The organism is Sphingomonas melonis, from assembly GCF_013409985.1.
Classification (GTDB): Bacteria; Pseudomonadota; Alphaproteobacteria; order Sphingomonadales; family Sphingomonadaceae; genus Sphingomonas; species Sphingomonas melonis_A.
In genome coordinates this window covers 110,048-165,170 of record NZ_JACCBY010000003.1, presented here as the reverse complement: position 1 = coordinate 165,170, position 55,123 = coordinate 110,048, and the positions used below count along the sequence as shown (strand labels likewise).

At 68.5% G+C, this 55,123-nt stretch carries 57 protein-coding genes and 2 tRNA genes (1 of these 59 only partly in view); 40 read left to right on the top strand and 19 right to left on the bottom strand.

Annotated elements, in window-relative coordinates:
* On the top strand, positions 1–1,472 hold the 3' portion of the coding sequence (locus HD841_RS11505; RefSeq protein ID WP_179509035.1) for a histidine kinase famiy protein. It extends 157 nt beyond the left edge of the window; only the last 1,472 of its 1,629 coding nucleotides appear in the window; its start codon lies off the left edge, out of view; its stop codon occupies positions 1,470–1,472.
* Between the two features lie 19 nt (positions 1,473–1,491).
* Here HD841_RS11505 and HD841_RS11500 read toward each other — a convergent pair.
* Positions 1,492–1,581: transfer RNA gene (locus HD841_RS11500), tRNA-Ser, on the bottom strand.
* Positions 1,582–1,699: 118 nt separating this feature from the next.
* Between HD841_RS11500 and hspQ the strand changes: the two genes are divergently transcribed.
* The 4 genes from hspQ to HD841_RS11480 all read left to right on the top strand — a co-directional run bounded on the left by hspQ (position 1,700) and on the right by HD841_RS11480 (position 3,536).
* On the top strand, positions 1,700–2,086 hold the full coding sequence (gene hspQ, locus HD841_RS11495) for a heat shock protein HspQ (protein ID WP_179509034.1): 387 nt from the start codon (positions 1,700–1,702) through the stop codon (positions 2,084–2,086).
* Positions 2,087–2,223: 137 nt separating this feature from the next.
* Positions 2,224–2,520, top strand: coding sequence for a 50S ribosomal protein L21 (gene rplU, locus HD841_RS11490; RefSeq protein ID WP_017979337.1), 297 nt, complete (start codon positions 2,224–2,226; stop codon positions 2,518–2,520).
* Between the two features lie 27 nt (positions 2,521–2,547).
* Positions 2,548–2,817 (top strand): 50S ribosomal protein L27, encoded by a 270-nt coding sequence (gene rpmA, locus HD841_RS11485; protein ID WP_037534549.1) that lies wholly within the window; start codon positions 2,548–2,550, stop codon positions 2,815–2,817.
* A 173-nt stretch (positions 2,818–2,990) separates the two neighbouring features.
* On the top strand, positions 2,991–3,536 hold the full coding sequence (locus HD841_RS11480) for a GNAT family N-acetyltransferase (RefSeq protein ID WP_257015460.1): 546 nt from the start codon (positions 2,991–2,993) through the stop codon (positions 3,534–3,536).
* A gap of 13 nt (positions 3,537–3,549) precedes the next feature.
* Here HD841_RS11480 and HD841_RS11475 read toward each other — a convergent pair whose 3' ends face one another.
* Both HD841_RS11475 and HD841_RS11470 read right to left on the bottom strand, forming a co-directional pair.
* Complete coding sequence (locus HD841_RS11475) at positions 3,550–4,212, bottom strand: YoaK family protein (RefSeq protein ID WP_179509033.1); 663 nt, start codon at positions 4,210–4,212, stop codon at positions 3,550–3,552.
* Positions 4,213–4,262: 50 nt separating this feature from the next.
* Entirely contained in the window at positions 4,263–5,114 is an 852-nt protein-coding gene (locus HD841_RS11470) for a metal-dependent hydrolase (protein WP_179509032.1), read from the bottom strand.
* A gap of 60 nt (positions 5,115–5,174) precedes the next feature.
* Here HD841_RS11470 and HD841_RS11465 point away from each other — a divergent pair, with 60 nt between their 5' ends.
* Positions 5,175–5,765, top strand: coding sequence for a TetR family transcriptional regulator (locus HD841_RS11465; RefSeq protein WP_257015541.1), 591 nt, complete (start codon positions 5,175–5,177; stop codon positions 5,763–5,765).
* A 260-nt stretch (positions 5,766–6,025) separates the two neighbouring features.
* On the opposite strand, the gene HD841_RS11460 is transcribed toward HD841_RS11465, so the two are convergent.
* Positions 6,026–7,018 (bottom strand): helix-turn-helix domain-containing protein, encoded by a 993-nt coding sequence (locus HD841_RS11460; RefSeq protein ID WP_373563001.1) that lies wholly within the window; start codon positions 7,016–7,018, stop codon positions 6,026–6,028.
* A gap of 116 nt (positions 7,019–7,134) precedes the next feature.
* Here HD841_RS11460 and obgE point away from each other — a divergent pair, with 116 nt between their 5' ends.
* From obgE to lptG, 8 genes are all read left to right on the top strand, one after another.
* Positions 7,135–8,181 (top strand): GTPase ObgE, encoded by a 1,047-nt coding sequence (gene obgE, locus HD841_RS11455; protein WP_179509031.1) that lies wholly within the window; start codon positions 7,135–7,137, stop codon positions 8,179–8,181.
* Between the two features lie 185 nt (positions 8,182–8,366).
* Positions 8,367–9,470 (top strand): glutamate 5-kinase, encoded by a 1,104-nt coding sequence (proB, locus tag HD841_RS11450; protein WP_179509030.1) that lies wholly within the window; start codon positions 8,367–8,369, stop codon positions 9,468–9,470.
* Positions 9,471–9,615: 145 nt separating this feature from the next.
* Positions 9,616–10,518 (top strand): NAD-dependent epimerase/dehydratase family protein, encoded by a 903-nt coding sequence (locus HD841_RS11445; RefSeq protein ID WP_179509029.1) that lies wholly within the window; start codon positions 9,616–9,618, stop codon positions 10,516–10,518.
* A 42-nt stretch (positions 10,519–10,560) separates the two neighbouring features.
* A complete protein-coding gene (locus HD841_RS11440) occupies positions 10,561–10,809 on the top strand; it encodes an acyl carrier protein (RefSeq protein WP_179509028.1) in 249 nt (82 codons plus the stop codon).
* A complete protein-coding gene (gene spt, locus HD841_RS11435; protein WP_179509027.1) occupies positions 10,806–12,080 on the top strand; it encodes a serine palmitoyltransferase in 1,275 nt (424 codons plus the stop codon). The genes HD841_RS11440 and spt overlap by 4 nt, the downstream gene beginning before the upstream one ends.
* Positions 12,081–12,224: 144 nt before the next feature.
* Positions 12,225–14,105: an ATP-binding protein gene (locus HD841_RS11430; protein WP_179509382.1), complete on the top strand. Its 1,881-nt coding sequence runs from the start codon at positions 12,225–12,227 to the stop codon at positions 14,103–14,105.
* 79 nt (positions 14,106–14,184) lie between these two features.
* On the top strand, positions 14,185–15,381 hold the full coding sequence (gene lptF / locus HD841_RS11425) for an LPS export ABC transporter permease LptF (protein WP_179509026.1): 1,197 nt from the start codon (positions 14,185–14,187) through the stop codon (positions 15,379–15,381).
* Positions 15,378–16,469 carry an LPS export ABC transporter permease LptG gene (gene lptG, locus HD841_RS11420; RefSeq protein WP_179509025.1) on the top strand — a complete coding sequence of 364 codons (1,092 nt, stop codon included), beginning with the start codon at positions 15,378–15,380 and terminating at the stop codon, positions 16,467–16,469. The genes lptF and lptG overlap by 4 nt, the downstream gene beginning before the upstream one ends.
* A 10-nt stretch (positions 16,470–16,479) precedes the next feature.
* Here lptG and HD841_RS11415 read toward each other — a convergent pair whose 3' ends face one another.
* Both HD841_RS11415 and HD841_RS11410 read right to left on the bottom strand, forming a co-directional pair.
* Complete coding sequence (locus tag HD841_RS11415; protein ID WP_179509024.1) at positions 16,480–17,016, bottom strand: hypothetical protein; 537 nt, start codon at positions 17,014–17,016, stop codon at positions 16,480–16,482.
* Between the two features lie 56 nt (positions 17,017–17,072).
* A complete protein-coding gene (locus tag HD841_RS11410; protein WP_179509023.1) occupies positions 17,073–18,164 on the bottom strand; it encodes a fatty acid desaturase family protein in 1,092 nt (363 codons plus the stop codon).
* Positions 18,165–18,320: 156 nt separating this feature from the next.
* On the opposite strand from HD841_RS11410, the gene HD841_RS11405 reads away from it, so the two are divergent.
* Positions 18,321–19,472 (top strand): N-acetyltransferase, encoded by a 1,152-nt coding sequence (locus HD841_RS11405; RefSeq protein ID WP_179509022.1) that lies wholly within the window; start codon positions 18,321–18,323, stop codon positions 19,470–19,472.
* Between the two features lie 447 nt (positions 19,473–19,919).
* On the opposite strand, the gene HD841_RS11400 is transcribed toward HD841_RS11405, so the two are convergent.
* The 7 genes from HD841_RS11400 to HD841_RS11370 form a co-directional block, all read right to left on the bottom strand.
* The gene (locus HD841_RS11400) at positions 19,920–20,273 is read right to left on the bottom strand and encodes a HesB/IscA family protein (RefSeq protein ID WP_179509021.1); all 354 of its coding nucleotides are present in this window, start codon (positions 20,271–20,273) and stop codon (positions 19,920–19,922) included.
* Entirely contained in the window at positions 20,273–20,731 is a 459-nt protein-coding gene (locus HD841_RS11395; protein ID WP_179509020.1) for an SUF system Fe-S cluster assembly protein, read from the bottom strand. The genes HD841_RS11400 and HD841_RS11395 overlap by 1 nt, the downstream gene beginning before the upstream one ends.
* A 10-nt stretch (positions 20,732–20,741) precedes the next feature.
* Positions 20,742–21,944 carry an aminotransferase class V-fold PLP-dependent enzyme gene (locus tag HD841_RS11390; RefSeq protein ID WP_373563000.1) on the bottom strand — a complete coding sequence of 401 codons (1,203 nt, stop codon included), beginning with the start codon at positions 21,942–21,944 and terminating at the stop codon, positions 20,742–20,744.
* A complete protein-coding gene (locus HD841_RS11385; protein WP_179509018.1) occupies positions 21,941–23,014 on the bottom strand; it encodes a SufB/SufD family protein in 1,074 nt (357 codons plus the stop codon). The genes HD841_RS11390 and HD841_RS11385 overlap by 4 nt, the downstream gene beginning before the upstream one ends.
* A 307-nt stretch (positions 23,015–23,321) precedes the next feature.
* Positions 23,322–24,065: a Fe-S cluster assembly ATPase SufC gene (gene sufC, locus HD841_RS11380; protein WP_137897418.1), complete on the bottom strand. Its 744-nt coding sequence runs from the start codon at positions 24,063–24,065 to the stop codon at positions 23,322–23,324.
* A gap of 88 nt (positions 24,066–24,153) precedes the next feature.
* Positions 24,154–25,638: a Fe-S cluster assembly protein SufB gene (gene sufB, locus HD841_RS11375; protein WP_179509017.1), complete on the bottom strand. Its 1,485-nt coding sequence runs from the start codon at positions 25,636–25,638 to the stop codon at positions 24,154–24,156.
* 2 nt (positions 25,639–25,640) lie between these two features.
* Positions 25,641–26,090 (bottom strand): SUF system Fe-S cluster assembly regulator, encoded by a 450-nt coding sequence (locus HD841_RS11370; RefSeq protein WP_052075566.1) that lies wholly within the window; start codon positions 26,088–26,090, stop codon positions 25,641–25,643.
* Positions 26,091–26,380: 290 nt separating this feature from the next.
* Here HD841_RS11370 and HD841_RS11365 point away from each other — a divergent pair, with 290 nt between their 5' ends.
* The 4 genes from HD841_RS11365 to HD841_RS11350 all read left to right on the top strand — a co-directional run bounded on the left by HD841_RS11365 (position 26,381) and on the right by HD841_RS11350 (position 31,443).
* Positions 26,381–27,406 (top strand): quinone-dependent dihydroorotate dehydrogenase, encoded by a 1,026-nt coding sequence (locus HD841_RS11365; protein ID WP_257015458.1) that lies wholly within the window; start codon positions 26,381–26,383, stop codon positions 27,404–27,406.
* Between the two features lie 40 nt (positions 27,407–27,446).
* On the top strand, positions 27,447–29,180 hold the full coding sequence (gene ggt, locus HD841_RS11360; protein ID WP_179509016.1) for a gamma-glutamyltransferase: 1,734 nt from the start codon (positions 27,447–27,449) through the stop codon (positions 29,178–29,180).
* A gap of 41 nt (positions 29,181–29,221) precedes the next feature.
* Positions 29,222–31,009, top strand: coding sequence for an AMP-dependent synthetase/ligase (locus tag HD841_RS11355; protein WP_179509015.1), 1,788 nt, complete (start codon positions 29,222–29,224; stop codon positions 31,007–31,009).
* A gap of 290 nt (positions 31,010–31,299) precedes the next feature.
* Positions 31,300–31,443, top strand: coding sequence for a hypothetical protein (locus HD841_RS11350; RefSeq protein WP_179509014.1), 144 nt, complete (start codon positions 31,300–31,302; stop codon positions 31,441–31,443).
* Positions 31,444–31,551: 108 nt separating this feature from the next.
* On the opposite strand, the gene HD841_RS11345 is transcribed toward HD841_RS11350, so the two are convergent.
* Together HD841_RS11345 and HD841_RS11340 are read right to left on the bottom strand one after the other, a co-directional pair.
* A complete protein-coding gene (locus tag HD841_RS11345) occupies positions 31,552–31,953 on the bottom strand; it encodes an endonuclease domain-containing protein (protein ID WP_373562999.1) in 402 nt (133 codons plus the stop codon).
* A 65-nt stretch (positions 31,954–32,018) separates the two neighbouring features.
* Positions 32,019–34,913, bottom strand: coding sequence for a M16 family metallopeptidase (locus tag HD841_RS11340; protein ID WP_179509013.1), 2,895 nt, complete (start codon positions 34,911–34,913; stop codon positions 32,019–32,021).
* Positions 34,914–35,066: 153 nt separating this feature from the next.
* Here HD841_RS11340 and HD841_RS11335 point away from each other — a divergent pair, with 153 nt between their 5' ends.
* The 7 genes from HD841_RS11335 (at position 35,067) to HD841_RS11305 (ending at position 39,935) form a co-directional block, all read left to right on the top strand.
* On the top strand, positions 35,067–35,879 hold the full coding sequence (locus HD841_RS11335; protein ID WP_179509012.1) for an aspartyl/asparaginyl beta-hydroxylase domain-containing protein: 813 nt from the start codon (positions 35,067–35,069) through the stop codon (positions 35,877–35,879).
* A gap of 104 nt (positions 35,880–35,983) precedes the next feature.
* Entirely contained in the window at positions 35,984–36,556 is a 573-nt protein-coding gene (locus HD841_RS11330; RefSeq protein ID WP_179509011.1) for a NifU family protein, read from the top strand.
* Positions 36,556–37,149 (top strand): malonic semialdehyde reductase, encoded by a 594-nt coding sequence (locus HD841_RS11325; protein WP_179509010.1) that lies wholly within the window; start codon positions 36,556–36,558, stop codon positions 37,147–37,149. The genes HD841_RS11330 and HD841_RS11325 overlap by 1 nt, the downstream gene beginning before the upstream one ends.
* A gap of 352 nt (positions 37,150–37,501) precedes the next feature.
* Positions 37,502–38,143 (top strand): tRNA (adenosine(37)-N6)-threonylcarbamoyltransferase complex dimerization subunit type 1 TsaB, encoded by a 642-nt coding sequence (gene tsaB / locus HD841_RS11320; protein ID WP_179509009.1) that lies wholly within the window; start codon positions 37,502–37,504, stop codon positions 38,141–38,143.
* A complete protein-coding gene (rimI, locus tag HD841_RS11315) occupies positions 38,143–38,610 on the top strand; it encodes a ribosomal protein S18-alanine N-acetyltransferase (RefSeq protein WP_179509008.1) in 468 nt (155 codons plus the stop codon). The genes tsaB and rimI overlap by 1 nt, the downstream gene beginning before the upstream one ends.
* A gap of 109 nt (positions 38,611–38,719) precedes the next feature.
* Positions 38,720–39,142: a Fur family transcriptional regulator gene (locus HD841_RS11310; RefSeq protein ID WP_179509007.1), complete on the top strand. Its 423-nt coding sequence runs from the start codon at positions 38,720–38,722 to the stop codon at positions 39,140–39,142.
* A 73-nt stretch (positions 39,143–39,215) separates the two neighbouring features.
* On the top strand, positions 39,216–39,935 hold the full coding sequence (locus tag HD841_RS11305; protein WP_179509006.1) for a lysophospholipid acyltransferase family protein: 720 nt from the start codon (positions 39,216–39,218) through the stop codon (positions 39,933–39,935).
* 7 nt (positions 39,936–39,942) lie between these two features.
* On the opposite strand, the gene HD841_RS11300 is transcribed toward HD841_RS11305, so the two are convergent.
* A complete protein-coding gene (locus HD841_RS11300; RefSeq protein ID WP_179509005.1) occupies positions 39,943–40,743 on the bottom strand; it encodes a MipA/OmpV family protein in 801 nt (266 codons plus the stop codon).
* A 168-nt stretch (positions 40,744–40,911) separates the two neighbouring features.
* Here HD841_RS11300 and HD841_RS11295 point away from each other — a divergent pair, with 168 nt between their 5' ends.
* The 10 genes from HD841_RS11295 to HD841_RS11250 all read left to right on the top strand — a co-directional run bounded on the left by HD841_RS11295 (position 40,912) and on the right by HD841_RS11250 (position 50,711).
* On the top strand, positions 40,912–41,469 hold the full coding sequence (locus tag HD841_RS11295; RefSeq protein ID WP_179509004.1) for a DUF4142 domain-containing protein: 558 nt from the start codon (positions 40,912–40,914) through the stop codon (positions 41,467–41,469).
* Between the two features lie 168 nt (positions 41,470–41,637).
* The gene (gene miaB / locus HD841_RS11290; RefSeq protein WP_179509003.1) at positions 41,638–42,978 is read left to right on the top strand and encodes a tRNA (N6-isopentenyl adenosine(37)-C2)-methylthiotransferase MiaB; all 1,341 of its coding nucleotides are present in this window, start codon (positions 41,638–41,640) and stop codon (positions 42,976–42,978) included.
* 126 nt (positions 42,979–43,104) lie between these two features.
* Entirely contained in the window at positions 43,105–44,103 is a 999-nt protein-coding gene (locus HD841_RS11285) for a PhoH family protein (RefSeq protein ID WP_179509002.1), read from the top strand.
* A 43-nt stretch (positions 44,104–44,146) separates the two neighbouring features.
* On the top strand, positions 44,147–44,401 hold the full coding sequence (locus HD841_RS11280; protein WP_179509001.1) for a type II toxin-antitoxin system VapB family antitoxin: 255 nt from the start codon (positions 44,147–44,149) through the stop codon (positions 44,399–44,401).
* Positions 44,398–44,793 (top strand): type II toxin-antitoxin system VapC family toxin, encoded by a 396-nt coding sequence (locus HD841_RS11275; protein WP_179509000.1) that lies wholly within the window; start codon positions 44,398–44,400, stop codon positions 44,791–44,793. Before HD841_RS11280 ends, HD841_RS11275 begins: the two co-directional genes overlap by 4 nt.
* Positions 44,790–45,302, top strand: a complete 513-nt coding sequence (gene ybeY, locus HD841_RS11270) for an rRNA maturation RNase YbeY (protein WP_179508999.1) — start codon at positions 44,790–44,792, stop codon at positions 45,300–45,302. The genes HD841_RS11275 and ybeY overlap by 4 nt, the downstream gene beginning before the upstream one ends.
* Before the next feature lie 10 nt (positions 45,303–45,312).
* Positions 45,313–46,221, top strand: coding sequence for a hemolysin family protein (locus tag HD841_RS11265; RefSeq protein WP_179508998.1), 909 nt, complete (start codon positions 45,313–45,315; stop codon positions 46,219–46,221).
* Between the two features lie 204 nt (positions 46,222–46,425).
* Entirely contained in the window at positions 46,426–46,737 is a 312-nt protein-coding gene (locus tag HD841_RS11260) for a hypothetical protein (RefSeq protein WP_179508997.1), read from the top strand.
* Between the two features lie 172 nt (positions 46,738–46,909).
* Positions 46,910–49,129, top strand: coding sequence for a catalase/peroxidase HPI (katG, locus tag HD841_RS11255; protein ID WP_179508996.1), 2,220 nt, complete (start codon positions 46,910–46,912; stop codon positions 49,127–49,129).
* Between the two features lie 253 nt (positions 49,130–49,382).
* Positions 49,383–50,711 (top strand): PQQ-dependent sugar dehydrogenase, encoded by a 1,329-nt coding sequence (locus HD841_RS11250; protein ID WP_179508995.1) that lies wholly within the window; start codon positions 49,383–49,385, stop codon positions 50,709–50,711.
* 127 nt (positions 50,712–50,838) lie between these two features.
* Here the strand turns inward: HD841_RS11250 and HD841_RS11245 are convergent, their stop codons facing one another.
* Entirely contained in the window at positions 50,839–51,057 is a 219-nt protein-coding gene (locus HD841_RS11245) for a hypothetical protein (RefSeq protein ID WP_179508994.1), read from the bottom strand.
* A 301-nt stretch (positions 51,058–51,358) separates the two neighbouring features.
* Between HD841_RS11245 and HD841_RS11240 the strand changes: the two genes are divergently transcribed.
* Positions 51,359–51,574, top strand: a complete 216-nt coding sequence (locus HD841_RS11240) for a cold-shock protein (protein ID WP_037534615.1) — start codon at positions 51,359–51,361, stop codon at positions 51,572–51,574.
* A gap of 294 nt (positions 51,575–51,868) precedes the next feature.
* On the opposite strand, the gene HD841_RS11235 is transcribed toward HD841_RS11240, so the two are convergent.
* Positions 51,869–51,944: transfer RNA gene (locus HD841_RS11235), tRNA-Ala, on the bottom strand.
* Positions 51,945–52,028: 84 nt separating this feature from the next.
* Positions 52,029–52,349: a TIGR02300 family protein gene (locus HD841_RS11230; RefSeq protein ID WP_179508993.1), complete on the bottom strand. Its 321-nt coding sequence runs from the start codon at positions 52,347–52,349 to the stop codon at positions 52,029–52,031.
* A 121-nt stretch (positions 52,350–52,470) separates the two neighbouring features.
* Between HD841_RS11230 and aroA the strand changes: the two genes are divergently transcribed.
* From aroA to HD841_RS11215, 3 genes are all read left to right on the top strand, one after another.
* The gene (gene aroA, locus HD841_RS11225) at positions 52,471–53,802 is read left to right on the top strand and encodes a 3-phosphoshikimate 1-carboxyvinyltransferase (RefSeq protein ID WP_179508992.1); all 1,332 of its coding nucleotides are present in this window, start codon (positions 52,471–52,473) and stop codon (positions 53,800–53,802) included.
* Entirely contained in the window at positions 53,799–54,461 is a 663-nt protein-coding gene (cmk, locus tag HD841_RS11220; protein ID WP_179508991.1) for a (d)CMP kinase, read from the top strand. Before aroA ends, cmk begins: the two co-directional genes overlap by 4 nt.
* Before the next feature lie 61 nt (positions 54,462–54,522).
* On the top strand, positions 54,523–55,020 hold the full coding sequence (locus tag HD841_RS11215; protein ID WP_179508990.1) for a hypothetical protein: 498 nt from the start codon (positions 54,523–54,525) through the stop codon (positions 55,018–55,020).
* Positions 55,021–55,123: the final 103 nt, after the last annotated feature.

Sequence of the window (55,123 nt, the reverse complement as noted above, 5' to 3'; positions counted from 1 at the left end):
ACAATCCCATCGTCTTCGCCAATCCGGCGTTCATCAACATGACCGGCTACAGCCGGGACGAGCTGATCGGCCGCAACTGCCGCCTGCTGCAGGGGCCCGACAGCGACCGCGAGACGATCGCCGAACTGCGCTGCTCGATCGAGCAGCGACGCGAGACCTCGGTCGAGATCCTCAACTACAAGAAGAATGGCGCCGCGTTCTGGAACGCGCTGTTCATGTCGCCGGTGTTCGATGCCGACGGCCGGCTGGTCTATTATTTCGCCTCGCAGCTCGACGTGACCCGCCGCCGCGATGCCGAAGAGGCCCTGCGCCAGGCGCAGAAGATGGAAGCGGTCGGGCAGCTGACCGGCGGCGTCGCGCACGATTTCAACAATCTGCTGACGGTGATCCAGGGCTTCGGCGACATCATCCTGTCCAACCTGGAACGCGACGGCGAGTTCGACCGCCAGAAGGCCGCGCGATCGATGCGCGCGGTGATGCAGGCGGCGGAGCGCGGCGCGACGCTCACCCAGCAATTGCTCGCCTTCTCGCGCAAGCAGAAGCTGCAGGGCCGCGTCGTCAACCTCGGCGACCTGCTCGACCAGTTGCAGCCGCTGATCGAGCGGACCGCGGGCGGCGCGATCAAGGTCGATATCCGCCAGGCCCCCAACATCTGCAACGCGCGGATCGACCCGACCCAGGCCGAGCTGGCGGTGATCAACATCCTGCTCAACGCGCGCGACGCGATGCCCGACGGCGGCACGATCACGATCGAGGCGAGCAACCGCACGATCGAGGCGGGCGACAAGGGCTTCGGCGAGCTCGAACCCGGCCATTACGTCATGCTCACCATCGCCGACCAGGGCACCGGCATGTCGCCCGAAATCCTCGCCCGCGTCACCGAGCCGTTCTTCACCACCAAGGATCAGGGCAAGGGCACCGGGCTCGGCCTGTCGATGGTCTATGGCTTCATGAAGCAGTCGGGCGGCTCGCTGCGCATCTATTCGGAGGAAGGCCACGGCACCACGGTGCGGATGCTGTTCCCGTGCGAGGCCGCCGCGGTCGAGCCGCAGGGATCGCAGGCCTCACGCCCGCTCGCCGACAAGCGCGGCAACGAGACGGTGCTGCTCGTCGAGGACCAGCAGGACGTCGGCGACTATGCCGAGGCGGTGCTGACCGACTTCGGCTATACCGTGCTGCGCGCCGACAATGCCGATGCGGCGCTGGAGTTGCTCGACGGGGCCGGCACGATCGACCTGCTGTTCAGCGACCTCATCATGCCCGGCGGCATGAACGGCGTGATGCTCGCCCGCGAGGTGAAGCGCCGCCGTCCGCGCATGCGCGTGCTGCTCACCACCGGCTATGCCGAATCGTCGATCGAGCGGGTCGACGCGCGCGGCGCCGAGTTCGAGCTGATCCAGAAGCCCTACAAGCGCAGCGAGCTCGCCACCAAGGTCCGCCGCGTCATCGACGGGCCGACCGGCGTCGGTTGAGTTCGCCCGGTAGGGAAAGTGGCGGAGAGGGAGGGATTCGAACCCTCGGTACCCGTAAAGGCACGCCGCATTTCGAGTGCGGTACAATCGACCACTCTGCCACCTCTCCGCAGAAGACGTTTCGAGGCGCGAAGGCCTGATCGGTCGGTCGAGGGCGCGCCTCTAACGGGTTCGTTTTGCGGTGGCAACACCCTTCCGCTTGTGCAGCGCAGAAAGACCACTAAATTATGCCCATGCCTCGACACGATCCTACCGGTGCGCTTCCCTTCGTCGAGATCGAAGCCCCCGCGATCGCCCATGCCCGCTTTTCGATCGGCGACGTGGTGCGCCATCGCCTGTTCGACTTTCGCGGCGTGATCTTCGATGTCGATCCCGTCTTCTCGAACACCGACGAATGGTATGAGGCGATTCCGGAGAGCGTGCGCCCGACCAAGGACCAGCCCTTCTACCATCTGCTCGCCGAGAATATGGAATCGAGCTACATCGCTTATGTCAGCCAGCAGAATCTGGTGGCGGACGACAGCGACGAGCCGGTCGACCATCCGGCGATTTCCGGGCTGTTCACCGGATTCGCCGACGGCCGCTATGCGTTGCGCCGCGAACATCGCCATTAAGTCGGATTGAATCGCCGCCCGACGCCAGAATCACGGCGTCGGAGGTTGACAGCGACGTGCTATTTCCTTAGCTGCGACCGCTCATCCCGCCGGGCCTACCCGAGCGGGCATATGTTTTTTGGGAAGTGACTAAAGCCATGTTCGCAGTCGTGCGCACGGGCGGCAAGCAGTATCGCGTCGCCGCCGGAGACAAGATCGTCGTCGAGAAGCTGGATGGCGAAGCCGGCGCATCGATCACGCTGGGTGATGTCCTGCTCGCGGGCGAAGGCTCCGAGCTGAAGAGCGTCGAGGGTCTGACCGTCGCCGCCGAGATCGTCGCGCAGGCGAAGGGCGAGAAGGTCATCGTCTTCAAGAAGCGCCGCCGTCACAATTATCGCCGCAAGAACGGCCATCGCCAGAACCACACGATCCTCAAGATCGTTTCGGTCGGCTGAGCCCAGCGCGCACAGGAGTAGAGCAGCATGGCACATAAGAAAGCAGGCGGTTCGTCGCGCAACGGTCGCGATTCGGCCGGTCGTCGCCTCGGCGTGAAGAAGTTCGGTGGTCAGGAAGCGATCGCCGGCAACATCCTCGTGCGTCAGCGCGGCACCAAATTCTATCCGGGCGCCAATGTCGGCATCGGCAAGGACCACACCCTTTTTGCGCTCGTCGACGGCCGCGTGGCGTTCCACGAGGGCAAGCTCGGCCGTAAATTCTGCTCGGTGCAGATTATGGCGGAAGCTGCCGAATAACATCGGGTAACCAGCCGGGTTGCCCACCAGGGTGACCCGGTCGCACCGCCCAGGCGGTGCCAGCCAAATCAGGGAGACGGGTCACCCCGGCTCCCTTTTTTCTTGCTCCCCAACCTTTTGTCCCTGCCGCGTCACATGCGCGTGGCAGCGGCACGGCCAAGGAGAGAGCGAGAATGTTCGCCAGGACAAAGAGACTGACGCTGCGGCCGGCCTGGCCGGAGGATGCCGCAGCGCTGGCACAGGCGATCGGCCACGATGTGGTCACCCGGATGCTGTTGCGCGTCCCCCACCCTTATGGCCCGGCGGACGCGGACGCCTTTTGCGCGCTGCCGCGTGCGCATGACGAGGCGCGCTTCGTGATCGTCGCGCATGATCGCGGCGCGCCGGCGCTGATCGGCGGCATCGGCATCTCGGACCACGAGGGGTGCCCGAACCTCGGCTATTGGCTGACGCCGTCCGCCTGGGGCCGTGGCTATGCGACCGAGGCGGGCCGCGCGGTCGTCGAGATGGCGCGCCATGCGCTGCCGTTGCGCCGGCTCGATGCGTGGCATTTCGCCGACAATCCCGCCTCGGGCGCGGTGCTGCGCAAGCTGGGCTTCCGCGCCACCGGCCGGACGACGATGCGCCGGTCGCCGGCCCGCGCCGAGGCGGCGCCGACGCTGGGCTACGAGCTCGATCTCACCGACCGATGCGAGGCCGCGATGCCGATCGCGGCGTGAGGCGAATCGATCCTCAGCGCGCGCGCCGCGCCGCCACGCGGTCGGAGGGTCCGAGCCATGCCGCATAGGCCGTCAGCATCGCCGCGACTCCGGCCGCGACCGCGATGCTGGCGGTGCCGAGTCGCGGATAGACGATCGCGCCGATTACCGCGCCGCCGACCAGTCCGCACCACAGCAGCAGATAGGGCAGCCACGCCCAGCGCGGGCCGCCGAGAATCGCCGCCGCCAGCCGCTGCGCGAACTTGACCAGCGCGCCCGTCATATAGGTCACGCCGACACTGACCTCGCCGTCGTGCTGGAACAGGGTGTTGGCCATCCCCATCGCCGCCGCGAGCAACGCGGTCGTGCAGCCGGTCGAGACCCGGCCATCGGTCGCCGCCGCACCCGCCAGCAACACGGTGACGCCGATCAGCGTCGCGGGCTTGCGCCGCGCCCCCGCCATGGTGGTGACGATCGTCCCCGCCAGCACCCCGCCGACGAAGGCGGCGATCAGCCCCATCGCGATCCCGGCAACCGGCAGGCCCAAGGCGACCCCCACCGCCAGCCGCGTCGAATTGCCGCTCATGAACGAGACGAACAGCCCGTCGAGCTTGAGGAAGCCGATCGCATCGACATAACCGGCGAGCCCCGCCATGGCGGCGCCCAGAACCCAGAAGCGTTTCGCATATCGCGTCATGCCGCTGTCCCTAGCGCCTTTCGGGCCGGCGGTTGAAGCCCGGCGATTCGTCAGGCCGGGCGCGGCATAACGGCGGCCTCGTAATCGCTCTCCGCCAGACCGATCAGCGCGCGATCGTCATGCTTCCACGGATGGAAGCCGGGCAGGAAATAGGCCGCCCAGACCCCAGCGACCTTGCGCGCCATGCCGGGATTGCCGAACGCATACCAGAACAGCTGCGCCCACACCTTCGGTCCGGTCAGCCCGTCCTGCCGCAGCAGTTCGAGCATGCCGCGCGTACGCCCGGTGAAGAATCGCCACGTCGTGATCAGCATCACCATCGACTTGACCCGCCAGCGCGTGAAGCGCGGCCAATCCTTCGTTGCGTGCAGCCAGGTGTCGTAGGCAACGCCCTTATGCTCGATCTCCTCGGCGGCATGCCACAGCCAGAGCGCCTTGGCCTGCGTCTCGCCGCCGGCGAGATGCCGGGGATCGGCGATCAGTTCGTGTGCGAGCATCGCGGTGAAATGTTCGAGCGCGGTGGTGGCGGCAAGGCTGGCGATCGGCGGCCGCCCCTTGGTCAGCGCCAGCGCATCGTCGACGTCCTTGTCGAGTCGCCGCACGTCATAGCCCTGGTCGGTGACATGGCGGTTGAAGGCGACATGCTCGCGGGTGTGCATCACCTCCTGCTTGATGAAGGCGTTGATCTCGCCGGTCAGCTTGGGCGGGGTGCCGTCGCGGAACTTGCGCACGCTGTCGACGAAATAGCCCTCGCCCTTGGGAAAGGTGACCGACAGCGCATTGTAGAAGGCGGTCGCGATCGGATCGTTGTTGAGCCACCAGCGGCCCATCCGCATGCCGCGGCCGAAGCGCCGGTCGCGCGGAGTGATGACCAGATCGTCCGGCGTGGTTGCTTTCGCCATGGAAACCTCCAAACAAGGGCGATCGCCCCGTACTGACATCCTTGTAAGTAGGCTCCTGCCCTGTCCGCCGCAACCCATCGCAAGCGCCTGCCCCCCGCCGAAAGCCGCGACGCCGCGCTTGCCGCCGCACAGGCGCTGCTGCTCGAAGCGGGGCCGCAGGCGGTGACGCTGAAGGCGGTCGGTGCGCGGATCGGCCGCACCCACGCCAATCTGCTCCACCATTTCGGCTCGGCCGCCGGACTGCAACTGGCGCTGATCGCGCGGATGGCGACCGACATCACCGCGACGATTCGCGAGGCGCTGTTGCGCGACCGCGGTGCGGAGCCCGACCCGCGCCGGATCGTCGATCTCGTCTTCGATGCGTTCGACGGCGGCGGCGCGGGGGCGTTGGCGAGTTGGATGATCCTGTCGGGCAACCGCGATGCGCTCGATCCGATCCTCGCTGCGGTGCGCGCGCTGGTCGAGGATCTGGCCGGGCGTGTCGAGACCGCCTGCCGTCCGATCCAGGACGAGACGCTGCATCTGGTGCTGATGGCGCTGGGCGATGCGCTGCTCGGCGCCCCGATGGCGCGCGCGCTCGGCCTGCCGCGCGAGCGGGCGCGCGATCTGGCGGTGGCGATGCTCGTTTCGCCCTGCGCGCCGCATGACTGAGACACCGGCAATGTCGATTGGCACACCGGCAATGGTCACTGCCCTGCTCCGCGGGGAAATCGGGCGATATAGTTAACTATCGAGGGTCGCGGCTGGTCGGACAGCACGTGACATCGACTCGAGTCGAAGACGACGGCCGCATAAAGGCACGTTGTCACGGGAGGGGATGCCGGACGGGCGATGCTCCAGGCATTCGCTCGCCGGTGCTGCCGATCGGCGTCGCGATGGGGGTCGCGGCGCCGGTCGGCGGTTATCGCCGTTCAGACCACGCCATGCTGCGCGCGATAGTCGCCCGGCGTCATGCCATAGACCTCGCGGAACGCCCGCCCGAGATAGGCGGCATCGCAAAATCCCCAGCGTTCGGCGAGCATCGCGATCGTCTGCCGGTCGCCCGCGGTGCGCAGACTTTCCGCGATCCGCGCGAGCCGGCGGGTACGGATATAGGCCTGCACCCCGCCCTCCTCCTGCAACAGGCGATACAGCGTCGAGCGCGATACGCCGAGCGTCCGGCTGAGCCGCGTCGTGTTGAGCGAGGGCGAGCCCAAGTGCCGCTCGATCGTCTCGCGCAGCTCGACCAGCAGCCCGCGTTCCCGCTGGTCCACGTCCGCCGGAGCGGTTCCGAGACTGGCCGACACGGCGATGGTGAACAGGTCGAGCACGGTCTGCGCCAGGGCCGGCGCGCTGGTCACCGGCAGATGATGCGCATTGTCGCGCAGCGTCGCGAGGTGCGAGACCAGCAGCGCCGCCTGATCGGGCGCGATGACATGGCCATGCAGGCTGCGCACCGAGGCGGGCAGCATCTGCTCGGCCAGCGCGCGCGGCAGCGTGAAGCCGGTGCAGATCGACGCATCCGATGCGTGCGCCTGCACCTGCGCAAGATCGGCCAGCACGACCGACCCGCCCGGCGCGATCAGGTCGCGGCCGGCCATGTCGCCGCGCGCGCCGCCCTGATGGCGGACGTTGACGACGAGATCGTCGCACTGGTCGCGCGCGATATTCTCGCGCCGGCGGACCCAGTCCTGCGCGGTGATCCGCGCCTGGCCGAGTCCGATCGTGCCGAGGTCGAGCCAGTCCATGGCAACGGCGAAGGGTTCGTGCGGCGATGTGTCGAACCGCGCCGACAGGTTGGCGATGTCGGCGTCGCGCCAGCAGGCATAGCGCTGCGCGTCGGGCAGGCCATCCGAGCTGAAGACGCGTTGCCACGCCAATCGTCTGGGCGCCTGATCGCCCCGGGAATCGTGCAGCGTCGTCACCCGCCAAGTCTTAGCGCCAGCCGAAACGGCGGTTCAATGATCTTGTTGCACCCGGCGGGCGACGGCAAAGCAACCGCGGGGGTGGCCGTCCGCGCGCGGCACGCTAAAGAGGCGCCATGCATTTTCTCGACCAGGCCAAGATCTTCGTCCGCTCCGGCTCGGGCGGCCCCGGCGCCGTCAGCTTCCGGCGCGAGAAATTCATCGAATACGGCGGCCCCGACGGCGGCAACGGCGGCAAGGGCGGCGACATCATCTTCGAGGCGGTCGCCGGCCTCAATACGCTGATCGATTTCCGCTACACCCAGCATTTCCGCGCGCCGCGCGGCTCGGGCGGGTCGGGCAGCAACCGCACCGGCGGTGGCGGCGACGACCTCGTCATCAAGGTTCCGGTCGGCACGCAGGTGCTGTCCGAGGACAAGGAAGAGGTGCTGCTCGACTTCACCCGCGTCGGCCAGCGCGAGATCTTCCTACGAGGCGGCGACGGCGGCCGCGGTAACGCCAGCTACAAGACCTCGACCAACCGGGCGCCGCGCCAGCACGGCACCGGCTGGCCGTCCGAGGAGGCGTGGGTATGGCTGCGGCTCAAGCTGCTCGCCGATGCGGGGCTGGTCGGCCTGCCCAATGCCGGCAAGTCGACCTTCATCAACGCGGTCACCAATGCGCAGGCCAAGGTCGGTGAATATGCCTTCACCACCACGCGGCCGCAGCTCGGCGTGGTGCGCCACCACGCCCGCGAGTTCGTCGTCGCCGACATCCCCGGCCTGATCGAGGGCGCGGCGGATGGCGCGGGCATCGGCGACCGGTTCCTGGGGCACATCGAACGCTGCCGCGTGCTGCTCCACCTGGTCGACGCCAATGACGACGATGTCGCCGAAAGCTATCGCATCGTCCGCGAGGAGCTGGAGGCCTATGGCGGCGGCCTGATCGACAAGCCGCACGTCGTCGCGCTCAACAAGATCGACATGCTCGACGACGAGCTGATCGAGGCCCTGTCCGCCGAACTGGCGGAAGAGAGCGGCACCGACGTGATCCCGCTGTCGGGTGCGGCGGGGACGGGCGTCGACTGGGTGCTCGACAAATTGCTCGAGGCGATCGGGCCGGGGCCGGATACGGTGCCGGAGAATGACGAGGGCGAGGACGAGATCACCTGGTCGCCGGTGTGACCCTCTTCTAAATCCTCCCCCGCAAGGGGGAGGTGGCGCCGCGAAGCGGTGACGGAGGGGGAGGATACGGCGAACCGAGCCGTTTGCGGACACGCCCCCTCCACCACCCGGCTAAGCCGGGCGGTCCCCCTCCCCCGCTGCGCGAGGGAGGACTTGGTTCCTCGATATACGCTAGACCCCCATTCATGTCGCTCTTCCCGCCCGCCTCCTGCCCGCGCCTGATCGTCAAGGTCGGTTCCGCCCTGCTCGTCGCACCCGACGGCGCGGTGCGGCGCGACTGGCTGGCGACGCTGGTCGCCGACATCGCCGCGCGCGTCGGCGAGGGCCAGCAGGTCGCGATCGTCTCGTCGGGCGCGATCGCGCTCGGCGCGCGGCGACTCGGCCTCGCCAAGGGGGGGCGCGCCAGCCTTGAAGACGCGCAGGCCGCGGCGGCGACCGGCCAGATCGCGCTCAGCCAGACATGGGCGGAGCTGCTCGGCGGACACGGCCTCACCGCCGCGCAGATGCTGGTGACGCTCGACGATCTCGAAGACCGCCGCCGCTATCTCAACGCCGCGGCGACGCTCGGCCGGCTGCTCGGGCTCGGCGTGGTGCCGGTCATCAACGAGAATGACAGCGTCGCGACCGAGGAGATCCGCTTCGGCGACAACGACCGGCTCGCCGCGCGCGTCGCACAGGCCGCGGGCGCGCAGGGAGTCGTGCTGCTGTCCGACGTCGATGGCCTGTACGACGCCAACCCGCACACCAACCCCGATGCGCAGCATGTCGCGCGGGTCGAGCGGATCGACGCGGTCGCCGGCATGGCGGATGCGGGATCGGCCTCGGGCATGGGGTCGGGCGGCATGGTGTCGAAGATCGCCGCCGCGCGGATCGCGACCGGCGCCGGCGCGCATCTCGCGATCGCCAGCGGCCGGCGCGATCATCCGCTTGCCGGCGACCAGCGGCACACCCTGTTCGTCGCGGAGCGGGCGGCGTCGGCGCGCAAGGCGTGGCTGGCCGGCGGGCTGACCGCACGCGGCCGCATCCATGTCGACGCAGGCGCGGCGCGCGCGCTCGCGGCGGGCGGCAGCCTGCTCGCCGCCGGCGCGACGCGCGTCGAGGGCGCGTTCGGGCGCGGCGATCTGGTGACGATCGAAGGGCCGGACGGCACCGTCGCGCGCGGCCTGTCGGAATATGCCGCGGACGAGGCGCTCCGCCTGCTCGGCACGCGCTCGGAGGAACAGGCGGCGCTATTGGGCTATGCCCCGCGGGCGGCGCTGGTGCACCGCAACCATCTGGCGTTGCTGTGATGCCGTCGCCCCACCCACCCCGTCACCCCGGACTTGTTCCGGGGTCCACTCCGCGGCGAGGAGAACGGCTTGAGGCTCAAGAGGCGCACTGGCGGCCCAGTGGACCCCGGAACACGTCCGGGGTGACGGTCAGGGGTGTGGCAGCATGACCGTCCTCGCCATCACCGGCGCGACCGGCTTCGTCGGCGGCGCGCTGCTCGATCAGGCGCTTGCCGCCGGTCATCACGTCCGCGCGCTCACCCGCCGGCCGCAACCCGCCCGCGACCGCGTCACCTGGATCGAGGGCGCACTCGACCGACCGGACAGCCTGACCGCGCTCGCCGGCAACGCGGATGCGATCGTCCATGTCGCCGGCGTGGTGAACGCGCCCGACCGCGCCGGCTTCGTCGCCGGCAATATCGACGGCACGCGCGCGATGCTCGCCGCCGCGCGCACGGCGGGCGTCCATCACTTCGTCCACGTCTCCTCGCTCTCCGCCCGCGAACCCGCGCTGTCCAACTACGGCTGGTCGAAGGCGGAGGCCGAATCGCTGGTCCAGGCCAGCCCCCTCGCCTGGAGCATCGTCCGCCCCAGCGGCGTCTACGGCCCCGGCGACATGGAGATGCGCGACCTGTTCCGTGCCGCGAAGCTCAACGTCGCGCTGCTGCCGCCGCGCGGCAGGCTATCGCTGGTCGCGGTCGACGATCTCGCCCGCCTGCTGCTCACCCTCGCGACGTGCGACCTGCCGCCCGCGCTCTACGAAGTCGACGACGGCCACGTCCTCACCCATGAACAGTTGGCGCAGGCGATCGGCCGCGCCGTCGGCCGCCGGCGCGTGCTCGCGCTGCACCTGCCCAAGCCGATCCTCCAGCTCGGCGCGGCACTCGACAAGACCCTCCGCGGCGCCGGCGCCAAGCTCACCGCCGACCGCGTCGGCTATCTCGCCCATCCCGACTGGACCGCCCGCCCCGCGCTGCGCCCGCCCGCCGATCTGTGGACGCCGTCCGTCGCACCCGAGGCGGGGCTTGCCGCAACGGCGCGATGGTATCGCGCCAACGGATTGCTATAGCGCCGCAACCCTGCCGTATTTGGCCGCCATCCAGGAAGAATGATGACCGACCGCACCCAGATCCTCGACACGATCAAGGCCCAGATCGAACCGTTCAACAAGAAAGGCATCGCGCTGACCGAGGCGACCACCTTCCAGGGCGATCTGGAGTGGGACAGCCTCACCGTCATGGACTTCGTCGCCGCGATCGAGGACGAGTTCGACATCATCATCACGATGAACATGCAGGCCGAGATCGAGAATATCGGCCAGCTCGCCGATGCCGTCGCCAAGCTGCGGGGCGACGCATGACCGAAACCGGATTGCAGCCCGAAGCGCTCGACCTCGATCCCGCCCCGGTCGCACCGGCCAATGAGGCCGGGCGCGACCTGATGAGCAAGTTCGATGCCCTCATCGCCGAACGCAAGGCGCTGATCGACACCGGCGTCACCGATCCGTTCGCGATCGTGATGGATCAGGTGAAGGGCCCGACCGAGGCGGTGATCGCCGGCCGCGCCACGATCCTGCTCGGCACCTACAATTACATGGGCATGACGTTCGATCCCGACGTCATCGCCGCCGGCCATGCCGCGCTCGACCAGTTCGGCTCGGGCACCAACGGCAGCCGCATGCTCAACGGCACCTTCCGCGACCATATGGCGGCGGAACAGGCGCTGCGCGACTTCTACGGCACGACCGGCGCGATCGTCTTCTCGACCGGCTATATGGCCAATCTCGGCATGATCTCGACGCTCGTCGGCAAGGGTGAATACGTCATCCTCGACGCCGACAGCCACGCCTCGATCTACGACGGCTGCAAGCAGGGCAATGCCGAGATCGTCCGCTTCCGCCACAACAGCGTCGAGGATCTCGACAAGCGCCTCGGCCGCCTGCCCAAGGAGGCGGGCAAGCTCGTCGTGCTCGAGGGCGTCTATTCGATGCTCGGCGACGTCGCGCCGCTCAAGGAGATGGTCGCGGTCGCCAAGAAACACGGCGCGATGGTGCTGAGCGACGAGGCGCATTCGATGGGCTTCTACGGCCCCAACGGCCGCGGCGTGTACGAGGATCAGGGGCTGGAGGCGGACGTCGATTTCGTCGTCGGCACCTTCTCCAAGTCGGTTGGCACCGTCGGCGGCTTCTGCGTGTCGAACCACCCGAAGTTCGAGGCGATCCGCCTCGCCTGCCGCCCCTATATCTTCACCGCCTCGCTGCCGCCGTCGGTGGTCGCGACCGCCGCGGCGTCGATCCGCAAGCTCATGACCGCGCACGACAAGCGCGCGCAGCTGTGGGCCAATGCCCGACAGCTGCACGGCGGCCTGAAGGCGATGGGCTTCAAGCTCGGCACCGAGGCGCCCGACAGCGCGATCGTCGCGGTGATCCTCGACGACCAGGAACAGGCGGTGACGATGTGGCAGGGGCTGCTGCACGGCGGCGTCTACGTCAACATGGCGCGCCCGCCGGCGACGCCGGCCGGCACCTTCCTGCTGCGCTGTTCGCTGTGCGCCGAGCATAATGAAGCGCAACTCGACGCGGTGCTCGCCGCCTTTCGCGCGGCGGGGCAGGCCGTGGGCGCGATCGGCTGACCTTGATCCGCCGCAACGTGCGGCGGCTTTCCACGGGTGGTGAAACACACTAGCCTTGCCGGCGTGACTCGTAACGACGCCGAAACGGTCTCCGTAGGGACCCTGGAGGGCGACGCGACGTGGCGGACCATCACGCTTGTCGTGATGGGCCTGCTCGGCGCGGCGGTGCTCGTCGCGCTGATCCTGACGCTCGGCGAGGCGAACCGCCAGCGCGACCGCGCGCTCAAGGCGCAGGCGCACAGCTATGACGTGATGATCCTCGCCCGCACCGTGTCGGGCACCATCGCGCGGTCCGAGGCATCGCTCGGCCGCTACGTCATCAGCGGCAAGGCGGAGAAGGAGCTTGGCCAGCTCTATTACGACCAGTGGCGACTGGCGGGGACGCAGCTCGGCCGGCTCGAACGGCTGACCATGGATACGCCCGAACAGAGCGCCCGCGTCGGCCGGCTGCGCACCGCCTATCAGCAGCGCGGCGAGGAACTGTCGCTGACCGCGCTCAGCACCACCTATGGCCAGAACAGCCAGGCTCTCGCCCGCTATTACAAGGCCCGCCAGTCCCCCACGCTCACCGCGATCGACACGACGCTCGACCAGATCATCAGCCGCGAACGCGCGCTGCTCGACCAGCGGACCGCGGATGCGATGCGGACCGTCGACCGATCGAGCCGGATCGCCGGGGTGCTGGCGATCTTCGGCGTGCTGATCGTCGTCGGCGCACTGGTGCTCGGCTGGTTCACGCTGCACGCGGTCGGCGAGCGCGCGCTGGCCCGCGCCGAGGCGGACGCGGAGCGCGAACGCGCCGAGGAACTCGCCGCGGCGGTGACCCAGGCGACCGACGAACTGCGCGTGCAGGAGGCCAAGGTCCGCCAGATCCAGAAGATGGATGCGGTCGGCCAGCTCACCGGTGGCATCGCCCACGACTTCAACAATATGCTCGCGGTCGTGCTCGGTGGGCTGGAGCTGGCGCGGCGCGCGGTCGGGCAGGATCCGGCGACGCTGGCGCGCCACCTCGACAACGCCACCGACGGCGCGACCCGCGCCGCGGCGCTGACCCGCCGCCTGCTCGCCTTCAGCCGCGAGGAATCGCTCAAGCCCGAACCGATCGCCGCCGCGGCGCTGGTGTCGGGCATGTCCGAGCTGATCGACCGGACGCTGGGCGACGCGATCACCGTCGTCGTCCGCGACGAGGCACGCGGCTGGCAGGTCCATGCCGACCGGGTGCAGCTCGAAAACGCCGTGCTCAATCTCGCGGTCAACGCGCGCGACGCGATGAACGGCCGTGGTCAGCTCGTCATAGCGACCGGCGCGACGGTGCTCGAGGACGACCATGTCGACGATTGCTGCGCCGGCGAATATGTCACGCTCGCGGTGACCGACACCGGCACCGGCATGACGCCCGAGGTGCTCGAACGCGTCTACGAACCCTTCTTCACCACGAAGGCCGCGGGCAAGGGCACCGGCCTCGGCCTCAGCCAGATTTTCGGACTGGTGCGCCAGTTGCGCGGCGGCATCGCGATCGACACCGCGGTCGGCCGCGGCACCACCGTCACGCTCTACCTCCCGCGCGACACCAGCGTCGAGGTGGCGGAGCCGGCCGCGACCGTCGATCCGGTCAGCGTCGCGCCGCTCGCCGAGGCGCTGCACGTGCTCGTCGTCGAGGACGATCCGCGCGTGCTCGCCGCGACGATGATGGCATTGGAGGAACTGGGCCATCGCGGCATCGCCTGCGACGCGCCGCTCAAGGCGCCGGCACTGCTCGCCGCGCATGACGATATCGACCTCATCATCTCCGACGTGCTGATGCCGGGGCAGACCGGGCCGGAGATGATCGCCAGCCTGTCGCCGCTCTATCCGCATATCGCCGTGCTGTTCGTCACCGGCTTCGCCGGCGAGGCGAATGCCAGCGAGTTCGGCCGCCATCCGGTATTGCGCAAGCCGTTCACGCTCAGCGGCCTGGAGCGCGCGATCGGCAAGGCGCTCGCCGCCGACCGCCCCGCCCCGCCGCATCAGATCGCCGCCGAATGACGCGGGGGAATTTAGCTGACGTCCTCGGCACCCGCGCCTATACCGCCCCTTCCCCGCCCCGGCCCGAGCCCCTGACCGCATGACTTCTCTCGACCGCTACATGGCCCGGCTGATCGCGTTGCCGCTGTTCTCGACGCTGACCATCGCCGCCATGCTGCTGGTGCTCGACCGTATCCAGCGGCTGTTCGTGTTCGTCGCCACCGAGGGCGGCCCGGTCAGCGTCGTGTGGCGGATGCTCGCCAACCTGCTGCCCGAATATCTCGGCCTCGGCATTCCCATCGGGCTGCTGCTCGGCATCCTGCTCGCCTTCCGCCGGCTCGCCGCCAATTCGGAGCTCGACGTGCTGCGCGCGGTCGGCGTCAGCTATACCCGGATGCTGCGCGTGCCGTTCATGTACGCGCTGGTGCTGGCCGCGCTCAACATCGCGATCGTCGGCTTCGTCCAGCCCAAGGCGCGCTATTATTACGAGCAATTGCGCTTCGAATTGCGCACCGGCGCGCTCGGCGCGTCGATCAAGGTGGGCGAATTCACCCATTTCGGCGACCGCATGACCCTCCGCATCGAGCAGAGCCATGACAAGGGCCGCAAGCTCGACGGCATCTTCGTCTATTACAACGACAAGGGCACCAGCTATTCGGTCACCGCGCAATCGGGTCAGTTCCTCGCGACCGACGATCCCAACACGATCATCTTCCGCCTGACCAAGGGCACGCTCGTGCACAAGGCGCCGAACTTCACCGTGCCGCGGGTGCTGACCTTCACCTCGCACGATCTGCCGATCCCGCTGCCGCGTTACGAGAATTTCCGCCAGCGCGGCGGCCGCAACCTCGAATTCACGCTGCCCGAACTGGCGAAGCTCGGCCATGGCGCGCAGAGCGCCGAGCAGCGCGACAGCAGCCGCTCCGAATTCCACTTCCGCCTGGTCGAGGTGGCGACGATGTTCCTGTTGCCGCTGCTCGCGATCGCGCTCGGCGTGCCGCCGAAACGCTCCAACTCGGGGTTCGGCGTGTTCCTCGCGATCGTGATGATCGTGGCGTATCACAAGGTGAATGAATATGCCGCGTCGATCGGCGAACTGGGGCGGATCGATCCGTTGATCGCGCTCTGGGTCCCCTTCTGCATCTTCGCCGGGATCATCGTCTGGATGTATTATCAGATCGCCTATGTCCCCGGGGGGCAACCGATCGGCGCACTCGAACGCGCCTTCTCGAAGCTCGCCAAGCTCATCACCCGCTATCTGCCCGGCCGCGGCCGCAAGAAGGAGCGCGCGGCATGAGCAGCTTCTTCCCGTCGCGCACCGTCGCGATCTACATGGGGCGGATGTTCCTGGTGCGCACCTTCGGGCTGCTCGCCGCGCTGCTGCTGATCCTGCAGACGCTCGACCTGCTCAGCGAATCGGGCCAGATCCTCGCCCATCCCGGCAACACGCAGGAGCAGGTGTGGCAATATGTCGGCCTGCGCGCGCCGCAGATCGCCGCCTTCCTGCTGCCCTTCTCGGTCCTGCTCGGCACCATCCTGACGCTCATCACGATGAACCAGAACAGCGAGGTCATCGCGCTCAAGGCGGCCGGCCTGTCGGCGCACCAGGTGCTCGCGCCGCTGCTCGTCGCCAGCCTCGGTGTCGCGGTGCTCAGCTTCACCTTCAACGAACGGATCGTCAGCCGCGCCACCGCGACGCTCGATCAGTGGAAGGACGCCGATTACGGGCCGCTGCCGATCGATCGCGGCGACAGGACCAACGTCTGGGTGCGCGACGGCGACGATCTGATCGCGGTGCAGCAGGTGCGCGGGCGCGGCGAGCAGGTGCGGCTTGGCAACGTCACCGTCTACGACCGCACCGGCGGCGAGCTGGTCGCGATCATCCGCGCGCCGCAGGGCCGCCATGCCGGCAACGGCTGGGCGATCAGCCCGGCGACGCGCTTCGACGTCGCCACCGGCAAGCTCAGCACGATCGGCACGGTCAAGGTCGCGCCCGGCGTCCGGCCCGATCAGTTCACGCTCGGCGCGATCAATCCCGACGGGCTCGACTTCGCGTCCCTGCACGCGGCGATCGGCGACCTGCGCGATGCCGGCCGGCCGACCAAGTCGCTCGAGGGCACGCTCTGGCACAAATTCTCCAGCCCGCTCTCGGCGGTGCTGATGCCGCTGCTCGGCGCGGTGGCGGCATTCGGCATCGCCCGCTCGGGCCAGTTGTTCATCCGTGCCGTCATCGGCATGGCACTGGGCTTCGCCTATTTCGTCGCCGACAATTTCGCGCTGGCGATGGGCAATCTCGGCGCCTATCCGCCGTTCCTCGCCGCTTGGGCGCCGTTCCTGCTGTTCCTGCTGATCGGTGAGGCCGTACTCATCCGCACCGAGGAATAGGGCCCGCCCGTCACGGCACCGACAGCGGTCCGTCGAGCACCGCGGGCATCCGCGACACCAGCGCACCGGCGAGCTTGGCCCCGACCACGGCCGGCGCATTCGCCGGCGTCCCGGCGACCTGGGCGGTGACCGCACTGCCGCTCCATAGCGTATGGCCGTCGCGCCACGCGGTCAGCGTGATCGTCATCCGCGTGACGATCAGGGCTCGCAGATCCTGCTTCTGCGTCGGCAGCGCCAGCTGGACGCCCGCGCCCCAATTGGCGACCTGCGCGTCCGGCGCCTTCTTGCCCGCCGGCGCACCGACCAGCCCGCGCAATTCATGACGGATGTCGATGCGCGCCCGGTACCGGCTCGGGCCGCGGCCGGGCAGTACGAGGAAATTGGCGCTGTTGAAGACGTCGCCGATCGCATCGGCAAAGGCCGGCACCTCGGGACCGTCGGTCTTGCCGTCTTCATCGACAAGCAGCGTCACCGTGCCGGGCGGCACGGCCTCACCGGCCGCAGCGGGCGTGACGAGCAGCGCAAGGATGCCGGACCAAATGCTCATCTTCCGACACCCACCTCTGGCTATCGTCCTGCCCCATTATAGCGCAGGTGCCCGGTTCACCGTGGCTGGAACGTGCTCCGCACGATCTTGTTCACCAGCCCGGGCAGTCCGGCATAGCTGGCCTTGTGATAGGGCGAGCCCTGTTCGACCGCTGCGGTGATGCGGCGGTGCGCCTCGCCGAGCGCATGATAGGGCAGGCTCGGCAGCAGATGGTGGAGCGCGTGATAGCGCAGGCCCACCGGTGCCCACAGCGCCGGCAGCAGCGCCGGCGGCGGCACGTTGACCGAGTCGAGATATTGCGCGGTCACCGACATCGGCTCGCCGTCATTCTCCCACAGATGCGCGACGAGCGTGCGGACCTGGTTGACCACCGCGACGCCCGAACCGATCGCCAGCGCGATCGCGACGCTGCGCAGCGGGAAGACGCCGGTGGCGGTCAGCACGACGACGGCGATCGCCCACAGGCTGGCGGCGGTTTCGACCCGGTTCCACATCGTCAGCGCCTCGCCCTCCGGCGCACGGCGGCGGAACGACGGGTTGATCGCCAGCGCCGAATAGCGCTCCATCACGATCGTCCGCAGCTTCGGCGACAGCAGCGACACCGGCGACAGGATCGCATAGCGGATCAGCAGGCCGAGCGGCGCCAGCGCGGATATCACCACGAACGCCGGCAGCGTCCACGGCTTCATCAGCGCGAGCGGCAGATATTCCGGATCCTCCGACGTGCCATAACGCGTCTTGGCGTGGTGCAGGTTGTGGACGCCCTCGTACATGAAGCTCGGGACCAGCATCGGCACGCCGACCAGCGCATTCCACGCGCCCCGGAAGCGCGGCACGGCGCTATGCTTCATATGGCTGACTTCGTGGATAAAGCTCAGCGCGCGATACAGCGCCAGCGCCGAGACGACGGCGGCGAGCACCACCCATCCGGTCTGCCGCGCCGTCACCGCCACGGCGAGCGCGCCATAGCCGACCACGACCGACGCGAGCAGATCGGTCCAATAGATGCCCGGACGCGGCGCGATCAGATCGCGCGTCGCCTCCGCTGCGGCGCGCAGCATCGCCTTGTCGTCGGCGATGCGCGGGCGCGGCGCGCGCACCGGCGCGTCGGCGACGGGGGCGCGGGAAAGGGTCAGCGAGCGTTCCATGGCGTGGTCCATTGCCCCAAGATAGTGGCGACAGCGTGGCATTTACAGGCGCGGAAAACCGTCACGGCGCCGCAACATATCGATCAGTGATGACGGAAACGTCACTCGCCTTGTCGCCATGCCGTGCTAGATCGCACGCCAAAATGGGAGGCCCGAATGAGCGACCTGACGATCACCCCCGTCACCACGAAGAGCGAGCGCAAGGCGTTCATCGACCTGCCGTTCCGGCTGTACAAGGACGATCCCGCCTGGGTGCCGCCGCTCAAGGGCGAGGCGCTTGGCCTGATCACGCCGGAAAAGAACGGCTGGTACAGCCACGCCAAGGTGCGGCTGTTCCTGGCGCGTCAGGGCGGCCGGGTGGTCGGCCGCATCTCGGCGCATATCGACACGCTGGCGCTGACGATGCCGGCGGAACAGGGCTTTGGCCCCGGCGTCGGCCAATGGGGATCGATGGAAGCCGAGCGCGAAGAGGTATTCGTCGCCCTGCTCGCCAGGGCGGAAGGTTGGCTACGCGAGCAGGGGATGACCCGCGCGCTTGGGCCGATCTCACAATCGGTCTGGGAAGAACCCGGCCTTCTGGTCCAGGGCTTTGATCATGCGCCGACAATCATGATGGGCCATGCCAAGCCCGAATATCAGGGCTGGATCGAGCGCGCCGGCTATCAGCAGGTCAAGCAACTCTTCACCTACGAACTCGACATCACGCAGGAATTTCCTCCGATCGTGAAGCGGATCATCAAGTCCGGTGAAAACAACAAGCGCATCGTCGTGCGGCAGGTCGACAAGCGCAAGTTCGAAGAGGAGGCGGCGATCATCCTCTCGATCCTCAACGATGCGTGGAGCGACAATTGGGGCTTCGTTCCCCTCACCCCGCCGGAGATCAAGGACGTCGGCGTCAAGCTGAAACCGATCGTGTTCAACGACCTGATCCGCATCGCCGAGCTTGATGGCAAGCCGGTGGCGTTCATGATCACCCTCCCCGACCTCAACGAACCGTTGAAGCCGCTCAACGGCTCGCTGCTGCCGTTCGGCTGGGCCAAGCTGCTGCTGTGGCTGCGCAAGCCCAAGGTGCGGACGATGCGCGTGCCCTTGATGGGCGTCGTCAAGGAGTTGCAGGCGTCGCGGCTGGCGAGCCAGCTCGCCTTCATGATGATCGAATATATCCGCCGTGCCTCGGTCCAGCATTACGGTGCCAGCCGCGGCGAGATCGGCTGGATCCTCGACGACAATCAGGGCATGCGCTCGATCGCCGAGACGATCGATAGCCGAGTCAACAAGGTCTACAATATCTACGGGCGCGACCTGTAGGCCGGATCGACATCCAGTCCAATTCCTTCCCCTCTAGGAGCGGAGGACTACCGCCTATGGCTCCGGTGATGAGGCTCGACGGCTTCCCCCTCGTATCCGTCACCCCGGACTCGTTCCGGGGTCCACCGGGCCACAAGAGAACGGTGTCCCATCGAGCCTCCCCTCGCCGCAGAGTGGACCCCGGAACACGTCCGGGGTGACGGGGTGGGATTGGGAGGCGGCGGACTCAAGCGAACGTCCACACGATAGCCTTGCCCAGCCGGGGCCGGCGGTATCTCCAAAGCCTGAATGTCGATCCGGCCCAGGGCGGAAACCAACGCCTCCCGCCGGGGGAGGCGGCTGGCGCTGCGGGCGCGGGCGGTCAGCGTAGCCGTATGCGGCAAACGCCTCTTCAACCCCACGCCTGTCTGCCCCTCCCCCGCAGCGTCAGCGGAGGAAGGGGACGGATCAGACCGTGAAGCTCTCGCCGCAGCCGCACGCGCCCTTGGCGTTGGGGTTGTTGAACACGAACCCCGCGGTGAAATCGTCCTCGACCCAGTCCATCGTCGATCCGACGAGGTACAGGATCGAGCCGCCGTCAACGAACAAAGTGCCGCCGGGCGTGTCGATCCGCTCGTCGAACGGCTTGGCCTCGGTGACGTAATCGACCGAATAGGCGAGGCCGGAGCAGCCGCGGCGCGGCGTCGACAGCTTGACGCCGATCGCCCCCTCCGGCGCGCGCGTCATCAGGTCGGCGATCCGCGCGTCGGCATTGGCGGTGAGGATCAGCGGCGCCGGGCGCTGGCGCAGGGTCGTGGCCATCACAGCATCCCCAGTTCGAGCTTGGCGTCGTCGGACATCTTCTGCGGGTCCCATGGCGGGTCCCAGACGAGGTTGACGTCGGCGAAGGCGATGCCCGGCACCGCGGCGACGCGCATCTCGACCTCGGCGGGCATCGATTCGGCGACCGGGCAATGCGGCGTGGTGAGCGTCATCGTCACCACCGCCTGCCCCGTCTCCGCGACCTCGACGCCGTAGATCAGCCCGAGATCGTAGATATTGACCGGAATCTCCGGGTCATAGATCTCCTTCAGCGCGTCGATGACCGCCTCGTACAGCGCGCCGCCGGGCTCGCCCGGCGCATCGCCCTGCGGCTTCTGCTGGAGAAAGCCGGTGAGGTAATCGCGTTCGCGCGGCGCAGTATCCGCCACGTCCTCGACGCGCGCGCGCGGTGCCGGCGTCACCGCGTCCACTTCCTCGATACGGATCGCATCGCTCATCCGAATATCCCTACCCAAAAATACGAGTCACTCGTTCGACGCCCTTCACCAGCGCCTCGATGTCCTGCGGACCGTTGTAGACCGCGAAGCTCGCCCGCGCGGTCGCGTCGACGCCCAGCACCTCCATCAGCGGCTGCGCACAATGATGGCCGGCGCGGATCGCCACCCGGCCTTCGTCCAAGATGGTGCCGACGTCGTGCGGATGCACCCCCTCGATCGCAAAACTGACGATGCCGGCGCTATCCTCCGGCCCGAACAGGCGGACCGAGTTGAGCGAGGCCAGCGCCGTGCGTGCATCACGGACCAGGGCGGTTTCGTGCGCATGGATGCGATCGAGCCCGATCCCCTCGACATAGTCGATCGCCGCGGCAAGGCCGAGCGCGCCGACGATATGCGGCGTTCCTGCCTCGAACCGCCCCGGCGGCGGCGCATAGGTGGTTCGCGCGAAGGTGACGCGATCGATCATCGACCCGCCGCCCTGATAGGGCGGCATCTGCGTCAGCAGTTCGCCGCGGCCCCAGAGCACGCCGATCCCGGTCGGGCCGTAGAGCTTGTGGCCGGAGAAGACGTAGAAGTCGCAACCGATCGCCGCGACATCGACCGTGATCCGCGGCACCGCCTGACAGCCGTCGAGCAGGATCTTGGCGCCGACGCCATGTGCCAGGTCGGTCGCGCGCGTCGCATCGAGCACCGAGCCGAGCACGTTCGAGACATGCGCGAGCGCGACCAGTTTGTGCTGCGGCGTGAGGATGCGCGCCATCGCGTCGAGATCGATGCGATGATCCGCCGTCAGCGGCAGCACGTCGATCGCCGCGCCGACGCGCTCGGCGGCCATCTGCCACGGCACGATATTGCTGTGATGCTCCAGCATCGACAGCAGGATACGGTCGCCGGCCTTGAGTTGGGTCGCCGCCCAGCATTGCGCGACGAGGTTGATCCCCTCGGTCGCGCCGCGGACGAAGACGATCTCGTCGGGCGTGGTCGCGCCGATGAAGCCCGCGACCTTCGCCCGCGCCGCCTCATAGGCGACGGTCATGTCGGCGGAGCGCTGGTAGACGCCGCGATGGACGGTCGCATAGGTCTCGCCATAGGCGCGCGCGATCGCATCGATCACGACCTGCGGCTTCTGCGCGGTCGCCGCGGTGTCGAGATAGGCCCAGCCGTCGGGGATCGCCGGGAAATCCGCGACGCGGTCGAGCGGGGCTTCGCTCACAGCGTCTGCTCCAGCCACGCGTCGGCATCGGCAGCGAACACGTCGCGCACCGTCTCGTCGGCGATCCGGTCGAGCGCATCCGCGACGAAGGCGCGCGTCAGCAGCGCCTTGGCACGGGGCGCGGGAATGCCGCGGCTCTGCATGTAGAACAGCGCGCGCGCGTCGAGTTCGCCCACCGTCGCGCCATGCGCGCATTTCACGTCGTCCGCGAAAATCTCCAGCTCGGGCTTGAGGTTCACCGTCGCGGTGCGCTGGAGCAGCAGCCCGCGCAGGCTCTGTTCGCCGTCGGTCTTCTGCGCATCGCGCGCCACCTCGACCGCGGCGGCGAGGCTCACCGTCGAGCGGTCCGCCGCGACCGCGCGCCACAGCTGGTGCGACTGGCCGTTGGGCTTGGCGTGACGGACACGCACCGCGCATTCCTGCCGCTGCTCGTCGCGGGTCAGCAGCGCGCCGCCCAGTTCGGCATAGGCACCGTCACCGTTCAGCGTCAGCGCCGCGTCGAGCCGCGTCCCCGCCGCGGTGGCGCCGAGCGCGACCGAGACGAAGCTGGCCGCCTCGGCGATCGTCACCTCGTCGCGGGTCGAGACGAAGCCCGCGTCCTGCACGATGCGCACCGCGCGCATCACCCGCGCGCCCTGCCCCAGCTCGAACCGGGTCAGCGTGTTGGTCCAGCCGGCACCGGTGAAGCTCTCGACCAGCGTCAGCACGGCATCCTCGCCGAGCGTGATGACGAGCGGCGTCTGGCTGTCCTCGCCGGCATTGACGCGGGCGATCTCGATCGTGGTGACGGTGCGCGGTGCGAGCGTGATCCGGTGGCCGTCGCCCGAGGCATAACGGGCGAGCGGATGGTCGCTGGCGATGGCTTCCGAAGTGATGGCGAGGTCACCCGGGCGGCTGACATCGGTATCGAGAGAGCCATCGACGAACACCAGCCGCGCCGCCTCGGGCAGGATCGCGTCCGGCACCGCCGCCGACTGCGCCGTCAGCGCGCGGGCGGCTTGCAGCGCGGGCATGTCGGCCCAGCGGAACGCTTCCTCGCGCGTGGTGGGCAAATCGAGAACGGCGGTCATGCGGCGGCTCGCTGGATGGTGTCACGCGAAGGCGCGAAGACGCGAAGAGAAGACAGGGTTTTTGCGCGCAGAGGCGCAGAGGCGCGGAGAAGAAGAGAAGACGACGGGATGGCGCCTGCGGCGCAAGCCTTCTTGCGCGTCAGCGCATTATCAAAACCGTTGGGGATGATCGACGGGAGCACGCCTCCGGCGACGCAATCTCCGCGCCTCCGCGCCCCCGCGCGAACAAAAACCGTATCGAGGACACCAGACGGCGCGCCAGGCGACGCGCCCTCTTCGCGCCTTCGCGCCTTCGCGTGAACGACAATCACGCCGTCACCCCCGCATAGCCCTCGCGCTCCAGCTCATGCGCCAGGTCGGCGCCGCCGGTCCGCACGATACGCCCGTCGGCGAGCACATGGACGACGTCGGGCCGCACGTAATCGAGCAGCCGCTGGTAATGGGTGATCAGCAGCACCGCCTTGTCGGGGGCGCGCATGATGCGGTTGATGCCGTCGCCGACGATCCGCAGCGCGTCGATGTCGAGCCCGCTGTCGGTCTCGTCGAGGATCGCGAACTTGGGGTTGACGACGCCCATCTGGACCATCTCATTGCGCTTCTTCTCGCCGCCGGAGAAACCGACGTTGACCGGGCGCTTGAGCATCTCGGCATCCATGTCGAGCTTGCGCGCCTCCTCGCGCGCGAGCTTGAGGAACTCGGCCCCCGACAGCGGCTTCTCACCACGCACGCCGCGCTGCGCGTTGAGCGCCTCGCGCAGGAACTGGACGTTGCTGACGCCGGGGATCTCGACCGGATATTGGAAGCCGAGGAAGACACCCGCCGCGGCGCGCTCGTTGGGAGCAAGCTCCAGCAAATCCTGCCCGTCGAAGGTGATCGACCCCTCCGTCACCTCATAGCCCGGCCGCCCGCCGAGGACGTAACCGAGCGTCGACTTGCCCGCGCCGTTCGGCCCCATGATCGCATGGATCTCGCCCGCATTCACTTCGAGGGTCAGCCCCTTGAGGATCGGCTTGCCATCGATCTCGGCGTGAAGGTTTTCAATCTTGAGCATCGTTCTTCCTTAAAGCCCCTCCCCTTCAGGGGAGGGGTTGGGGTGGGGGAAGTCTCACCGAGACCGTCACCCGCATCCCCATCCAACCTTACCCTACCGAGCCTTCAAGGCTGATCCCGAGCAGCTTCTGCGCCTCGACCGCGAATTCCATCGGCAGCTGTTGCAGCACCTCGCGCGCGAAGCCGTTGACGATCAGCGCCACCGCCGCCTCCTGATCGAGCCCGCGGCTCATCGCATAGAACAGCTGGTCCTCGCTGATCTTCGAGGTCGTCGCCTCATGCTCGATCTGCGCCGAGGGGTTCTTCACCTCGATATAGGGCACGGTATGCGCGCCGCACTGGTCGCCGAGCAGCAGCGAATCGCATTGCGTGAAGTTGCGGACATTCTCCGCCGTCGGCCCGACGCGGACCAGACCGCGATAGGTATTGTCCGACCGCCCCGCCGAAATCCCCTTCGACACGATCGTCGAGCGCGATCCCTTGCCGAGGTGGATCATCTTGGTGCCGGTATCCGCCTGCTGGCGGTTGTTGGTCACCGCGACCGAATAGAATTCACCGACGCTGTTCTCGCCCGCGAGCACGCAGCTCGGATATTTCCAGGTGATCGCCGATCCGGTCTCGACCTGCGTCCACGACACCTTGCTGTTCCGGCCCTGGCAGAGCGCGCGCTTGGTGACAAAGTTATAGATGCCGCCGACGCCGTTCTCGTCGCCGGGATACCAGTTCTGCACGGTCGAATATTTGATCTCGGCATCGTCGAGCGCGACCAGTTCCACCACCGCGGCGTGGAGCTGGTTCTCGTCGCGCATCGGCGCGGTGCAGCCTTCCAGATAGGAGACGTACGAGCCCTTGTCGGCGACGATCAGCGTCCGCTCGAACTGGCCGGTATTTTCCGCATTGATCCGGAAATAGGTCGACAGTTCCATCGGGCAGCGCACGCCTTCGGGAATGTAGACGAACGTCCCGTCCGAAAAGACCGCCGAATTGAGCGTCGCGAAATAATTGTCGCGCTGCGGCACGACCTTGCCCAGCCACTTGCGGACGAGGTCGGGATATTCGCGGATCGCCTCGCTGATCGAGCGGAAGATGACGCCCGCGGCCTCCAGCTCCTTGCGGAAGGTGGTCGCGACCGAAACACTGTCGAACACCGCATCCACCGCGACGCGGCGCTTCGGATTGCCCTCGGCATCGAGATCCTCGACCCCGGCGAGCATCTTCTGCTCGGCAATGGGGATGCCGAGCTTTTCATAGACGCGCAGGATCTCGGGATCAACCTCGTCGAGCGAGCCGAGCTTGGGCTTCGCCTTGGGCTCGGCGTAATAATAAGCGTCCTGATAGTCGATCGGCGGGACGTTGAGCTTGGCCCAGTCGGGCGCCGCCATCGTCTGCCACATGCGGAAGGCCTTCAGCCGCCAGTCGAGCATCCATTCGGGCTCGTTCTTCTTGGCGCTGATATAGCGAACCGTATCCTCGCTCAGCCCCTTGGGCGCGAAATCCTGTTCGATATCGGACGAAAAGCCCCATTCGTAGGTCTTGGAGACGGCCGCATAGGCCTCTGCGTTCTTGGTCGCCATGGTTACACCTGTTCGCTCAGCGGAGCGGGAATGGGATCGTGGATGGGAGCGCGCGAAAGGCGGGCGAGCGATACGCCGGCGAGCGCGCCGCGGACCGCCTCGTTGACGATCCCCCAATGCGGCCGGACCAGGCAATTGCCTTCCAGCCCGCATTCGTGCCGGCTACCCTCGACACAGGACGTCATCTGGATCGGCCCCTCGACCGCCTCGACGATATCGGCGAGGCTGATTGCCGCGGCGGGCCGCGCGAGGCGGAAGCCGCCACCGGTGCCACGCGCACTCTCGATCAGGCCGGCGCTGGACAGGCGGCTGACCAGCTTCTGCGCGGTCGGCAACGGCACGCCGGTTTCCTCGGCGAGCAGCGTCGCATTCAGCCGCGCCGCGCCGCCGCAATGCCGCGCGGCAGCGGACATCATCACCACGGCATAATCGGCAAGGCTGGAAAGTCGCATCGGCTCCGGTCGTGTTGTTGCGAGCGTTTCGCAAATCGGATCAATTCGATCCGATTGCGAGATAGGGTTTTGTGCGCCGCGGTCAAGCCGGGATGGGCGATCAGTGTGAACGAGGGAGCATCCCAATCCCCTCTACCGTCATCCCCGCGAAGGCGGGGATCCATAGACGCCACGATAGTGGCTTAATCGGAGCGTCAGCGTTTATGGATCCCCGCCTTCGCGGGGATGACGAAGGGGTGGACGCAACCCGTGCTTTGACCTCCGCCGTCCGCGATGCGATGGGCGCCCCCATGTCCTACGCCCTCCGCCCGCTGCTCTTCGCGCTCGATGCCGAGCGTGCCCATGCGCTGACGCTCAAGGCGCTGGCGCTGCGCGCGAAGCTGCCCGCACCCGCCGCCAAACCCAATCCCCGCCTCGCCACCCGCATCGGCGATCTCGACTTCGCCAACCCGCTCGGCGTCGCCGCCGGGCTCGACAAGGACGGCGTGGCGATCGAGGGGCTGTTCGGCCTCGGCTTCGGCGCGGTCGAGATCGGCACGCTCACCCCCCTGCCCCAGCCCGGCAACCCCAGACCGCGGCTGTTCCGGCTCGCCGCCGACCGCGCGGTGATCAACCGGATGGGCTTCAACAACGGCGGACTGGAGGCGGGGCTCGCCCGCGCCCGCACCGCCCGGCGCGGTGCCGGTCGCCTCGGCATCAACGTCGGCGCCAACAAGGACGCGAGCGACCGCGTCGCCGATTATGTCGCCGGCGTCTCCGCCGCCGCGCCGATTGCCGATTACGTCACGATCAACATCTCCTCGCCGAACACCCCCGGCCTCCGCGATCTCCAGCATGGCGCGGCGCTCGACGAGCTGCTCGCCGCCTGCACCGCGGCGCGCGGATCGACACCCTTGTTCCTCAAGGTCGCGCCCGATCTCGACGCGGCGGCGATCGACGGCATCGCCCGCGCCGCGATCGGCCACCGGCTCGATGCGATCATCATGGGCAACACCACCGTCTCGCGCCCGCCGCTGCGCTCCAGGCATCGCGACGAAACCGGCGGCCTGTCAGGCGCACCGCTCGCCGCGCTTGCCCGGCAGCGACTCGCCGACGTGCGCAGCGCCACCGGCGGCGGCATCGCGCTGATCGCCGCGGGCGGCATCGACAGCGGGGCGGAGGCCTATGCCCGTATCCGCGCCGGCGCACGGCTGGTGCAGCTCTATTCGGCGCTGGTGTACGAAGGTCCCGGCCTCGCGAAAGCCATGCTCGCCCAACTCGATAGCTGCCTCGCCCGCGACGGCTTCGCCGATGTCGTCGCCGCCGCGACGGCGTAACGGCTTGCCCTCGGCGGACCAGCCGTTAGGCTTTGCCGCGATGAACGTCCTTCCGATCGCGCTTGCCCTCGCGGCGGTCAGTGCTCCGGCGCTGGCCAAGGCTCCCGCTGCGGCTCCGCCGCCCAAGGCCCCCGGCATGGTCAGCGCCGCCGACCCGCGCGCCGCGGCGGCCGGCGTCGAGATCCTGAAGGCGGGCGGCAGCGCCACCGACGCGGCGATCGCGACGATGCTCGCGCTCAACGTCGTCGAGCCGCAGAGTTCGGGGATCGGCGGCGGCAGCTTCTGGGTCAGCCACGCGGCGAAGACCGGCCGGGTGACGACGATCGACGCACGCGAGACCGCCCCCGCCGCGGCGACGCCGCGCTGGTTCTACGACGCGGCCGGCCGGCCGATGAGCCATGCCGAGGCGGTGCCGGGCGGCCGCAGCGTCGGCGTGCCCGGCGCGCTGCGCGGCATGGCGCTGGCGCATCGCCGCTCGGGCAAGCTCCCATGGGCGCGGCTGTTCCAGCCGGCGATCCGCCTCGCCCGCGACGGCTTTCGCGCCAGCCCGCGCTTCCGCAACGCGATCGCGTCCTATGGCGCCCACCTGACGCCCGAGGCGCGGGCAGCCTTCACCGTCCCCGCCGACGGCATCGTCCGCAATCCCGCCCAGGCCGCCTTGCTCCAGCGGATCGCCAGCCACGGCCCCGACAGCTTCTACGTCGGGCCGCAGGCCGCCAAGCTCGTCGCCACGGTCAACGGCGCCGCGCGCAACCCGTCGCGCATGACCACCGGCGATCTCGCCAGCTACGACGCCAAGTCGCGGCCCGAGCTGTGCGTGCCGTACCGCAGCTACCGGATCTGCGGCATGGGTCCGCCGTCGTCGGGCGGGATCACCGTGCTGATGATCCTCAAGCAGCTCGAACGGTTCGACATGGCGAAGCTCGGCAAGGACTCGCCCGTCGCGTGGCATCTGTTCGCCGAAAGCGCGCGCCTCGCCTATGCCGACCGCAACCTCTACGTCGGCGATCCCGATTATGTGCGCGTGCCGGTGAAGGGCCTGCTCGATGCCGGTTATCTCGCCACCCGCTCGGCGCTGATCGCGCCCGACCGGACGATGGCCAGCGTCGCCGCGGGCACCCCGCCGGGCGCACCCGCGCGCACGCCTGCGCCGGTCAGCGAGGTTGCCGGCACCACCGACCTCGCCGTCGCCGACCGCGACGGCAACGTCGTCGAGGTGACCACCACGGTCGAGGGGCCGTTCGGATCGGGCCTGGTCGTCGACGGCACGGTGCTGAACAACCAGCTGACCGACTTCGACATCGTCCCCGTCGATGCCGGCTATCTCGTCGCCAACCGGGTCGAGGGCGGCAAGCGGCCGCGCAGCTCGATGGCCCCCACCATCGTCTACGACGCGCGCGGCCGGGTGCGGCTGGCGGTCGGCGCGGCCGGCGGATCGACGATCATCGCGCAGATCGCCAAGGCGCTGATCGGCGTGCTCGACTGGAACCTCTCGGCGCAGGACGCGATCGCGCTCGGCCTCGTCTACGCCCCCGGCCCGGTCGCGACGCTGGAGGCCGGCACCGCCGCCGCGGCGATGCAGCCGGCGCTGGCCGCGCTCGGCGAGCGGACCGAGATCGCGCCGCTGGGGCTGAAGGCCAATGCGATCGAATGGCGCGACGGCCGCTGGGTCGGCGCCGCCGATCCGCGCAGCGAGGGCGTCGCCATCGGCGAGGACGGCCGCGTCAGCGATCCCGCGCGCATGACGCCGGCCGCCAACCGCCCCTCGGAATAACGGACGGCGGGCCGACGAGCAGCGCCGCGACAGGAGAGACCATGGCCACCCTCGAGCATTTCCCCAATCTCGTCACGATGTTCTTCCGCCGCGCGCACGAGCGGGGCGACGCGCCCTTCCTGTGGGCGAAGCGCGACGGCAATTGGGTCGCGACGAGCTGGGCGGAGGCGGCGCGACAGGTCGCCAGCCTCGCCGCCGGGCTGAAGGCGATCGGCATGAAGCCGGGCGACCGGGTGATGCTGGTCAGCGAGAACCGCCCCGAATGGTGCATCAGCGACCTCGCCATCATGGCGGCGGGCTGCGTCACCGTCCCGGCCTACATCACCAATACCGAGCGCGACCACGCGCATATCATCGCCGATTCGGGCGCCTGCGGCATCATCGTCTCGACCGACAAGCTGGCGCGCACGGTGCTCACCGCGGTGCTGCGCTCGAACCAGGGCCAGATCGTCATCGGCATCGATCCCATGCGCGCGCCGTCCGCGGGCATCGACTTCCACGACTGGCGCAAGCTGATCGCCGATCACCCGACCGATCCCGCCGCCGCCGCGGCGCAGGCGACCTTCCAGCGCGGCGATCTCGCCTGCATCATCTACACCAGCGGCACCGGCGGCGCGCCGCGCGGGGTGATGCAGCATCACGGCGCGATCCTGCACAATTGCAACGGCTGCGCGACGATCATCGCGGAGGATTTCGGCGCGGGCGACGAAGTGTTCCTGTCGTTCCTGCCGCTCAGCCACGCCTATGAACATACCGGCGGCCAGCATCTGCCGATCTCGCTCGGCGGGCAGATCTATTATGCCGAGGGGCTCGACCGGCTCGCCGCCAATATCGAGGAGGTGCGCCCGACGATCATGTTCGTCGTCCCCCGCCTGTTCGAGGTGCTGCGCACGCGGATCAGCAAGGCGATCGAGAAACAGGGCGGCCTGTCCGCCTATCTGCTCGCCAAGGCGCTCGACGTCGGCGCCCGGGAGAATGCCGGCACGCTGCGGCTGATCGACCGGCCGGCGCAATTGCTGGTGCGCACCGTGTTCAAGCCGAAGATCGCCAGGAAGTTCGGCGGACGGATGAAGGCGATGGTGTCGGGCGGCGCCCCGCTCAACCCGGAGGTCGGGCTGTTCTTCCAGTCGCTCGGCGTCACCTTCCTGCAAGGCTATGGCCAGACCGAGGCCGCACCGGTGATCTCGTGCAACCGGCCGAGCGCCGGCATCCGCATGGATTCGGTCGGCCCGCCGCTGGTCGATACCGAGGTGCGCATCGCCGAGGATGGCGAGATCCTGGTGCGCGGCGAGCTGGTGATGCACGGCTATTGGCGCAACGAGGCGGAGACGGCGCGGGTGCTGCGCGACGGCTGGCTGCACACCGGCGACATCGGCGAGATCGACCCCGCTGGCCGGATCGCGATCACCGACCGCAAGAAAGACCTCATCATCAACGACAAGGGCGAGAATGTCGCGCCGCAGAAGGTCGAGGGCATGCTGACGCTGCAGCCCGAGATCGTGCAGGCGATGATCGCGGGCGATCGCCGCCCCTATATGGTCGCGCTGATCGTCCCCGACCCCGAATGGACGCAGGAATGGTGTGCGGCCAACGGCACGCTCTGCAAGTTCGAGCGGCTGGCGGAGAACAGCGAATATCGCACCGCGATCGGCCATGCGGTCGAGCGGGTGAACAAGGACCTGTCGGTGACCGAACGCATCCGCCGCTTCGTGCTGGCGGACGAACCGTTCACGATCGAGAACGAGCAATTGACGCCGAGCCTCAAGATCCGCCGCCACGTGATCCGCAAGGTCTACGGCGAGCGGCTGGACGCTTTGTATCGGGGGTGAGATGGAACCTCGCGAGGCTCCCGCCCTATCCTCCCCCTCCGTCACGCCTTCGGCGCGCCACCTCCCCCTGGCGGGGGAGGACCTGGAAAGAACAATTCCTCCCTCGCTTTAGCGGGGGAGGGGGACCGCCCGCGTCAGCGGGTGGTGGAGGGGGCGTTTCCGCAGGCGGCCAACTCCGCGAGGATGAGCCGCATCACCGCATCTAGCTCTGTCAACACGTCCCGTGCCGGTATCCGCAGCGTCTTGATCCCCCGCTCAGCGCGGTCGAGCGGGGGATCAAGGACCTGTCGGTGACCGAACGCATCCGCCGCTTCGTGCTGGCGGACGAACCGTTCACGATCGAGAACGAGCAATTGACGCCGAGCCTCAAGATCCGCCACCACGTGATCCGCAAGGTCTACGGCGAGCGGCTGGACGCTTTGTATCGGGGGTGAGATGGAACCTCGCGGGGCTCCCGCCCTATCCTCCCCCTCCGTCACGCCTTCGGCGCGCCACCTCCCCCTGGCGGGGGAGGACCTAAAAAGAGCAATTCCTCCCTCGCTTTAGCGGGGGAGGGGGACCGCCCGGCGTAGCCGGGTGGTGGAGGGGGCGTTTCCGCAGGCGGCCAACTCCGAAAGGATGAGCCGCATCACCGCATCTAGCTCTGTCAACACGTCCCGCGCCGGTATCCGCAGTGTCTTGATCCCCCGCTCCGCCAGCCACGCATCGCGCCGCGCATCACGGACTGGCCGGTCGCCACGATCGTGCGCCTCGCCGTCAACCTCGATCACCAGCTTCGCCTTGGCGCAATAGAAGTCGAGCACGTAAGGATCGGCCGGCGCCTGTTTGCGGAACCGCACCGGCAACCCACGCAGCTCCCGCCACAACAGGACTTCCGGCAACGTCAACCGGCGGCGGAGCGCCCGCGCCTGATCCCGGTTCCGTTTAGAGCCGCCCAGCTCCACCCTGTCCGCCCCCTCCACCAGCTACGCTGGTCCCCCTCCCCCTGGCCTGGCGGGGGAGGATTAGCTCACTTCCCCTTTCGCGGCAGCACCGCCAGCGTCCAGTCCTTCGCCGGCACCAGATATTTCGCCGCCGTCGCCTGCAACACCTCGGGCGTCACGTCGCCGAAGTCGCGGCCGAGACGCCGCGTCGCCTCCAGCCGGCGGTCGTCATACGCCCCGCCCGACAGCTCGCGCAGCCAGAACAGGCTGCTCGTCGCGGCGCGGGCATAAACCTGCTGCAGCGGCCCCTTCACGCGGGCCAGTTCGTCGGCGCTGACCGGGTTCTTGGCCAGGTCCGCGGCAATCTCGCGCGACAGGCGGAAGAACAGGTCGACGTTCGCCGGCGCGACCTGGCTCACCGCCATCAGCCGGCCGCCGCCGGGCAGGCCCTTGGGCCAGCTGCTTGCGACGCCGGGGCTGTAGCTCGCGCCCGCCGCCTGGCGCATCCGCTCGAACAACCGGTCGCTGAACACCTGCGCCAGCACGTCGAGACGGCGCGCCTCGGCGATGTCGGCGACGCCGGCGCCGGTCGGCCAGGCGATCACCGCGCTCGCCTGATTGTCGGGGCCGTTATGGTAGCGCAGCACCGGCGTCGCGACATGCGCGGGGAAGCGCACCGGCGGCGCCGCCGCCGTCGGCGCGGTACGCGGCGGGATCGCGCCGAGGCTCTTGGCCACCGCGGCGATCGCCTCGTCCGCCTTGACGTCGCCGAACACGTCGACCTCGATCGGGCCGCTGGCGAGCAGCGGCGCCCAGAACGCCTGGAACGCCTTGGGGGTCAGCGCCGCCACCGCCTTGGCATCGGGCGTCGCCCAGCGCGGATCGCCGGCGTGGAGCAGCCCTTCCAGATCGCGCGACAACACGCCGTCCGCCGACGAATCATAGCCGGGGATCGCGGTCAGCGCCGCCGACTTGGCGCGCGCCACCGGCGCCGGGTCCCAGCGCGGATGCGCCAGCTTGGCGGCGATCAGCGTCAGTTCGTCGGCATAATCCTTGGGGCTGCTCAGCGCGGCGATCGAGAAGGTATCCTCGTCGATGCCGAAGTCGAGGCCGAGCTGCCGCCCCGCGGTGAGCTGGTCGAGGTCGTCCTGCCCCAGCGTTCCGATGCCGCTTTCCATCAGCGCGAGGTCGCCGGCCCATGCCGGGCTCGGCCGGTTGGCGGGCAAGGCATTATAGCCGTTGCCGAACCGCACGCGAACGAAGACGCGACCGGTATCGTCGGGATTGGGGAACAGCAGCATCCGCACGCCATTGGCGAACACGACCTTCTCGGCGGGCAGGCCGGTGAGCGGCGTGCGCGCGGCGACCGTGCCGGGCGCACCGAGCGCCGGCAGCTTGGTGAAGTCGACCGCGGCCTGGTTGGCGCGCTTGATCGTCAGCGTCGACACGTCCGCCTTGAGCGCGGCGGCGAGCTTCTCCGCCGTCCCCTTCTCCGCGGTGCGGGTGTTGACGAGCGCACGGGTGGCGTCGCCCTCGAACAGCTTCTTCGACGAGGCGAGCACCGCGGCGGGGTTGAACATCCCCTTCTGCTTGGCTTCGGTCAGGATGGCATAGCTGTTCTCGGGCGCGGTCACCGTCTCGCGGATGTCGAGCGCGCCGGCCATGTCGTCGGCCTGCTTGGCGCTCGCCTCGACCCGCGCGGTCTCGACGCTGTTGCGGATCGCGACCTCGTAATCGGCATATTCGCGGTCGATCTCCGCCTGGGTCGGCGCGCTGTTCTGCGCATCGGCGATCACCGCGCGCACGTCCTTCAGCGCCTGTTCCCACTGGTCGCCGACCGGCAGGATCAGCACCGAGGTCATATTGGCCGAGCGCGAGCGGTCGTCGAGGTCGACGCCCGCCTGCACGAAGCTCGCGCCCGCGCGCGCCCGCCGTTCCAGTCGCCGGCTGATCACCTTGGCGGCGATCGTGTCGACCATCCGCTTCTGGTTGAAGATCTTGGTATCGTCATTGTAATGCCAGGGGCGCATCACCCCCATCATCACCAGCGGCGGCAGGCCGGGCTCGACCAGCGTCGCCGAGGTCGGCTGGCTGGGATCGGGCTTGCCGAAATCCGGGTCGGCCGGGTTGGGGCCATGGCCCTGCCAGCCGGCGAAGTGGCGCGTCACCATCTCGCCGAGCGCCGCCGGGTCCATGTCGCCCGAGATGATCACCACCGCGCGCTCCGGCCGGTACCAGCGGTCGTGGAACGCCTTCACGCTCGACCCGGTCGCCGCCTCCAGCGTCTCGACGGTGCCGATCGGCGAGCGTTCGGCGAGCGGCTGGCCGGCGAAGAACAGGCGGTTCATCGCGTCCTGCAGCTTGACCTGCGGGCCGGGCTGTTCGCGGCGCTCGGCGAGCACGATCGGCCGTTCCGCCGACACCGCCGCATCGGTCAGCGCCGGCGCGGCCATCATGCCCGACAGGATCTTGAGGCTTTCGTCGACCGTCTGGTTGGTCGCCGAGGGCAGGTCGAGCTTGTAGAGCGTCTGCGTCGGCGTGGTCGAGGCGTTGCTGTCCGATCCGAAGGTCGCGCCGAACCGCTGCCACACCCGCTTCGCCTCGCCGTCGGGGACATATTCCGAGCCGCGGAACGAGAGATGCTCGATGAAATGCGCATAGCCGCGCTCGCTGTCCGTCTCGTACAGCGAGCCTGCGTCGATGCGGACGCGGATCGACACCTGCCCCGGCGGCACGCCGTTCTTGCGCACCGCATAGCGCAGCCCGTTGGGCAGCGTGCCGAAGACCCAGGCGGGATCGTGCGCAAGGTCGCTGCCCTTGTAGAGCCAGGGCGTCGGATCGACTTTGACCCCCGCGGCGGGCGCGGCCGCGACGGCGGCGGCGGGAGCGGCACGCCGGGCGGGCGCCTTGACCTGGGCGACGGTCGCCGATGCGAGGGCGAGGACGAGTACGGGCGCGAGCGCGCGGGGGAAGAACGCCATAGCCCCCATCCCTAGCGGTTGCCGGGCATCGCCGCCAGCGTGACCGTATCCTCCTCGTTTCGGTCATCATTTCGCCCCAGCCCGCGACTATCACGGCGGCGATGGGGCAGCCGGGCGACGACGGCCCGGCGCGACTCGATGATGGTATCTGTAATGACGATCGGCACCAACGAAGCGGCCCCCGCAATGTGGCGGAACTCGGGCACGGCCGCGCCCGACGCTCCGGCGCTGGCCGCGGAGCCGGGACGGCCGCTGGTCATCCGGATCGGCAAGCATCTGCGCGGCGTCTTCGACCGGATGATCGCCGGCTCGTCGCTGGTCGCCAACGATCCGGTGCTCGACGTCCGCCATTTCGGCTGGACCGCGCTGCTGCGCGATTCGTGGCGGACGATCCGCGACGAGGCGGCGGCGGTGGCGTTGCAGGGGCAGCCCGCGCCGAGCCTCGCGACGATCTCCCCCGATCACCGGTCGATCGCCGAGATCGACAAATGGCGCTCCTTCTTCCTGTGGGGCTATGGCTATCCGATCGAGGACAATCTGGCGCGCTGCCCGGCGACGCAGGCGCTGGTCGCGCGGATTCCAGGGCTCAACAGCGCCTTCTTCTCGATCCTCGCGCCCGGCACGCATATCCCGGCGCATCGCGGCGTCACCAAGGGGCTGATCACCTGCCACCTCGGCCTGTTCGTGCCGCGCGACGGCGACGTGCGGATGCGCGTCGGCGACCGCATCGTCCGCTGGGCGGAGGGCGAGACCCTGGTGTTCGACGACACCTATGATCACGAGGTGTGGAACGACAGCCAGGGCACGCGGGTGGTGCTGCTCGTCCAGTTCGAACGCCCGCTGCGCAATCCCGGCAAGTGGATCGCCGACCTGTTCCTCGGCATCGTCCGCCGCTCCGCCTTCGTGCAGGAGGCGCGCGCGAACATCCGCACCTGGAACGCCGCGGTGAAGCAGCTCGAAGCGTGACCGATCCCCTCCCCCGCCCCGGGGGAGGATTTGCGCGCCCCCCGAAACAATCCCTTTCCGTCCGCCCGCTTGATCCCCCGCCCCCCACGGTCCACATGACGTCCATGCTGATCGAGACCGAAACCACGCCCAACCCGGCGACGCTCAAGTTCCTGCCCGGCCGCATCGTCATGGATGCCGGCACGCGCGACTTCGCCACGCCCGAGGAGGCCGAGGCGAGCCCGCTCGCCGAGATGCTGTTCGCGCTGGGCGACGTCACCGGCGTGTTCTTCGGCCGCGACTTCGTGTCGGTGACTGCGGCGCCCGGCGTCGAATGGCACAGCCTCAAGCCCGACGTGCTCGCCATCCTGCTTGACCATTTCGCCGCCAACATGCCGCTGTTCCGCCAGGGCAGCGCCGGGTTCAGCGTGCCGGTCGAGGAGGACTCCTTCACCGACGACCCCGCCGATGCCGACATCGTTGCCCAGATCCGCGAGCTGATCGACACCCGCGTCCGCCCCGCGGTGGCCAATGACGGCGGCGACATCGTCTATCGCGGCTTCGACAAGGGCAAGGTCTTCCTGCGCATGCAGGGCGCCTGCGCCGGCTGCCCGTCGTCGAGCGCGACGCTCAAGAGCGGCATCGAGCAATTGCTCAAATATTACGTCCCCGAGGTCACCGAAGTGCGAGCCGTCTGATGTCCGAGCCCCTGCCCGACAGCGCGCTCGACCGCATCTTCCGCACCGCGCGCAGCTACAACAGCTACACCGACCGGCCGGTGAGCGAGGACCAGCTCCGCGCGATCTGGGAGCTGATGAAATGGGGCCCGACCAGCGCCAACCAGTTGCCCGCGCGGCTCGTCTGGTGCGTCAGCGACGCGGCCAAGGCAAAGCTCGCCGCCTGCGCGTCGGACACCAACCAGGGCAAGATCCTGAAGGCGCCGGTCGCCGTCATCATCGCGATGGACATCGAGTTCCACGAGCACCTGCCCGAGCTGTTCCCGCACGTCGACGCCAAGGCGTGGTTCGACGGCAATACCGAATTGCGCACCGCCTCCGCGCTCCGCAATTCGACGCTGCAAGGCGCCTATTTCATCATCGCCGCCCGCGCGCTGGGTCTCGATACCGGACCGATGTCGGGCTTCGATCAGGGCGCGGTCGACAAGGCGTTCTTCGCCGACCAGCCGGGCGTGCGGACGAACTTCATCGCCACCCTCGGCTATGGCGACCCAGCCAGCCTCCACGAGCGCCTGCCGCGCCCCGCGTTCGAGAAGTTCAACACGATCGCTTGACCCAAGCCCCCGCCAAGGCAGGGGAATCGCACAGGAACGCGCGCACGCCCGTCTTATGCCCCCGTCACCCCGGACTTGTTCCGGGGTCCACTCTGCGGCGGGGAGAAAGGCTTGGTTCGACACGGTAACCTCGCGGCCCGGTGGACCCCGGAACAAGTCCGGGGTGACGGACAAGACGAGGAAACGGATCGACCCTCGCACCGCGGAGCGGTGACGGAGGGGGACAGGGCGAACGCGGTCCTATGCCCCCCCTTCCACCACCGGCCAGCCACCTGCACGGCGCAAAGCGAGGAAGTAAGCACGCCATCTCCCGCTTGTCCCCCGCGCCCGCGTGTCGCAAAGCCTTCTGAACATGACCGACGCTCCTCCCCGCATCCTCGTCATCGATACCGCCACCGCCGCCTGCTCGGTCGCGCTGATCGAACACGGCCGCGTCATCGCCGCCGCGCACCGTGAGGTCGGGCGCGGCCATGCCGAGCAATTGCTGCCGATGATCGCCGACCTGCCCGGCGGCGGCCGCGCCGCGCATATCCTGGTCGATGTCGGCCCCGGCAGCTTCACCGGCCTGCGCGTCGGCATCGCCGCGGCGCGCGGGCTGGCGCTCGGCTGGGACGCGGGCGTCGCCGGCTATTCCAGCCTGTCGCTGATCGCCGCCGCGGACTTCGCCGCCGGCCGCACCGGCGACATCGCGGTGATGCTGGAGGGCGGTCATGGCGAGGTGTTCGTCCAGGGTTTCGCCCCCGGCCCCGTCGCGCTCGACGCGCTCGCCTCGCTGAAGCCCGAGGCGGCGCTCGCCGCGCTCGGCGACCGCTATCCGGTCGGCAATGGCGTGCGCTGGCTGCAACAGGTCGCGCCCGCGCTCGACGGGCAGCCGGCGCTGCCCGATGCCGCCAACGCGCTGCTCCTGCCCGAGGCGCTCGCCACGCTGCCGCCGCGCCCGCTCTACGGCCGCGCGCCCGATGCCAAGCTGCCCGGCGGCAAGGTGCCCGCCTGATGGCGACGCGTCAGGTCCTGCTGCGCACCGGCGACGCCCGCGATGTCGCGACCGTCGATGCGCTGATGATCGCCGCCTTCGAGCCGCGCTTCGGCGAGGCATGGACGCGCAACCAGTGCCTCGGCGTGCTGGCGATGCCGGGCGTGCGGCTGACGCTCGCTTATGTCGACGACGCGCCCGCCGGCTTCGCGATGGTGCGCAGCGTCGCCGACGAGGCCGAACTGCTGCTGCTCGCGGTCGATCCCGCCTTCCGCCGCCGCGGCGTCGGCCGCGCGCTGCTCCGCGCGGTGATCGCCGAGGCGCAGGCGACCGGCATCGCCGACCTCCACCTCGAGGTGCGCGAGGGCAATGAAGCGGTCCGCCTCTATACCGAACAGGGCTTTGCCAAGGTCGGCGAGCGGCGCAATTACTATCGCGGCAAGACCGGCCAGGCGTTCGACGCGCACACCTATCGCCGCGCCGTCTGACCGTCGGCATCCGCAATCAACCGGCTGTCCGACCAGCCTTTTTCGATCAGGCGCTTTTTGCGAGTCGGTTTCGCTTTTCGCAACAAGCCACCTGCACTACATTGGCGTCATGCCTCGCAAGATCGATCTCGAAGCCCTGTGCAATCAGAAGGGCCTGCGCATCACCGAACAGCGCCGCGTCATCGCGCGCGTGCTGTCCGAAGCCGAAGACCATCCCGATGTGGAAAAGGTCTATGAGCGCGCCTCGGCGATCGATCCGGGCATCTCGATCGCCACGGTCTATCGCACCGTGCGCCTGTTCGAGGAGGCGGGCATCCTCGACCGCCACGATTTCGGTGACGGCCGCGCCCGCTACGAACCCTCGCCCGAAGCGCATCACGACCATCTCATCGACGTCGAGACCGGCAAAGTCATCGAATTCGTCGATCCCGAGCTGGAACAGCTGCAGAAGGCGATCGCCGAGAAGCTCGGCTTCCGCCTCGTCGACCACCGTATGGAATTGTACGGCGTCAGCCTCGACCGAAAGGGCTGAGCCGGGCCGCCGCCATGCCGCCGCAGCACCGGCGTAATGGCGCGACCGCGATAGTGGCAGAACCCCGATCGCGATGATCGGCAACCTCCGCGTCGCCGCGCGCCTGTTCGCGCTCCTCGTCGCCTTGCTCGGCGGCCTCGCCCTGCACGGCCTGTGGCGACTGGTCCGCCGGCCCTCGCCATGGCCGCGCCGCTTCCTCGGCCTGGTCGCGGATATCGTCGGGGCGCGCGTGCGCGTGGTGGGACCGCCGCTGCGCCGCGATGTCGTGTTCCTCAGCAATCATCTCAGCTGGATCGACATCCTCGCCATCGCCGGGGCGACCGGCAGCGCCTTCGTCGCCAAGGGCGAATTGCGCGCCGTGCCGCTGGTCGGCTGGCTGTGCACGCTCAACCGCACGCTGTTCGTCAGCCGCGACGACCGGCTCCAGGTGACCGAGCAGATCGCCCGGTTGCGCGCCGCGATCGGTGCCGGCAGGCCGGTCACCGTCTTTCCCGAAGGCACCACTGGCGACGGCGTGACGCTGCTGCCGTTCAAGGCGGCGCTGCTCGCCGCGCTCGACCCGCCGCCGCCGGGGGTGCGCGTCCAGCCGATCCGGATCGATTATGGCGCGGCGACGCCCGAACTGGCCTGGGTGGGTGACGAGCCGGGCGGCGCGCATGCGCTGCGCGTGCTGCGCCGGCGCGGCACCTTTCCGGTGACGCTGCATCTGTGCCCGCCGTTCGATCCCGCCGCCGCCGGCAACCGCAAGGCGATCGCCGCGCATGCACGGTCGGCGATCGAGGCGGCCGGCTGAGCCTGCCTCAATGCACCCCGGCGCCGAACGTATAGGTCAGCGCCGCGCCCACCGACGGCTGGTTGCGTGACCCGAACGCCCGCACCACCGGCGACCGGCCGGGATCGCTGACCAGCCGGTCGTATTTCGCATAGCCCGACACGCCCCAATGCGGCGTCAGCTGGCGTAGCGCGCCGATCGTGGCGCCGACCGCCTGCACGCCGGCATCCGCCTTGAACGCCGGCAGGCCGGCGAGCGGCGCATCGGCGGCACCGACGCCGAAATAGGCGCGATTGTAGCGCGCGCTCGACAGCGTGAGGCGCGGCCCGATCGAGAACAGCCAGCGGTCGGCATCGCGCGCGATATAATCCGCGCCGACGACGCCGATCAGTCCCTTGTGGCCGCCGATCCCCTGCCGCGCCTCGACGCGCAGCCGCAGCGCGTCGCTCACCGCATATTGCACGAAGCCGCCGAGTTCGAAGGTCGCGCCGACGCTCGGCAGCCGCCCGCCGACATCGCGGCTGCGCCGCCGCCCCTCGAAGCCGATCGCCGGGCCGACCTGGAACCGCGCGCCGCGCAGGATGGGAAAGCCGGCGCTTTCGTCGGGCGCCTCGAAGGCGAAGGGCGTGTCGCCGCGCGTCCGCGACACGTCGACGAACGGTCGCAGCCCCAACGAATCGGACCCCGGATAGCTTGGCACCAATTGCGGCCCCAGCCCCACCCGCGTGCGCCGCGGCGCGTCGGGTGCCGCCTCCTGTGCGGATGCGGGCACGGTCGCCCCGCCGGTCGCGACCAGCAGGGCAAAAGCGAAGCGGGACAGTCTCTCCATGACCCGACCCTACAGGCTTTGCGCGGAATGGCGAGACGGATGCGATGTCCCGATTGCGCCAGCATAGCCGGCCTTCCGTTTGTTTTCGGACAGTTTTCGCCAAGTCTAACGGGCCAAGGAACGGCTTCGACCGGCAGTCGTTGGGCGGCTAGATTCCAGGAGACGACCATGCGCAAGATATTGATTTGCATCAGTTCCATTGCCCTCGCCGCGACATCTGCCGGCGCGATGGCGCAGGATGCCGGCACCATGACCCCGACCCAGGTCGGCGCCACGCCGCTCGCCGGCACGCCGTCGCAGAACTACGTCGCCTGGGCGGCCGACAGCGACATGTACGAGATCCAGTCGAGCAAGCTCGCGCTCAGCAAGGCGAAGAGCCAGGCGACCAAGGATTTCGCGCGCGAGATGATCGCCGATCACATGCAGACGACCAAGGCGCTGATGGCGGCGCTGCCCAAGACCCAGCCCAAGGTCGCCAAGCCGCCCAAGGCGCTGTCGGAGCCGAATGCGGCGAAGATCGCGGCGCTGAAGGCGACGCCGGCCGACGGCTTCGACGCGCTGTACATGCAGCAGCAGGCCGAGGCGCATAAGACCGCCTGGGCGCTCCACAAGGGCTATGCCACCGACGGCCAGGACCCGGCGCTCCGCCAGGTCGCGACCTCGGCGGTGCCGATCATCGAAAAGCATCTCGCCCACGCCCAGGGCGGCGGCGCCGGCGCGATGTAATCCAAATCCTCCCCCGCCAGGGGGAGGGGGACCGTTCGGCGCAAGCTGAATGGTGGAGGGGGGAGGACAGGCGGGAGCTTCGTAACAAGGCTCCAGCCGTCCCCTCCCCCGCCGTGAGGACCAGGAGACGGCTGGCGACCCACGCCCGCATCCTGTATGCGCGCCGCCATGACTTCCGCGGACAAACCCCACGAGCTGCCCAGGACCTTCCACGTCAAGTCGTTCGGCTGCCAGATGAACGTCTATGACGGCGAGCGTATGGCAGAGCTGATGGCGGCGGACGGGATGACCGCGACCGACGATCCCGACGCCGCCGATCTCGTCGTCCTCAACACCTGCCACATCCGCGATCGCGCGACCGAAAAGGTCTATTCGGACATCGGCCGGCTGCGCAAGACCGCGCGGCTGAACGAGCGGAGCGCGCCGATGATCGCGGTCGCCGGCTGCGTCGCCCAGGCCGAGGGCGACGAGATCGTCCGCCGCGCGAAGGTCGATGTCGTGGTCGGCCCGCAGGCCTATCACAATCTGCCCGCGCTGGTGGCGAGCGCCGCCGCGGGCACGCCCAGCCTCGACACGGACATGCCGCTGCTGTCGAAATTCGGCGTTTTACCCGCCCGCCGCCGCGTCGGCCCCTCGGCCTTCCTCACCGTACAAGAAGGCTGCAACAAATTCTGCACCTATTGCGTCGTGCCCTATACGCGCGGTGCGGAGGTCAGCCGGCCGTTCGCGGCGATCGTCGACGAGGCGAAGGCGCTGGTCGATGCCGGCGCGCGCGAGATCACCTTGCTCGGCCAGAACGTCAACGCCTGGGACGACGACGGGCGCGGCCTGCACGACCTGATCCGCGTGCTCGATCGCATCCCCGGCCTTGCCCGCATCCGCTATACCACCAGCCATCCCAACGACATGCGGCAGGGGCTGATCGACGCGCACGGCGATGTCGAGAGCCTGATGCCCTTCCTCCATTTGCCGGTGCAGGCGGGCAGCGACCGCGTGCTCAAGGCGATGAACCGCAGCCACGACACCGCTTCCTATCTGCGCCTGCTCGACCGGGTCCGCGCGGTGCGGCCCGATATCGCGCTGTCGGGCGACTTCATCGTCGGCTTTCCCGGTGAGACCGAAGCCGAGTTCGCCGACACGCTGCGGCTGGTCGATGCGGTCGGCTATGCGCAGGCCTATTCGTTCAAATACAGCCCGCGCCCCGGCACCCCCGCCGCCGACATGGCCGGCGCGATCCCCGATGCGGTGAGGGACGAACGGCTGCAGCGGCTGCAGGCGGCACTCGGCCGCGACCAGCAGGCGTTCAACCAGGCGAGCGTCGGTCGCACCTGCGACGTGCTGATCGAGCGCCGCGGCAAGCTGCCCGGCCAGATGCTCGGCAAGTCGCCGTGGCTGCAATCGGTCCATCTGATGACCGACGCAGCGATCGGCGACATGGTCTCGGTCGACCTGCTGTCCGCCGGCCCGGTGTCGCTGGCGGGCGCCGAGCGGGTGCGCGCGGCGGCCTGATCTCGCGCGCGGACGGGTAGCGACGCCGAAGCGCAGAAAGGTCGCGCGAACCGTGCCTTTCCCGCTTCCCTTTCGCCCGTCCGCATCCCACATTCCCGTCATGCCATCACGGCATGAAAGGACCGCATGAGTCGCAAGCCCGTCCCCGCCCGCTCCGGTGAACGTAGCCGGGCTGAGGTGTTGTTCGACAAGCCCCAATTGCTCGCCACGCTCTTCGGGCAATATGACCAGAATCTCGTCGCGCTCGAAAACCGGCTCGGCGTCTATATCACCGCCCGCGGCAACCGCGTCGGGCTGGAGGGCAGCGCCGAGCATGTCGCGCTCGCCCGCGACGTGCTGCAGGACCTCTACCACCGCCTGCAACGCGGCGAGGAGATCGACACCGGCCTCGTCGATGCCGCGATCGCGATGGCGTCGGAGCCGACGCTCGACGGCATCGTCAGCACCGAACGCGGTGCGATCCCCTCGGTGATGATCCGCACGCGCAAGAAGACGATCGTGCCGCGCACCCCGGCGCAGGCGCATTACATGCGCGAACTGTCGACCAACGACATGATCTTCGCGCTCGGGCCGGCGGGTACCGGCAAGACCTATATCGCGGTCGCGCAGGCGGTGTCGCAGCTCATCACCGGCAGCGTCCAGCGCCTCATCCTGTCGCGCCCCGCGGTCGAGGCGGGCGAGAAGCTCGGCTTCCTGCCCGGCGACATGAAGGAGAAGGTCGATCCGTATCTGCGCCCGCTCTACGACGCGTTGCACGACTGCCTGCCCGCCGAGCAGGTCGAGCGCCGCATCGCGAGCGGCGAGATCGAGATCGCGCCGATCGCCTTCATGCGCGGCCGGACGCTGGCCGATGCCTTCGTCATCCTCGACGAGGCGCAGAACACCACGCCGGCGCAGATGAAGATGTTCCTCACCCGCTTCGGCCAGAACAGCCGGATGGTGATCTGCGGCGACCCCAACCAGACCGACCTGCCCGGCGGCGTCGGTTCGTCCGGTCTTGCCGACGCGACGATGCGACTCGAAGGGGTGGAGGGCATTTCTATGACCCGCTTCACCGCCGCCGACGTCGTCCGTCACCCCATCGTTGGCCGGATCGTCGAGGCATATGAAGGGCCGACCGCTTGACGGTACGGTAAGTCTTATCGCGTGAGGATATACAGGAGGACCTATGACGTCCCTTTATATCAAGAACAGTGATACCGCCGATCTGGCGCGCGAAGTGGCCGACTTGCTGGGGACCAGCAAGTCGGCGGCCGTGCATGACGCCCTGTTGCATCGCAAGCGCGAACTGGAGCAGGCCAAGGCCATGAGCATCCACGCGCGGATGGAGGCTTGGAGACGCGCGCATCCATTGGGCGAGCCAACTGGACTTGTGGCCGACAAAGCATTCTACGACTCGCTGAACGATGAGGATGACGATTGACCCTCTTTGTCGATGCATCGGCGATGGTCGCGATGCTGGTCAAGGAGCCGGATCATCTCGAACTTGAGGCCCGGTTTGGGGCAGCTGACAACCGCCTCTACTCCGCGCTGTCAGCCTGGGAAACGAGCCGCGCGATTGCAGCGATCCGCGCCATCACGATCCTCGCGGCCTACACCGAAGTGGATGCATTCACCGCCGATTTCGATATGCGGCTGGTACCGATCGGCGCGGCAGAAGCCATGATAGCAACCGTGACCTACGACCGCTACGGCAAGGGCCGCCACCCCGCCCGCCTGAACATGGGCGATTGCTTCGCTTACGCCTGTGCCAAGACGCACGACGCCCGCCTGCTCTACAAGGGCGACGATTTCTCCAAGACGGACCTCGCATGATCCATATCGAACTCGCCCGTGAAGAGCCCTGGCCCGCCGACACCGACTGGGATGCGCTCGCCAGCCGTGCCACCCGCGCTGCGATCGAGCGCACGCCCTATGGCGAACTGCTCACCACCGCCGCGACGGTCGAGATCAGCGTGCGCCTGACCGCCGACGAGGAGGTACGCACGCTCAACGCGCAATATCGCCAGAAGGACAAGCCGACCAACGTCCTGTCCTTCCCGATGGTCCAGCCCGACCTGATCGACACGGTCAGCCAGAACAGCGACGACGGCGAACTGCTGCTCGGCGACATCGTCATGGCCCATGGCGTCTGCGAGGCGGAGGCGCGCGACAAGGGCGTCACCGTCGCCGAACATGCCACGCACCTGCTGGTGCACGGCACGCTGCATCTGCTAGGCTACGACCATATGGGGGACGAGGAAGCCGAGGCGATGGAGGATATCGAGCGTCAGGCGCTCGCCTCGCTCGGCATCGCCGACCCCTATCAGATACGAGAGGACTGATACCGCCGCCATGGCAGACGACCGAAGTAGCGCCGGCAACGGCGACCCCAGCGAATCGAACATCTGGCGCGGGCTGAAGACGCTGATCTTCGGCGGCGCGCATGAGGAATCCCTCCGCGAACAGCTCGAGGAGGCGATCGACCGGCACGAGGACGATCCCGGTCCCGACGCCAAGGGCGACCTGACGCCGCTGGAGCGGCAGATGGTGCGCAACCTGCTCCATTTCGGCGAGCGCGACGCGGGCGACGTCGGCGTGCCACGCGCCGACATCGTCGCGGTCGAGGAAGGCACCACCTTCGCGCATCTCGTCCAGATCTTCGCCGAGGCGGGTCACAGCCGCCTGCCGGTCTATCGCGGCGAACTCGATACGATCATCGGCATGGTCCATATCAAGGACGTGTTCGCGATCCTCGCCACCGGCGCCGAGCATCCCGCCGACATCTCCGGACTGATCCGCGAGCCGCTCTACGTGCCGATGTCGCGTGGCGCGCTCGACCTGCTTGCCGATATGCGCGCGAGCCACGTCCATCTCGCCGTCGTGCTCGACGAATATTCGGGTACCGAGGGGCTGGTGACGATCGAGGACCTGATCGAGGAGATCGTCGGCGAGATCGAGGACGAGCATGACGAGGCGCCCGAGGCGCTGCTCGTGCCGATCGACGGCGGCGCCTGGGATGCCGATGCACGCGCCGAACTGGAGGACGCCGCGACCTTGATCGACCCGCGACTGGGCGAGACCGATCACGACGTCGATACCTTGGGCGGGCTCGCCGCGGTGCTGGCCGGGCATGTGCCGACGGTCGGCGAATGCGTCGATCACCCCAGCGGGTGGAAGCTCGAAGTCCTCGACGCCGACGAACGCCGCATCCACCGCCTGCGCCTGCATCCACCGGTGACGCACGAGGTCGAGGAGGACTGAGCACCCGCTCAGCCCCCGTTCAGCCGCGATGGCGATCATCGCGGCCTAACGGATGGGAGGTGAGCCATGCAGCCCTTTTCGAACGATCCGCGGACGCCCCACCCCACCCTCACCCCTTCGGCGCGACGCGCCTTTTTCCCTCTCCCATTGGGAGAGGGAAAAGACGGCGCAGCCGTCGCCAGGGTGAGGGTCGGTCGGATCGCTATGCTGTGGATCGCCGCGCTGGCCCCTACCCCCGCCCTCGCGCAGGCCTGGACGACGATCAACGCGACCCCGCCCGCGTCGGCTGCCTATCAGGTCACCAAGAATGACGATGACATTCGCGCCGGACGCAGGTCGGGCCAGCTTTCCAAAGCCGAAGCCCGCGCTCTGCGCCGCGAAAACGCCCGCGTCGGTGCTTTGGCCGTAACCTATTCCAAGGACGGTACGACCGACTCCGAAGCCGCCTTCAGCCAAGCCGCAGCCGAAGCCACCCACAGCCTCATTGTCGCCAAGCGAACACAAGGCATGAAATAGCGTCGTCCGACCGGCCGGCGGAAAAGTCGCCGGTAATCGCCCAAAGCGATCACCGCCTTCGCGAATTCGCGTTTTCCCGATCAGTTCCGCTGCGATACCAATACGGCATCTTATTGGCGCACCACGATCATTCCGGTGCGCCCGCAGCAGATTCGATCGAGGAGAGAATGTCATGGACGCCATTACCGAAGGCAGCCCGATCAACGACCCGAAGAAACAGGCCGCCGCCAAGCGCCGCCTGCTCGGCCGCACCGCCAAGGATTGGTGGCCCGAAGCCCTGTCGATCGACATCCTCCACCAGAAGGGCGTCAGCGGCAATCCGATGGGCGACGACTTCGACTATCGCTCGGAGTTCCTCAGCCTCGACTATGATCAGCTCAAGGCGGATCTCACCGCGCTGATGACCGACAGCCAGCCGTGGTGGCCGGCCGATTACGGGCATTACGGCCCGTTCTTCATCCGCATGGCCTGGCACAGCGCCGGCACCTATCGCACCGGCGACGGTCGCGGCGGCTCATCCGCGGGGCAGCAGCGGTTCGCGCCGCTCAACTCGTGGCCGGACAACGGCAATCTTGACAAGGCGCGTCGCCTGCTCTGGCCGATCAAGCAGAAATACGGTCGTCAGCTGAGCTGGGCCGACCTGTTCATCCTCGCCGGCAACGTCGCAATCGAATCGATGGGCGGCCCGACCTTCGGCTTCTCCGGCGGCCGCGAGGACGTGTTCGAGCCCGAGAAGGACGTCTATTGGGGCACCGAGGAGGAATGGCTCGGCCAGACCCGCATCGACGAAGAAGCCGGCCTGGCGCTGGAAAGCCCGCTCGCCGCGATCCAGCACGGCCTCATCTACGTCAACCCGGAAGGCCCGGGCGGTTGCCCGCATCCGCAGGGCTCGGCGCGCGACATGAAGGAAACCTTCGCGCGCATGGGGATGAACGACGAGGAAACCGTCGCGCTCACCGCCGGTGGCCATACCTTCGGCAAGGCCCATGGCGCGGGTGATCCCAAGCACGTCGGCAAGGAGCCCGAAGGCTCCGACATCGCCGCGCAGGGCCTCGGCTGGGCGTCGACGCACGAGAGCGGCATGGGCGACCATACCATCACCTCGGGCATTGAGGGTGCATGGACGCCGACGCCGACGACCTGGGACATGAGCTACTTCGACATGCTCTTCGACCACGAGTACGAGCTGGTGAAGAGTCCGGCGGGCGCGCACCAGTGGCAGCCCGTCGGCAATCCCGACGAGACGCTGGCGCCGGCGGCGCATACCGCGGGCAAGCGCGTCCCGACGATGATGACCACCGCCGACATGGCGCTGAAGATCGACCCGGCCTACAATGCGATCTGCCAGAAATTCCGTGCCGACCCGGACTATTTCGCCGATGCCTGGGCGCGCGCCTGGTACAAGCTGACGCACCGCGACATGGGGCCGAAGATCCGCCTGATCGGTCCGGAGGTGCCGCAGGAAGAGCTGATCTGGCAGGACCCGATCCCGCTCGCCGACTATCCGCAGATCGAGGGCAGCGATATCGCCGAGCTGAAGACGGCGATCGCCGACTCCGGCCTGTCGATCGAAGAGCTGGTCACCACCGCCTGGGCCTCGGCCTCGACGTGGCGCGGCTCGGACCATCGCGGCGGTGCCAACGGTGCGCGCATTCGCCTCGCCCCGCAGAAGGACTGGGAGGTCAACCAGCCCGAGCAGCTCGCCCGCGTCCTCTCGGTCTACGAGCGGATCAAGGCGGAGTTCGACGGCAAGGGTGCCAAGAAGGTCTCGATCGCCGATCTGATCGTGCTCGGCGGCTCGGTCGGGATCGAGGCGGCGGCGAAGGCGGCCGGTCACGCGGTCGACGTGCCGTTCACCCCCGGCCGTACCGACGCCTCGGCCGAACAGACCGATGCCGAGGGTTTCGACGTGCTCGAACCGCGTGCCGATGGCTTCCGCAACTATCTGCAGGTGCAGTTCAACGTGCCGACCGAGGAGCTGATGGTCGACCGCGCGCAGCTGCTCGGCCTGTCGGCCCCGGAGATGACGGTGCTCGTCGGCGGCCTGCGCGTGCTCGGTGCCAACCATGCCAAGGCGAAACAGCATGGCGTGTTCACCGACCGACCGGGACAGCTGACCAACGACTTCTTCGTCAACCTGCTCGACATGGGCACGGCGTGGAAGCAGATCAGCGACGAGAGCGACGAGGAGTTCGTCGGCACCGACCGCCACACGCACGAGCAGAAATGGACCGCCTCGCGCACCGACCTGGTGTTCGGCTCCAACTCGCAGCTGCGGGCGCTGGCCGAGGTGTACGCCGCATCCGATGGTCAGGCGATGTTCGTCGAACAGTTCGTCCAGACCTGGACCAAGGTGATGAACGCCGACCGCTACGACCTGCTGCCGGGCTGAGGCCATCGACGTGCTCCCGCGCAAGCGGGAGCACGTCAGGCTCTCTCATGAGAGAGATCGAAACGGTCTACCAAGCCACCCGTCACCCCGGACTTGTTCCGGGGTCCACCGTTCAGCAAGCACGCGGCCGGAGCCTCTAACCCTTCTCCCCGCCGCGGGGTGGCCCCCGGAAGCAGTCCGGGGTGACGGATAGGTTGGGGAACCCCGCACCTTTCCCCTTCCTTGGCGCCCCCCGCCCCCCTATCGTGGCGTCATGCTCAAGCACGTCCTGCGCGTCGCCGCGCTCCTTGTCGTGATCGCCGTGGCCGCGGTCATCTATTTCGCCTGGCCCGACACCGCGCAGGTGCCGTTCGACCGGGTCACCGGCAAGCGGCCGCAGATCGCCGCGCCGCGCGAACAGGTGCTGCCCACCGTCAAGGTCGCCGATGTCGTCGGCTGGCAGGGGAACGAGACCCCCACCCCCGCCGCGGGCCTCACCGTCAAGGCGTTCGCGCGGACCCTCGATCATCCGCGCTGGCTCTATCGCCTGCCCAATGGCGATGTGTTGGTCGCCGAGACGAATTCGCCGCCGCGCAAGGGCGGGGGTATCCAGGGCTGGGTGATGGGTCTGCTGCTCGGCAAGGCGGGCGCCGGCGTGCCCTCGGCCAACCGCATCACGCTGCTGCGCGACGCGGACGGCGACGGCGTCGCCGAACAGCGCCACGTCTTCATGACCGGGCTCAACTCGCCGACCGGCATGGCGCTGCTCGACGGGCAGCTCTACGTCGCCAATACCGACTCGGTGGTGCGGGTGCCGTATAGCGAGGACGCGACGCAGATCACGGCCAAGCCCGAACTCGTCGTCCGGCTCAACGGCGGCGGCAACCATTGGGCGCGCACCCTGGTCGCCGCACCCGATGGCCGCCGCCTCTTCGTCGGCGTCGGCTCGTCGTCCAACATCGCCGAAAACGGGCTGGAGGCGGAGAAATATCGCGCCAACATCCTCGAGGTCTATCCCAAGGAAAAGACCTTCCGCATCTACGCCTCCGGCCTGCGCAATCCGCAGGGCATGGCGATCAGCCCGTTCAACCAGCAGTTGTGGACGGTGGTCAACGAGCGCGACATGCTCGGCTCCGACCTCGCCCCCGATTACCTTACGCAGGTCGAGCTGGGCGACCAGTTCGGCTGGCCGTGGTTCTACTGGGGCGGCTATCCCGATAAGCGCGTCGAGCCGGCGCGGCCTGAACTCCAGCAATATTCGAAGCGCCCCGACTATGCGCTCGGGCCGCACGTGGCGGCGCTGGGCCTGACCTTCGCGGGCGACGTCAAGCTCGGCGACCGTTTCGCGCAAGGCGCGTTCATCGGCGAACATGGCTCGTGGAACCGCAAGCCGGTGTCCGGGTACAAGGTGGTGTTCGTCCCCTTCGCGGCGCGCGGCTTCCCGTCGGACGGCGCCAAGCCGATCGACGTGCTGAGCGGCTTCCTCAACGCCGATGGCAAGGCGCGCGGCCGGCCGGTCGGCGTGATCGGCGACCGCACCGGCGCGCTGCTGGTCGCAGACGACGTCGGCAACACGATCTGGCGCGTGGCTCCGGCGAAATAAGCTCGCGGGACGGCAGCTCCGGGGGTTTCAGGACATAGTCGCGCCCGTCCCGTCACCCTGATTCGGGGCGACGGGCGGGAGGAAGACGCACTCTTGATCTGATCGGCGGCGACGGACGCCGTCGCCTTCAGGCGGTCCGCAACCGCAGCGGCGTGCGCTCTACCGCGCCGTTCAGCACCTTGCGGCCGAACACCCGGTTCATCGTCGCGGCGCCGTCAGCGTTGGTCAGCACGACGCGCGTGCCCCCCGAGGCGAGCGTCTCGATCGCGCTGATCGTCACCTTGTGCTTGCGGCACAGGGCCTCGACATCGGGCTTGGCGGCGTTGACGTTGATGGCACGCGACATGCGGGTCTCCCATAGGCAGCGGGAGCGCATATCATCTCTCAGTCGGGCCATGCGCGAATGGAGCGGCCCGATGGCCTCCAGATGGACCCTGCCGCGGTGCAGCGCAAGTCTTCCCGCGATGGCCCCCTCGCGGGCCGCCCCTTGCCGAACCGCCCCGGATGCGCCATATGACTCCTGCTAGAGTCGCACATCGACGGTCTACGGCGTGCTTTGCGGCTCCCTCTTCCTTCCTTCCCTGCTTCGCCCGCGATCAGGCGCGTCGGTAATCGTACCGTTGCGCCGCAAGTAGAAAGGATCTGCCATGAGCAGCATCACCGGCACCGTAAAGTTCTTCAACGCCGACAAGGGCTATGGCTTCGTCGCACCCGACACGGGCGGCGCCGATGCGTTCGTCCACATCACGGCGGTGGAGCGCGCCGGCATGGCGACGCTGAACCAGAACCAGCGCATCAGCTACGACCTGGAGCAGGACCGCCGCGGCAAGACCTCGGCCGTCAACCTTCAGCCGGTCGACTGATCGGTTTCGGACGGGGCGGATCACACCGCCCTGCCCGACCTGGACGCAAAAGCCCGCGGGAAACCGCGGGCTTTTTTGTGCGTGCAACGCCTGCGCAGCGGGTGGAGCCGGCATGCGCTCCCGATAGTCTCTCAAAAGAAGCAACGGTCGCCTAGGCGAGCAAAGTGCCGCCGGTCACCGGCGCCTGGACATACCGCACAAACACAAACGGCGCCCGTCACCGCAGTGACAGCCGCCAGATCAAAGCCAATGCTTTTGGAGAATTGCCGCCTCATTCGGCGGATCGGAACGGAATGGTGGAGCCGAGGGGGATCGAACCCCTGACCTCTGCAATGCCATTGCAGCGCTCTCCCAGCTGAGCTACGGCCCCATTCGTTCCGGGAGGCGCCCCACTAGCGGGGGCACCGGGGCATGGCAAGCGCTGAATCGATGCTTGCCATGCCTTTTTTTCAAATCAATGTTCGTCTTCGTCGTTCGGCGCTTCCACGCCCAGGTCGTCGTCGCCGCCGAGATCGACCTCGTCATCGGCCGAGGGCTCTTCCTCTTCGCCCAGCGCTTCCAGATCCTCGTCCTCACCTTCCAGGTCGCGATCGGCTTCCTTGGTGTCGGGCTTGACCTGCTCGAACGGCAGCGGCTGCTTGGACTTCAGGATCGGCTCCGGATTCCACGTCGAACCGCAGTTGATGCAGGTGACGGGATCGTCCTTCTCGAGGTCGTAGAAGCGCGTCGCGCATTTCGGGCACGTACGCTTCGTGCCCCATTCCGGCTTGATCATGCCGCGGTGTGCCTTTCGGAATTGGGTGTAGCAGGCAAAGGTTGCCCCCGCCTGTGGTTTGGGCCCGTGAGATGGAGCGCGCCTTGCCATAGCGCAAGGTGGCTGTCAAAGCCCTGTCCCTATGGCGCACTCTCATCCCCAGGAACTGAGCGTGGCCCCGCGCGGGCCCCTCACCGGCACCCTCAAGGTCCCCGGCGATAAGTCGATCAGCCACCGCGCGCTGATGTTCTCGGCGCTCGCGGTCGGCACCAGCCGGATCACCGGCCTGCTGGAGGGCGAGGACGTGCTCGCCACCGCGGCGGCGCTGCGCGCGATGGGCGCGACGATCGAGCGCACCGGCGAAGGTGCCTGGCAGGTCGACGGCGTCGGTGTCGGCGGCCTGCGGCAACCCGCGACCGCGCTGGAGATGGGCAACAGCGGCACCTCGACGCGGCTGCTGATGGGCCTCGTCGCCAGCCATCCGATCACCGCGACCTTCACCGGCGACGCCTCGCTGTCGGGCCGGCCGATGGGCCGTGTCATCGAACCGCTGTCGCAGATGGGCGCGAGCGTCACCGCCAGCCCCGGCGGCACGCTGCCGCTGATGCTACGCGGCCTGTGCCCGGCGGTGCCGATCACCTATACGCTTCCCGTCGCCTCGGCGCAGGTCAAGTCGGCGGTGCTGCTCGCCGGGCTCAACACGCCCGGCATCACCCGCGTCGTCGAGCCGGTGGCGACGCGCGACCATAGCGAGCGGATGTTGCGCGGCTTCGGCGCCGAACTCACCATCGAGGGCGACGCCGCCGGCCGCGTCATCGCGATCCGCGGCGAGGCCGAACTGAAGCCGCAGACGATCACCGTCCCCGGCGACCCCTCCTCGGCCGCCTTCTGGCTGGTCGCCGCGTCGATCGTCCCCGGCTCCGATCTCGTCATCCGCAACGTCGGACTCAACCCCACCCGCACCGGGCTGATCGCGGCACTGCGACTGATGGGCGCGGACATCACCGAGCTCGACCGGCGCGAGGTCGGCGGCGAGCCGGTCGCCGACCTGCGCGTCTGCCACGCCCTCCTCACCGCGATCGACGTGCCGCCCGATCTCGCGCCGAGCATGATCGACGAATATCCCGTGTTGTTCGTCGCCGCGGCCTTCGCCAAGGGCCGTACCGTCGCACGCGGCGCGCACGAGCTGCGCGTCAAGGAATCCGACCGGATCGACGCGATGAAGGCGGCGCTCGAGGCGTGCGGCGTGCCCTGCGAGGAGTTCGAGGACGGGCTCGCGATCACCGGCACCGGTGGCGACGCCATTCCGGGCGGCGGCCGCGTCGCCTCGCGGCTCGACCACCGGATCGCGATGAGCATGACGGTCGCCGGCCTGCATGCGGCACGTCCTGTCACGATTGACGATGTCGCACCGGTGGCGACCAGCTATCCTGTCTTCTATAAGACACTTGACGAAGTGTCGGAGGAAGCATGATCATCGCAGTGGACGGCCCAGCAGCGTCGGGCAAAGGCACCATCGCCAAGGCGCTCGCGCAGCATTACGGCCTTCCCCACCTCGATACCGGCCTGCTCTACCGCGCGGTGGCGTTCAACGTGCAGCGGATGCAGCTCAACCCCGCCAAGGAAGCGGATGCGGTCGCGGCGTGCGATTTCGACGAGGGCATGCTCGACGATCCCGCGCTGCGCACCGACGACATCGGTCAGCTCGCCTCGATCGTTTCGGTGCACCCGCTGGTGCGCGCCTCGCTGCTGCAGCGCCAGAAGCGCTTCGCCCGCCAGCCCGGCGGTGCGGTGCTCGACGGCCGCGACATCGGCACGGTCATCGCGCCAGATGCCGATGCCAAATTGTTCGTCAAGGCGACCCCGCACATCCGCGCCCAGCGCCGCCACAAGGAATTGCTGGCCAAGGGGTTCGAGGTCACCTTCACCAAGGTGTTGATGGACATCCGTGCACGCGACAGCCGCGACAGCGCCCGCTCGACCGCGCCGCTCAGCATGGCGGCCGATGCGGCGCTGCTCGACACCAGCCAGATGACGATCGAGGCGAGCATCGCCCGCGCGATCGCGCTGGTCGAGGCCCGCAACGCCACCCGCGCTCGTCAGCGCGCCGGCGCCGGCGCCGGCCCGGCCTGACGACGGAGCTTAGCGACTACAGACCGGATTCCGGCACAGCGGGCGTTGGGGGTAGTCGACGATGCGCATCCACACGGCGCTAATCCTCTGCTGCGGTCTGACCGCCGCGTTGGTCGGGGCCGGCAGGGCGTCGCGCGTCACGGGCGCCCCGCCAGCCGCCGGCGGTTTGTGTACGCCGGCCGAGGTGCCGCTGTTTTCCTGCTCGATTGGCGCCAAGCGTATGTCGATCTGCGGCTCGGGGCAGCGCGCCGCCTATCGTTATGGCCTGCCGGGCAAGATCGAACTGTCCTCGACTCAGCTGACCTTTGCCGAGAAGGCAATCTCCGGCGGCGGCGAGACGCAGATCACCGCGACGAACAAGGATTACAGCTACACCGTGTTCGACCGCACGGTCCGCACTTCCCTTGGCGAGGACGGCCGTCATGATCCCGCATTCGGCAGCGGATTGCTCATCCGCCACAACGGCAAGGTCGTGGCGACGCGCCCCTGCGACGAGGATGTGCCGATCGTGGCGCGCGCCCGCACGATGATCCCGGCCGGGCCGTATATCGCGCATTGAGCGTGGACGAGGTTTAAGGGTCAGGCGCGCGTTTCGCGATCACCCCTTCGGGCCTCGTCGCTCAGGCCGGATCGGCATCCAAGCTTCCGAGAATTCCTCCCCC

Excerpts from the sequence above, each read along its gene's own strand:
- lptF (WP_179509026.1), top strand. The coding sequence starts at position 14,185 with ATGACTTCTCTCGACCGCTACATGGCCCGGCTGATCGCGTTGCCGCTG.
- HD841_RS11230 (WP_179508993.1), bottom strand. The coding sequence starts at position 52,349 with ATGATCAAGCCGGAATGGGGCACGAAGCGTACGTGCCCGAAATGCGCG.
- HD841_RS11215 (WP_179508990.1), top strand. The coding sequence starts at position 54,523 with ATGCGCATCCACACGGCGCTAATCCTCTGCTGCGGTCTGACCGCCGCG.
- HD841_RS11475 (WP_179509033.1), bottom strand. The coding sequence starts at position 4,212 with ATGACGCGATATGCGAAACGCTTCTGGGTTCTGGGCGCCGCCATGGCG.
- cmk (WP_179508991.1), top strand. The coding sequence starts at position 53,799 with ATGATCATCGCAGTGGACGGCCCAGCAGCGTCGGGCAAAGGCACCATC.
- HD841_RS11295 (WP_179509004.1), top strand. The coding sequence starts at position 40,912 with ATGCGCAAGATATTGATTTGCATCAGTTCCATTGCCCTCGCCGCGACA.
- HD841_RS11285 (WP_179509002.1), top strand. The coding sequence starts at position 43,105 with ATGAGTCGCAAGCCCGTCCCCGCCCGCTCCGGTGAACGTAGCCGGGCT.
- ggt (WP_179509016.1), top strand. The coding sequence starts at position 27,447 with ATGAACGTCCTTCCGATCGCGCTTGCCCTCGCGGCGGTCAGTGCTCCG.
- HD841_RS11325 (WP_179509010.1), top strand. The coding sequence starts at position 36,556 with ATGTCCGAGCCCCTGCCCGACAGCGCGCTCGACCGCATCTTCCGCACC.
- HD841_RS11265 (WP_179508998.1), top strand. The coding sequence starts at position 45,313 with ATGGCAGACGACCGAAGTAGCGCCGGCAACGGCGACCCCAGCGAATCG.
- sufB (WP_179509017.1), bottom strand. The coding sequence starts at position 25,638 with ATGGCGACCAAGAACGCAGAGGCCTATGCGGCCGTCTCCAAGACCTAC.
- ybeY (WP_179508999.1), top strand. The coding sequence starts at position 44,790 with ATGATCCATATCGAACTCGCCCGTGAAGAGCCCTGGCCCGCCGACACC.
- HD841_RS11260 (WP_179508997.1), top strand. The coding sequence starts at position 46,426 with ATGCTGTGGATCGCCGCGCTGGCCCCTACCCCCGCCCTCGCGCAGGCC.
- HD841_RS11415 (WP_179509024.1), bottom strand. The coding sequence starts at position 17,016 with ATGAGCATTTGGTCCGGCATCCTTGCGCTGCTCGTCACGCCCGCTGCG.
- HD841_RS11330 (WP_179509011.1), top strand. The coding sequence starts at position 35,984 with ATGCTGATCGAGACCGAAACCACGCCCAACCCGGCGACGCTCAAGTTC.
- HD841_RS11400 (WP_179509021.1), bottom strand. The coding sequence starts at position 20,273 with ATGGCCACGACCCTGCGCCAGCGCCCGGCGCCGCTGATCCTCACCGCC.
- HD841_RS11240 (WP_037534615.1), top strand. The coding sequence starts at position 51,359 with ATGAGCAGCATCACCGGCACCGTAAAGTTCTTCAACGCCGACAAGGGC.
- HD841_RS11385 (WP_179509018.1), bottom strand. The coding sequence starts at position 23,014 with ATGACCGCCGTTCTCGATTTGCCCACCACGCGCGAGGAAGCGTTCCGC.
- HD841_RS11365 (WP_257015458.1), top strand. The coding sequence starts at position 26,381 with ATGTCCTACGCCCTCCGCCCGCTGCTCTTCGCGCTCGATGCCGAGCGT.
- obgE (WP_179509031.1), top strand. The coding sequence starts at position 7,135 with ATGCATTTTCTCGACCAGGCCAAGATCTTCGTCCGCTCCGGCTCGGGC.
- HD841_RS11245 (WP_179508994.1), bottom strand. The coding sequence starts at position 51,057 with ATGTCGCGTGCCATCAACGTCAACGCCGCCAAGCCCGATGTCGAGGCC.
- rpmA (WP_037534549.1), top strand. The coding sequence starts at position 2,548 with ATGGCACATAAGAAAGCAGGCGGTTCGTCGCGCAACGGTCGCGATTCG.
- aroA (WP_179508992.1), top strand. The coding sequence starts at position 52,471 with ATGGCGCACTCTCATCCCCAGGAACTGAGCGTGGCCCCGCGCGGGCCC.
- spt (WP_179509027.1), top strand. The coding sequence starts at position 10,806 with ATGACCGAAACCGGATTGCAGCCCGAAGCGCTCGACCTCGATCCCGCC.
- HD841_RS11250 (WP_179508995.1), top strand. The coding sequence starts at position 49,383 with ATGCTCAAGCACGTCCTGCGCGTCGCCGCGCTCCTTGTCGTGATCGCC.
- HD841_RS11470 (WP_179509032.1), bottom strand. The coding sequence starts at position 5,114 with ATGGCGAAAGCAACCACGCCGGACGATCTGGTCATCACTCCGCGCGAC.
- HD841_RS11480 (WP_257015460.1), top strand. The coding sequence starts at position 2,991 with ATGTTCGCCAGGACAAAGAGACTGACGCTGCGGCCGGCCTGGCCGGAG.
- HD841_RS11280 (WP_179509001.1), top strand. The coding sequence starts at position 44,147 with ATGACGTCCCTTTATATCAAGAACAGTGATACCGCCGATCTGGCGCGC.
- HD841_RS11445 (WP_179509029.1), top strand. The coding sequence starts at position 9,616 with ATGACCGTCCTCGCCATCACCGGCGCGACCGGCTTCGTCGGCGGCGCG.
- HD841_RS11335 (WP_179509012.1), top strand. The coding sequence starts at position 35,067 with ATGACGATCGGCACCAACGAAGCGGCCCCCGCAATGTGGCGGAACTCG.
- HD841_RS11395 (WP_179509020.1), bottom strand. The coding sequence starts at position 20,731 with ATGAGCGATGCGATCCGTATCGAGGAAGTGGACGCGGTGACGCCGGCA.
- proB (WP_179509030.1), top strand. The coding sequence starts at position 8,367 with ATGTCGCTCTTCCCGCCCGCCTCCTGCCCGCGCCTGATCGTCAAGGTC.
- HD841_RS11305 (WP_179509006.1), top strand. The coding sequence starts at position 39,216 with ATGATCGGCAACCTCCGCGTCGCCGCGCGCCTGTTCGCGCTCCTCGTC.
- HD841_RS11300 (WP_179509005.1), bottom strand. The coding sequence starts at position 40,743 with ATGGAGAGACTGTCCCGCTTCGCTTTTGCCCTGCTGGTCGCGACCGGC.
- rplU (WP_017979337.1), top strand. The coding sequence starts at position 2,224 with ATGTTCGCAGTCGTGCGCACGGGCGGCAAGCAGTATCGCGTCGCCGCC.
- HD841_RS11430 (WP_179509382.1), top strand. The coding sequence starts at position 12,225 with ATGGGCCTGCTCGGCGCGGCGGTGCTCGTCGCGCTGATCCTGACGCTC.
- hspQ (WP_179509034.1), top strand. The coding sequence starts at position 1,700 with ATGCCCATGCCTCGACACGATCCTACCGGTGCGCTTCCCTTCGTCGAG.
- HD841_RS11370 (WP_052075566.1), bottom strand. The coding sequence starts at position 26,090 with ATGCGACTTTCCAGCCTTGCCGATTATGCCGTGGTGATGATGTCCGCT.
- HD841_RS11355 (WP_179509015.1), top strand. The coding sequence starts at position 29,222 with ATGGCCACCCTCGAGCATTTCCCCAATCTCGTCACGATGTTCTTCCGC.
- rimI (WP_179509008.1), top strand. The coding sequence starts at position 38,143 with ATGGCGACGCGTCAGGTCCTGCTGCGCACCGGCGACGCCCGCGATGTC.
- HD841_RS11340 (WP_179509013.1), bottom strand. The coding sequence starts at position 34,913 with ATGGCGTTCTTCCCCCGCGCGCTCGCGCCCGTACTCGTCCTCGCCCTC.
- HD841_RS11440 (WP_179509028.1), top strand. The coding sequence starts at position 10,561 with ATGACCGACCGCACCCAGATCCTCGACACGATCAAGGCCCAGATCGAA.
- lptG (WP_179509025.1), top strand. The coding sequence starts at position 15,378 with ATGAGCAGCTTCTTCCCGTCGCGCACCGTCGCGATCTACATGGGGCGG.
- HD841_RS11405 (WP_179509022.1), top strand. The coding sequence starts at position 18,321 with ATGAGCGACCTGACGATCACCCCCGTCACCACGAAGAGCGAGCGCAAG.
- tsaB (WP_179509009.1), top strand. The coding sequence starts at position 37,502 with ATGACCGACGCTCCTCCCCGCATCCTCGTCATCGATACCGCCACCGCC.
- katG (WP_179508996.1), top strand. The coding sequence starts at position 46,910 with ATGGACGCCATTACCGAAGGCAGCCCGATCAACGACCCGAAGAAACAG.
- HD841_RS11310 (WP_179509007.1), top strand. The coding sequence starts at position 38,720 with ATGCCTCGCAAGATCGATCTCGAAGCCCTGTGCAATCAGAAGGGCCTG.
- sufC (WP_137897418.1), bottom strand. The coding sequence starts at position 24,065 with ATGCTCAAGATTGAAAACCTTCACGCCGAGATCGATGGCAAGCCGATC.
- miaB (WP_179509003.1), top strand. The coding sequence starts at position 41,638 with ATGACTTCCGCGGACAAACCCCACGAGCTGCCCAGGACCTTCCACGTC.
- HD841_RS11410 (WP_179509023.1), bottom strand. The coding sequence starts at position 18,164 with ATGGAACGCTCGCTGACCCTTTCCCGCGCCCCCGTCGCCGACGCGCCG.